This window comes from Rathayibacter sp. AY1D5, from assembly GCF_002932515.1.
GTDB lineage: Bacteria > Actinomycetota > Actinomycetes > Actinomycetales > Microbacteriaceae > Rathayibacter.
This window is the reverse complement of record NZ_PSVU01000010.1, coordinates 1-55919: the sequence shown is the minus strand read 5'-3', so window position 1 is coordinate 55919 and position 55919 is coordinate 1. Positions and strand designations below refer to the sequence as shown.

The following is a 55919-nucleotide window of genomic DNA, read 5'->3' as shown; positions in this document are numbered from 1 at the left end:
CGGACGTCGGCGTCCACGAGAAGCACGTCCCCGGGCGCCGCTCCGCAGTCGAGGAGTAGCCCCTCAGCTCTGGCAGTGCGGGCACCAGTAGGTGACCCGCAGCTGCAGCTCGTCGTCGCCGAGCTCACCGCGCTCGATCGGAGTGCCGCAGCGCCGGCACGGCTTGCGGTCGCGGCCGTAGACCCAGAGCTGCTGGCCCGGGCGCAGGTTGCCGGTCGTCGTGCGCTCGATCCGCTCGCGGTTCACGGTGATGAGCCGCTTCGCGAGCGCGATGGTGCGCACGAGGTCGCCGCTCCCGCCGACCGGGCGTGTGGGCAGCACGCCGCGCAGGAAGCACAGCTCGGCGCGGTAGACGTTGCCGAGTCCGGCCATGATCCGCTGGTCGAGCAGCGCGAGCCCGATCGGCCGCTCCGGATCGGCGGACAGGCGTCGCAGCGCCTCGTCCGCGTCCCAGTCGGCGCCGAGCAGATCGGGGCCGAGGTAGCCGACCACGTCCTCCTCGGCCGAGCGCGGGACGATCTCGAGGAGCCCGAGCTCGAAGCCGACCGCCTGCCAGTCCTCGGTCTCGAGGACGATCCGGGCCTGGAACGCCGGCCGGTGCCACTTCGGCCGCTCGCCCTCGCCGCGGGCGTAGAGGTGCCAGCTCCCCTCCATCTTGAGGTGGGAGTGGATCAGCGCGTCGCCGACCCGCATCAGCAGGTGCTTGCCGCGGGGGACGACCTCGTCGATCGTCTCGCCGGTGAGGTCGACCGTCGCGTACTTCGGCACGCGGACGTCGCACCGGGTCAGGACCTCGCCGTCCAGCGCCTCGGCGAGGTTGTGGGCGGATCGGTAGACGGTGTCACCCTCGGGCACGCGGGCTCCCTCCGGCGCTCACGAGCGCATCCTCAGGCCGCGCGGATTCGCGACGAAGCCGGCGGCGACGAGGGCGTCGCCGAAGGGCGTGCCGAGCGCGAAGACGCCGTCGATCTTCTCGACGGTCAGCTTATCGACCCCGCGGGAGCGCACGAGCTGCGAGAGGGCGCCGGCCGCGTCGGCGAGGGCCGCCTCGTCGGCGGTGAAGGTGAGGGCGGTCTTGCCGCCGCGCTCGAGGTAGACCGCGAGCGCTCCGTCGACAACGGCGACCAGCGCGCCGGCCTTCCGACCGGGGCGGTGCCCCTCGCCCTGCGGCCACGGCAGAGCGGCGCCGAACGGATTGGCGGGGTCGGTCGCCGCCAGCGCGAGCACCGGTCGTGAGCGCTCCTGCGCCTCGTCCTGCGGGGCGAACGTGCGGAGCCGGTCGACGCTGCCGGCGGTGCCGAACTGCGCTGCTCCCAGCTTCTCGATGAAGTAGCCCCTCCGGGCGCGGCCCTGCTGCTCGAAGCCGCTCAGCACCTTGTAGGCGAGGGCGAAGCCGCCCAGGACGCCCTCGGCCTGCACGGAGCCGCGGGTGACGATCCCGTACCGCTCGAGCAGCGTCTCGCCGAGCGCGTGCCCGCGGATCGTCGCGTCCGACTCCGCGAGCGGCACGATCGACCAGCGGCCGCCGGCGGTCGGCGGCCCCACGCGGGTGGCCATCGTGGGGCGGGCGGTCATCCGGCCCCGGGGCGCGCGGGCGCGGGCGGGGGCGCGCGGCTGGCGGTGCGCGCCGCCGGTCGAGCCGACGAGGGTGCGCAGCGGCGCCAGGGTGTCGTTCGTGACGAGCCCGGCCCAGACCAGCTCCCACAGGGCCTCGACGAGGCCCGCGTCGTCGGTGGAGCCGACCGCGTCGGAGAGCTGGCGGAAGAAGTAGCCGCCGCCCGAGCCGAGCACGCCGACGATCTCCTGCTGAAGCTCGGTCAGGGTCACGGACTCGGCGGCGGGGACGGGGAGGGTCAGCCCTGCCGTGTCGGCGAGATGGAGGCTCACCCAGCCGTCGTTGCCGGGCAGGGTGCCCGCGCCGGCCCAGAGGACCTCGCCGGTCGCGGTGAGCTCGTCGAGCATCGCGGGGGAGTAGTCGCGCACCCGGGCGGGCAGGATCAGCGACTCCCAGGCGGACGCGGGGATGGGCGCGCCGGCCAGCTGGTCGATCACGGAGGCCACGCCGTCGATACCGCGGAGCGAGCCGCCGACGTGCTGCCAGGCGGGGAGGAAGCGGGCGTACGCGGCCGCGTCCACCGGCTCCACCTCCTTGCGGAGCGCGGCGAGAGAGCGGCTGCGCAGGCGGCGCAGCACCTCGGCATCGCACCACTCGGTCCCGGTGCCTGTGGGGCGGAACTCGCCCTCCGAGACGCGGCGCTCGCCCGCGAGGCGGCGCAGGGTGTCGGTGACGACCGCGACTCCGAGGCCCAGGCGGGTGGCGACGGCGGCGGCGGTGAAGGGGCCGTGGGTGCGCGCGTAGCGGGCGACGAGGTCGCCGAGCGGATCGCGGACCGGGTCGATGAAGGCGACGGGGACGCCGATCGGCAGGGGCACGCCGAGAGCGTCGCGGAGCCGGGAGGCGTCCTCCATCGCGGCGTACCGCTGCTCACCGCCGAGGCCCACGGGCAGGACGCGCTTGGCCTTCACGAGCGCGGCCACGTCGGCCTCGAGCACCGCGCGCTCGATCGCGGGCGCCTTCGCGACGTCCGCCGAGGCGACCGACTCGTCGACCAGGCGCTCCCCGAGCTCGTCGAGCGTCAGCGGGCCGAGCAGCCGGAGCAGGTCGGCGGCGCCCTCGAGCCCGCGGAGGCGGCGCTCGGGCTCGACGCGCTGCAGCTCGCGCTCGATCTGCGCGAGGACGGCCGGGTCGAGCAGCTCGCGCAGCTCCGCCCGACCGAGCAGCTCGCCGAGGAGCGTCGCGTCGACCGAGAGCGCCGCCGCGCGGCGCTCGGCGAGCGGGCTGTCGCCCTCGTACATGAAGGCAGCGACGTAGCCGAAGAGCATGGACCGCGCGAACGGACTGGCGGTCGGCGTCTCGACCTCGAGGATCCGCAGCTCGCGCCCGTCCAGCCGTGCGGCGAGCCGGAGCAGCGCGGGCAGGTCGTAGACGTCCTGGAGGCACTCGCGGACGGTCTCGAGGATGATCGGGAAGGTCGGGTAGGTGCGGGCGACGTCGAGGAGCTGCGCCGCCCGCTGCCGCTGCTGCCAGAGCGGGGAGCGCTTGCCCGGGTTGTACCTCGGGAGCAGGAGCGCCCGCGCCGCGCACTCGCGGAACCGGGCGGCGAAGAGGGCGGAGCCGCCGACCTCGCTCGTGACCAGCTGCTCCAGCTCCTCGCGTTCGAACAGGAACAGCTCGGAGCCCGGCGGCTCCGACTCGGTGTCGGGGATCCGCACGACGATGCCGTCGTCCCCGGCCATCGCCGCTCCGTCGACGCCGTGCCGCTCGCGGACGCGGGCGCCGATGGCGAGCGCCCACGGCGAGTGCACCTGCATCCCGTACGGGGAGTGCAGCACCAGCCGCCAGTCGCCCAGCTCGTCGCGGAAGCGCTCGAGCACGAGGGTGCGGTCGTCCGGGATCTGCCCGGTGGCCAGGCGCTGCTCGTCGAGGAAGGAGAGGAGGTTGTTGGTCGCGTACTCGTCGAGCCCGGCCGCCGTGCAGCGCTCGCGCGCCGTCTCGGGGGCGGCGGCGCCCACCTCGCGGGTGAACGCCCCGATCGCCTCGCCGAGCTCGGCGGGGCGCCCCTGCGAGTCGCCCTTCCAGAACGGGAGGCGCCCGGGCTCGCCGAACGCCGGCGTCACGATCACGCGGTCGTAGGTGATCTCCTGGATGCGCCAGCTGGTGGCTCCGAGCGCGAAGACGTCGCCGACGCGGGACTCGTAGACCATCTCCTCGTCGAGCTCTCCGACGCGGTTGCCGGTCGAGCCCGGCTCGCCGACCATGAACACGCCGAAGAGCCCGCGGTCGGGGATGGTGCCGCCGCTGGTGACGGCGAGGCGCTGGGCGCCGGGCCGGCCGGTGAGCGTGTTCGCGTCGCGGTCCCAGACGAGGCGCGGCCGCAGCTCCGCGAACTGGTCGGAGGGGTAGCGGCCCGAGAGGAGGTCGAGGGTCGCCTCGTAGGCGGAGCGGGGCAGGGACACGAAGGGGGCGCTGCGGCGGACGGTGTCGAACCAGTCGTCCACGTCGAGGCTCTCGAGGGCGGTCGCGGCGACGGTCTGCTGCGCGAGGATGTCGAGCGGGTTCGCGGGGACGGCGATCGCCTCGATCAGGCCCGAGCGCATCCGCTCCGTCGTCACGGCGGAGTGGAGAAGGTCGGCCCGGTGCTTGGGGTAGAAGGACCCGCGCGAGACCTCGCCGACCTGGTGGCCGGCTCGACCCACGCGCTGCAGGGCGCTCGCGACCGAGGGCGGCGTCTCGACCTGGACGACGAGGTCGACCGCGCCCATGTCGATCCCCAGCTCGAGGCTCGAGGTCGCGACCACGCAGCGCAGGCGGCCGGACTTCAGGTCGTCCTCGATGATCGCGCGCTGCTCCTTGCTCACCGAGCCGTGGTGGGCGCGGGCGAGCAGCGGCTCCTCGTCGGGCGCGGACTGCCCGCTGCCGCTCGTGCCCCCGGCCGCTCCCATCGCCTCGGCCGGGGAGCGGCGGACGGAGGAGGAGGCCGCCTCGGCGAGCAGGGCCCCGACGGCGACGGGCTCGCCCGCCTCGCGCGCCCGCCCCGCGGCGAGCTCGCGGCGCTCGGCGTAGATCTCGTTGAGCCGGGCGGTCAGCCGCTCGGCGAGACGGCGGGAGTTCGCGAAGACGATGGAGGAGGTGTGCGCGAGGACCCGGTCGACGATCGACTCCTCGACGTGCGGCCAGATCGACCCGCTCTGCGGACCGGTGGCCCCCATCGTCGATCCGTCCTGCGGAGCCGCCGTCCCCAGCTCGGACATGTCCTCGACCGGGACGACGACGCTGAGGTCCCACTGCTTCTCGGACGCCGGAGCCACGATCGCGACCGGGGAGCGGCCGGCGAGGAACCGGGCCACCTCCTCGCGCGGACGCACCGTCGCCGAGAGGCCGATGCGCTGCACCGGCTTCGGGAGCAGGGCGTCGAGCCGCTCGAGGGAGACGGCGAGGTGCGCCCCGCGCTTGGTCGACGCGACCGCGTGGACCTCGTCGACGATGACCGTCTCGACGCCGCGGAGCGACTCGCGCGCCGCCGAGGTGAGCATGAGGTAGAGCGACTCGGGGGTCGTGATCAGGATGTCCGGCGGCGTCTTCTGCAGCACGCGCCGCTCGGCGGCGGGCGTGTCTCCCGACCGCACCCCGACGGTGACCGTGGCCGGCGCACTGCCGATGCCCTCGGCGCTCAGCCGCAGCGCCGTCTGGGTGACGCCGACGAGCGGCGAGCGGAGGTTGCGCTCGACGTCGACGCCGAGAGCCTTCAGCGGCGAGACGTAGAGCACGCGCGTGCGGTGCTGCGGATCCTCCGGCGGCGGGCCCTGCACGAGCCGGTCGATCGCCCAGAGGAAGGCCGAGAGCGTCTTGCCGGAGCCGGTGGGAGCGACCACGAGGGCGTGCGCTCCACTCGAGATGGCCGACCAGGCGCCCTCCTGGGCGGCGGTCGGCGCCGGGAACGCGCCCTCGAACCACGCGCGCGTGGCGGGGGAGAAGCGCTCGAGGATGTCCGGCATGAATCCATCCTCCCTGCCACCTCCGACATTGCCGGGGCCGCGGCCCGGGGGCGAGCCCTTGACGCGGGGGAGTCCGCCCGTCAGGCGAAGCCGAGACGCACGAACGTGCCGATGTCGGCGAGCTCGGCCTGCCCGACTCCGTGGGCGACGCCCTCGTAGACCCGGGCGTCGAGCGCCGTGTGCTCCGGGAACCAGGCCGCCGCGTCCCGCACGAGCTCCTCCGGGATCACCGTGTCGAGCGTCCCGCGGCCCCAGAACACCGGCGGACGCTCGCGGGCGAGCCGCTCGTCAGCGTCGTCGCCCTCGGCGAGCGGGACCACGAACCCGGACAGGGCGACCGCGAAGGCGAAGCGGCCCGGCGCGCGCCGCAGCAGCTGCACCGCCAGCGCGGCGCCCTGGGAGAAGCCCAGCAGCCCCACCGGGCCCGGGTGCTCCAAACCGTCGAGCCACTCGATCACCCCCGCCGCCGCCGCTTCGACGGCCTCGGGATCGGCCCGCGGCTCGTCCGGCACCAGCGGGACACGGAGGGGCCACCACGCGTTCGCCCCGCCGCCCAGGGCGAGAGGCGCCCGGAGGGACGCGAGGACCGGCTCCAGCGGCAGGTAGGCGCCGAGCGAGAACAGGTCCCCCTCGTGCGAGCCGTAGCCGTGCAGCAGCACCAGGAGGGGCCTGCCGACGCGGTCGCGCTCGGAGGAGGACCACAGCACCGCGTTCGCGTCGATTCCCATCGCACCATCATCCCCCTGAGTGCGGGATCGCCGCCGCCGGTCGGAACACCAGCCGCGAGGGGTGAGAATGGCTGCATGAGCGTGCGCACCCCTGACCCGAACTCCGGGTGGCTGTCCGACGACGAACTCGCCGAGATCCGCCGGCGGCTCCCGCTGCTGTACGTGGAGGCCGTGCCCGTCCGGGTCGACGGGCTCGGGCAGGTCACCGAGGTCGGCGTGCTCCTGCGCGCGACCCCCTCCGGCCAGATCACCCGCACGATCGTCTCGGGCCGCGTGATGTACGGCGAGACGTTGCGCGACGCGCTGTTCCGCCACCTCGAGAAGGATCTCGGCCCCATGGCCTTCCCCCTCCTCCCGGCGAGCCCGCTCCCCTTCCACGTCGCCGAGTACTTCCCGATGCCCGGCATGGGACCGTTCACCGACGACCGCCAGCACGCGGTCTCCCTCGCCTACGTCGTGCCCGTCACCGGCACCTGCGACCCCCGCCAGGACGCCCTCGAGCTCACCTGGATGACCCCCGACGAGGCCTGCTCCGACGCGATCTCCGCCGAGATGGAGGGCGGGCGGGGCGCGCTGATCCGCGCCGCGCTCGCTTCCGTCGGCCGCCTGTCCTAGCGGCGCGGATCGGCCGCGGTGCTCCCTTCTGCGCACCGATATCGGCGCGCCGCGGTCGGCTTGCAAGGATGGCGGGCCGGCTGGAGCGTCGGGCGTCCGCCTGGACCGATTCGCTCGCGCGCGAGCCGGCCGTTCGGCTCGTGGAACCGGCGTCCACGGGACCTCTGTGACCGGGCGAGGAGAGGCGGCGCCCCTGCCCGACGACGGCGCAGCAGGGAATCGCCTGATCAGGACGCGGTGAGGACTTCCGGAGCTCCCTGCGCGGGACTCCGCTCGAAGAGGTGAAGCGTGAACGACGAAGGGCCGGGGCCCGCGACCAGTAGTCGCGGGCCCCGGCCCTTCGTGATGTCGGCGCCCTGATCAGGACGAGCGTTGACGTGCGATCACCGATCGCCCAGCCCCCGGACCAGCCGCTCCCCTCGAGGCGAACGGTCGATCCGCGTGCGAGCGGATCGGCCTAGCCGGTCGCGACACGCTCTGCGCGTCGCAACCGTGCTTGAAGCCGACCGCGGTGCGCCGCTCCGCGGCTGCCCGCGAGGCGAACGGTCGATCCGCGTGCGAGCGGATCGGCCTAGCCGGTCGCGACACGCTCTGCGCGTCGCGACCGTGCTTGAAGCCGACCGCGGTGCGCCGCTCCGCGGCGCACAATCGGACTCAGCCCTGCGCGCGCCGGCCGCCGCGGCGGGCGCCGCCGCCGGCGGACTCGCGGGCGGGAGCGGCCGAGGCCGCTCCGCCGGTCGCGGTGCTGTAGAACGAGCGCGATCCGCCCGAGGTCGAGGGGGCACCGGCGGCCGAGCGGCTGCGGCCTCCGCGGGCGCCGCCGCGGGCGGGTCCCTCGGCGGCGGTGCGGTCGCGGCGGGGGCGGTCGCCTCCGCCGGTCGCGGCACCCGTCGAGCGTCCGCCGCGGGGTGCGGCGGTGCCCTCGGTGCGGGCCGCGCGCTTGCGCTGCGCGTTGGCGCCCTGCGAGCGTCCGCCCTGCGACTGGCCGCGGACGGGCTCGACGACGGCGCTGGGGGTGACGTACGGAGCGACGTCGCCGACGAGCTTCGCGACGGCGGCCGAGTCGGCCGTCACCTGCTGGGGCGCGACCTGGATCGCGGCCTTGCGGAGGAGGGTCTTCACGTCGCTGCGCTGCGTGGGCAGGACGACGGTGACGACGTCTCCCTCGCTGCCGGCGCGGGCGGTGCGGCCCGAGCGGTGCAGGTACGCCTTGTGCTCCATCGGCGGGTCGACGTGGATGACGAGCTCGACGTCGTCGACGTGCACACCGCGGGCGGCGACGTCGGTGGCGACGAGGACCTTGACGGTGCCGGCGCCGAACGCGGCGAGGTTCCGGTCGCGGGCGACCTGCGAGAGGTTGCCGTGCAGGTCGACCGCGGGGATGCCCTGGCCGGTGAGCTGCTTGGCGAGCTTCTTCGCATGGTGCTTGGTGCGCATGAAGAGGATGCGGCGGCCGGTGCCGGACGCGAGCGTCTTCACGAGAGCGTTCTTGGCGTCGAGGCCGTCGACCTCGAACACGTGGTGGGTCATCAGCGCGACCGGCGAGTTGGCCTCGTCGACCGAGTGGAGCACCTCGTTCTGGAGGTACTTCTTGACCAGCTTGTCCACGCCGTTGTCGAGCGTCGCGGAGAACAGCAGGCGCTGCCCGCCGCGGGGGGTCTTGTCGAGGATGCGCGTGACGACCGGCAGGAAGCCGAGGTCGGCCATGTGGTCGGCCTCGTCGAGGACGGTGATCTCGACGGCGTCGAGGTTCACGAAGCCCTGCTTCATCAGGTCCTCGAGGCGGCCCGGGCAGGCCACGACGATGTCGACGCCCTGCTTGAGCGCGGCGACCTGGCGCTGCTGCGAGACGCCTCCGAAGATCGTGGTGGTGACGATGCCGTACGCGTCGGCGAGGGGCTGCATCGCGGCGGTGATCTGCGTGGCGAGCTCGCGGGTCGGCGCGAGGACGAGTCCGAGCGGGCGGCCGGGGCGGCGGCGTCCGCCGGCGAGCGAGCCGCCGAGTCGGGCGATCATCGGGATGGAGAAGGCGAGGGTCTTGCCGGAGCCGGTCTTGCCGCGGCCGAGGACGTCGCGTCCGCCGAGGGTGTCGGGCAGCGTGTCGACCTGGATCGGGAAGGGCTCGGTGATGCCGCTCGCGGTGAGCGCGGCCACGAGGGGGGCCGGCACGCCGAGGGCGCTGAAGGAGAGGGGGGTGTTCGACATGGAGTGGTGCCTTTCGGGGGCATCATGCCGATCGAGGACGCGCGGGCGGTGGCCGGGGCGCGGGTGATCGGCGTTCGGGCGAAGGTGACGGTGGTCACATCCGTTCGCCGTACGATTCGGTGCGCGCGGCCGGGGGCCTCATGCACGTGCGCCAGATGGTCGGGACGGATCCTCGACGGTCAGAGTCCTAGGGGACAAGGGGCGTTCTACGACGCGGGGGAGCGCAGTCGCTGCGCTCGCACCGTCCCACTCTAGTGGATGCCGATCCATCCGCGCATCGCGGCCTGCACGCGGGAGCCGTCGCGGTCGCTCAGCTTGGTCCCGACGAAGTCGCCCGCCCAGTCCGAGGTCTGCACGCGGAAGGCCGGCTCCGGGTCGCGCAGGGTCTTCAGGATGACGGCGGCGACGTCGGACGGGTCCTGCGCGTGGGTCGAGGAGAAGGACGACGCGGCGCGGTCGAGGTAGGCGCCGAGCGCCGGCGCGTAGGGGCCGGCCTGCGCGAGCATCGCCGCCGCGTCGATGCCGACGTTCTCGACGAAGCTGCTGCGGACCGCTCCCGGCTCGATCAGCGACACGTGGACGCCGACGGAGGCGGCGACCGGGGCGAGCGCCTCGAAGAACCCCTCGACCGCGAACTTCGCCGCGCAGTAGTCCTCGTTGAACGGCTGCCCGATCGCGCCGCCGACGCTCGAGACGGTGACGATGCGACCGCGGGACGAGCGCAGCATCGGCATCGCGGCGCGGGTGACCGCGACGGTGCCGAAGAAGTTGACCTCCATCACGCGGCGCAGCTCCTCCGGATCCTCCAGCTCGAGGGTGCCGAGGTGGCCGGCTCCGGCGTTGTTCACGAGGGCGTCGAGACCGCCGAGCTCCTCCTCCACGGCGCGGAGGCAGCCCGCGACGGAGTCCGCGTCGGTCACGTCGAGCGCCCGCAGGTCGAGCCCGACGCGTGCCTCGGCGGCGGCGGCGCGCAGGCCCTCCGCCCGCTCCGGATCCCGCACGGTGGCGACCACCCGCCAGCCCGCGCGCGCGGCCTCGATCGCGGTGGCGCGGCCGATGCCGGTGGAGGTTCCGGTGACGAGGAGGACGGGACGGGGCATGCGGCTTTCCTGCTTTCCGGCGCACGACGGCGCCGCCCGGAGGCTATCGGCCGCCGCTCCGAGAACGTCCAGGGTCGGTGTCAGCCCCGGTAGCGCTCGCCGACCGGCACCTCGACCGGCAGCCGGTTGCCCGCCTGGGCGAGCGGGCAGGCCCAGGCCGGGTCGTAGGCGCAGGAGGGGTTGTAGGCGAAGTTGAAGTCGAGGACCAGCGTCCCCGGGGCGGAGCCCGGACCGAGGTCGGCGCCCTTCACGGTGTCCAGGAGGTAGCGGCCACCGCCGTAGGTGCCGCCGGGTGTCCCCGCGAGGGCGTCCTTGACCGGCAGGAACAGGCCTCCGCCGTAGGACGCGAGGCGCCAGACGTCGAGGCTGCCGGCGTCCGGCACCTCGACCGTGCCGATCAGCTCGAAGGGGACGGTGCCGTCGGTGCCGGTCTCCACGTCCATCCGCCGCGCCTCCTCGGCGGGGGCCACCTCGAGCTCGAAGCGCCAGGCCGCGTCGTAGGGCGCGATCGGCAGCGAGCGGAAGTGCGCACGGTCGGCCGGGAGGAGGGGGGTGGAGGGGTGCTGCGCGAAGAGCGCGTTGCGCCCGCGGATCCAGGACGCGTGCGCGGCGAGCAGGTCCACGTTCGAGAGCCGGCGCACCTCCGCGTAGAGGGCCTGGACGTGGCGGCGCCAGTCCGACACCTCGACCGCGTTCGTGAGGCGGCGGCGGGGCGAGACGCCGTCGTCGTCCTGCTCCTCCTCGTCGGCGGAGGGCCACTGGAGGCGCAGGAGCTCCGAGCGCGACAGCTCGGTCTCCTCCTCGGCGACACCGTCGGGGCTCATGCGGCGGACTCCCCGCGCGGGCGGGTGTCGGCACCGACATCGTGGCGCCAGGACGGGGCGAGGGAGCGGATGCGGATGCCGCGCCACTGCCAGAACGCCCACATCGACGGCCAGAGCGCGGCCGAGGCGAGGCCCGCCGAGAACTCGAGGCGGTCGCGGAAGAGCGTGCGCCCGTCGGGGAGCGGGGCGACGGCCATGCGGTGGTCCCACGCGGTGATCAGTCGGAGGGAGCCGGTGAGGGGACCGCCGCTGTCGCGCAGGATCCGCACGTCGGGCATCGAGGGGACGCGGCGGTAGGAGAGGTCGATCTCCTGCGCGCCCATCGGCACGATCCCGAGGGCGTCCATCGCGACCTCGTGGGAGCCGAGCCCCCAGGTCGGGCGGAAGCCGCCCTCGTCCAGCGACGCGGCGGTCAGGAGCGGGGACATCACCTCCCGGAACACGGCCGGACTCTGCAGGGCGCGCCAGGCGGAGTCGGCGTCGGTGTCGAGCACGTGCTTGAGCATCACCTTCACGAGGGACATCCTCCTCCGCCCGCCCCGGCGCGGGAACCGGGTGCGCGCGGAGCCCCGGACGTGTATGCGCCTCCGGTGCTCGCTACCGTGTCAGGGTGACCGCTCCCGCCGCCTCCGTCGACCAGTCGACCTACCAGATCCGCTTCGAGTGGGGGGCCCGCGCCCTCCGCGTGCTCGCCCCCGCCCACGTCACGGTGCTCGTCGACGCTCTGCCCGGAGGCGAGAGCCCCGACCTCGGGGGAGTGGAGGGCCGCGTCGTCCGCGCGGGCCTGGCCGACCGCTCGGCCGTCGCCCGCTGGATCCTGGAGCGCCAGCACGAGAACGGCGGGCGCACCAGCGTCAACGTGATCGCCCTCGGCGACATCGATGACAGCGGAGCGGCGCGGTTCGCGATGGAGGACCAGCTGGCGGCCGGCGCCGTCGTCGACGCGCTCATCGGGCTGGGCATCGACCACGTCTCGCCCGAGGCCGCGGTGGCCTGCGCGTCCTACGAGGGCCTGCGCCGGGCGTGCGCGCATCTGCTCACCGCGTCCGAGTCCGGCCGCCTGCTCGCCGCCGAGGGGCGGGCGGACGAGGTCCGGGCCGCTGCCCGGGTCGACACCGTCGACGAGGTGGCGGTCCTCCGCTGACCCGCCGCTCCGGCGGGCGCGGCCTCCGAGCGGTGCAGGGCGTCCGCGGAGCGCACAAGCCCCTGCGGATCCGAGCCGCCGCCTCGACCACTCGCCCGCCCCCGGCGTAGCGTTCGGCGGAGGCGGTCCCTCCGTCCCCGCCCCGACCGAAAGCTGGCCCGCATGAAAGCCGTCCTCAACGACGTCGTCCTCGCCGACGCCCCCGACTCCGACCTGATCTCGATCGAGGGCAACTGGTACTTCCCGCCGTCGAGCATCGCCGAGGGCGTGCTCGTCGAGAGCCCTACGCCCTACACCTGCCCGTGGAAGGGCGAGTGCCAGTACTTCTCGGTGCAGACCGGCGACGGCCTGCAGAAGGACAAGGCCTGGTCGTACCCGCACCCCTACCCGACGGCGTTCGACCGCGTCGGCAAGGACTTCTCGGGCTACGTCGCCTTCGACCGCTCGGTCCGCGTCTCCGACTGACCCGTCCCGCCGCGGTGCCGCTCCCGGTGCCGCGGCGGTGCGTCAGCCGCGCGGGGCGGCGGCGCGCGCCCGGTACGCCCGGACCTTCGACCGGTTCCCGCATCGCTGCATCGAGCACCAGCGGCGCGACCCGGCTCGGGACGTGTCGAGGTAGAGCATCCGGCACTCCGGATCCGCGCAGCGCCTCAGCCGTCCGGTCGCGGCCGGGCCCAGCAGCCCCACGGCCTCCCGGGCGATGGACGCGAGCGCCTGCCTGCCCGCCGCATGGAGCCGTCCTGCCTGCCGCGATCCTCCGCCCAGCACCGGTGGGATGTCGGGCATCGCCGCGACCAGGTTGACCACGTCGACGTCGCGCGGGTCGAGCGCGGTGCCGGCCTCGGCCGCGACGGCCAGCCGGGCGATCGCGCCTCGGAGCATCAGCGCGTCGTCGAGGCGCGCGTCCCGGCTCTCGGGGACGACCGCCTCGAAGCGCTCGGCGAGCCAGGCGGCCAGGGCGGCATCGGAGTCGAGGTGCTCGGCCGCTCCCGGAGGCAGTGCTCCGGTCGTGGCGAAGTCGAGTGCGAGGCTTCCGGAGTCGAACCACCAGCGCCGGCCGTCGGCCTCGGGGAGCCACTGCCCGGTGACCGGCGTGCGGCTGCCGTGAGAGGCCTCGTCCGGGGTCACGGCGCCGGGACCGGTCGGCGCCGCCACTGGATCGCGTTCGCGGGCTCGAACCGGCGCGCGCAGCGGCCGCAGGCCAGGGGCCGGGTGGGCCGGCGATGGCGGTAGAAGAGGTGTCCGCCCGGGCAGGTGCCGACCCACGGCGCGAGCTCGTCCGCGGTCGGGTTGCTGTGGGTGCGCGATCCCGTGTAGCCGAGCCGTGCCGCGATCCGCCGCCACGGCGGTCCGTGCCCGGCGTCGGGCCCGGCGAGCGCGTGCGCGACCTCGTGCAGGAGGGTCTGCCGGACCTCCTCGTCGCTCCAGCGGGCGGCGAGGTGGCGCGAGACCGTGATCCGGCGGCGCGTCCAGTGGCAGGCGCCGCCGCGGGTGCGCGCGTGGTCGAGCGCGAAGGACCAGGAGGGGTCGAGGTGCTCCTCGATCAGCGCGTCGGCCCAGCGGGCCACGTCCTCGAGGTCGGCCACCGGTGGCGCTGCCTAGGACTCGTCGCCGTCGGCGCGGCGGCGGCCGCGGGCGGTGCCGTCGGTGCGGGCTTCGCGGTCGGTCCCGTCCTGGAACTCGGAGGCGGCGGCGTAGCCCAGGCGCGCGACCTCGAGCTCCTCCTCGGGGACCCCGACGCGCTCGCCGAGGGCGGTCGCGGCGTCGAAGTCGCGCATCGCCCGGCCGTACTCGCCCAGCTCGAAGAAGGTGAGGCCGCGGTGCTTGAGCGCGAAGGAGTGCTCGAGGTGCCACTCGTGCGTGCGGGCCTCCTCGACGCAGAGCGCGAGCTCCGAGAGGGCCTCGTCGGTGCGGCCCCGCAGCTGCATGAGGCGGGCGCGGCGGACGCGGGCGGTGAGCAGCTCGGCGCGGTCGCCGGAGAAGCGGGTGCGGCGGACGGCCTCGTTCGCGAGGTCCCACGCCTCGTCGACGCGCCCGAGCAGGCGCAGCAGCTCCGCCTTCTCGGTGAGCGCGGCGAGGCTGCGCAGCGCGCCGATCTCCTCCAGGCGCTCCTGGGCGGCGTCGACGTCGATCTCCTCGTGGAGGGTCGCGGGGTCGTGGCGGATGATGATGCTCAGGGCGATGCTTCCTCGTGGAGTGCGGATCCGGATCGTCGCGCGCGGCGGACGAGAGGACGGTCGGGGTCGCTGACCCCGGCGTCGAGTGTACCGGCGGGTCCCCGGACGGCGCCCCGACGCGCGGCCCGGGTCAGCCCCGTCGCACCTGGAAGATGCTCCGCGCCGGCAGCGGCGACGGGGTGGCGGTCTCGTCCGTGACGACGAGGGCGCCGGCGATGAAGTTCTCGAGCTCCCGCCCCTGCACCAGCTTGGAGGGCGCGGGGTCGGAGGCGAGGCGCCGCGGCAGGCCGTCGAGCGGCAGCGGATCGGCCGAGGCGAGCATCACCACGTTCCCGAAGCGCTTGGCCTTGAGCATCTGGGTGTCGGTCATGATCGCGGTGTGCGCGAAGACGGAGGCGAGCGTCGCGGCCTGGGCGCGGGCGAAGGCGAGCGCGCCGCCGTCTGCCACGTTCACCGCGACCAGGCCGCCGGGGGCGAGCAGCGGCGCGATCGCCCCGTAGAACTCGGCGCTGGTCACATGCGCGGGAGTGCGCGCGCCCGAGAAGATGTCGACGACGACCACGTCGACCGTGCCGCGCAGCCCGGGCGGCAGCTTGCCGAGCACCTCGCGGGCGTCGCCCTGGCGGATGCGGATCTGCGCCCCGCGGGGAAGCGGGAGCGCCTCGCGCACCAGCTCGACCAGAGCGCCCTCGATCTCGACGACCTGCTGGCGCGAGCCCGGCCGGGTCGCGGCGACGTAGCGGGGGAGGGTCAGCGCTCCGGCGCCCAGGTGGAGCGCCGTGACGCTCTCGCCCTCGGGGGCGACGAGGTCGATCGCGTGGCCGATCCGGCGGACGTACTCGAACGAGAGGTGCGTCGGATCCGCGAGGTCGACGTGCGACTGCGGAGTGCCGTCGACGACCAGGGTCGCCGCCTCGGGCGAGTGGCGGTCGGGCTCGATCCGCGCGGTGTACCCGCTGGCGAGCACGGCGCGGGGGTGCTCGGAGTCGTCTCCGCGTCGGCGGCCGGTGCGTTCCTGCATCCGACCAGTCTGCCGCGGCGGCGGGACGGCGGGGCTCCGCGCCCGGCCCGGTCGGATCGATCCGGGAGGCCGCGGCCTCGTATACCGGACCCCGCGGGGCGGCGCAAGCATCCGCACTTGCGCGGCGTGGCGCGATGCGGCTATATTCGTACTTTGCGCTCCCGAGTACCCATGCCCTCATATCGCGGTCGGCAGGTCACCGGAACCCGGCATCAGATGGTGGATGCCGTTGCCACACTCTAGCCCCGCCCCCAAGACCGAGTCGCCTCGGTCCGCACGGCGTGCGGGCAGGGGTGGCGGCCCGTCCGGCGGGAGCCCACTCCACACATCCCACAGATTGAGACCCGCGAGGGTCTACGGAGGTTCCTTCCTTGGCTGCTGCGTCCACCGCGACCACCACCTCACCCAAGAACGGACGCGGAGCTTCGCGTCTCTCGTTCGCCAAGATCAGCGACACCCTGACCGTTCCGGATCTGCTCGCGCTGCAGACCGAGAGCTTCGACTGGCTCGTCGGCTCGGAGGCGTGGAAGACCCGCGTCGCCGAGGCGAAGGCCGCCGGCCGGGAGGACCTCCCCGCCAACTCCGGCCTCGACGAGATCTTCGAGGAGATCTCCCCGATCGAGGACCTCAGCGAGACGATGCAGCTGAGCTTCACGAACCCGTACCTCGAGCCCGAGAAGTACACGATCGAGGAGTGCAAGGAGCGCGGCAAGACCTACGCCGCTCCGCTGTACGTCGAGGCCGAGTTCATGAACCACCTCACGGGTGAGATAAAGACCCAGACGGTCTTCATGGGCGACTTCCCGCTGATGACCGAGAAGGGCACGTTCATCATCAACGGCACCGAGCGTGTCGTCGTGTCCCAGCTCGTGCGCAGCCCCGGCGTCTACTTCGAGCGCCAGCAGGAGAAGACGTCCGACAAGGACATCTACTCCGCCCGCGTCATCCCGAGCCGCGGCGCCTGGCTCGAGTTCGAGATCGACAAGCGCGACCAGGTCGGCGTGCGCATCGACCGCAAGCGCAAGCAGTCGGTCACCGTGTTCCTCAAGGCCCTCGGCCTGACGAGCGAGGAGATCCTCGAGCAGTTCGCCGGCTACGAGTCGATCGAGCTGACCCTCGAGAAGGACAACATCCTCACCAAGGAGGACGCCCTCCGCGACATCTACCGCAAGCTCCGTCCGGGCGAGCAGGTCGCCGCCGAGGCCGCCCGCGCGCTGCTGGACAACTTCTACTTCAACTCCAAGCGCTACGACCTCGCGAAGGTCGGCCGCTACAAGATCAACCGCAAGCTCGGCATCGACAAGGCGCTGTCCGACTCGGTGCTCACGGTCGAGGACATCATCGCGACCATCAAGTACCTGGTCGCCCTGCACGACGGCCGCACCGCCCTCCCCGGCGTGCGCGACGGCGAGCCGGTCGAGCTGCGTCTCGACGTCGACGACATCGACCACTTCGGCAACCGCCGCATCCGCGCGGTCGGCGAGCTGATCCAGAACCAGGTCCGCACCGGACTGTCCCGCATGGAGCGCGTCGTCCGCGAGCGCATGACCACGCAGGACATCGAGGCGATCACCCCGCAGACCCTGATCAACGTGCGCCCCGTCGTCGCCGCGATCAAGGAGTTCTTCGGGACCAGCCAGCTGTCGCAGTTCATGGACCAGAACAACCCGCTCGCGGGTCTGACCCACAAGCGCCGCCTGTCGGCGCTCGGCCCCGGCGGACTCTCCCGTGAGCGCGCCGGCGTCGAGGTCCGCGACGTCCACCCCTCGCACTACGGCCGCATGTGCCCGATCGAGACCCCGGAAGGCCCGAACATCGGCCTGATCGGGTCGCTCGCGTCCTTCGCGCGCATCAACTCGTTCGGCTTCATCGAGACCCCGTACCGCAAGGTCGTCGACGGCACCGTCACCTCGCAGATCGACTACCTCACCGCGTCCGAGGAGGACGAGTACCTGGTCGCCCAGGCGAACGCCCCCCTCACGAAGGACTTCCGCTTCGCGGAGGGCAAGGTCCTGGTCCGCCCCAAGGGCGGAGAGGTCGAGCTCGTCGACGCCGAGCGCGTCCACTACATGGACGTCTCGCCGCGCCAGATGGTCTCGGTCGCGACCTCGCTGATCCCGTTCCTCGAGCACGACGACGCGAACCGCGCGCTCATGGGCGCGAACATGCAGCGTCAGGCCGTCCCGCTGCTGCGCAGCGAGTCGCCCGTCGTCGGAACCGGCATGGAGGGCTTCGCGGCCATCGACGCCGGCGACGTCATCACCGCCGACAAGGCCGGTGTCGTCCAGGAGGTCTCCGCCGACTCCGTCACCGTCCAGCTGGACGAGGGCGGCACGCAGACCTACTTCCTCCGCAAGTTCGACCGCTCCAACCAGGGCACCTCGTACAACAACCGCGTGGTCGTCTCGGCCGGCGAGCGCATCGAGGTCGGCGAGGTCGTCGCCGACGGCCCCGCCACCGAGAACGGCGAGCTCGCGCTGGGCAAGAACCTGCTCGTCGCGTTCATGCCGTGGGAGGGCCACAACTTCGAGGACGCGATCATCCTCAGCCAGAACCTGGTGAAGGACGACGTCCTCTCCTCGATCCACATCGAGGAGTACGAGGTCGACGCCCGCGACACCAAGCTCGGCAAGGAGGAGATCACCCGCGACCTCCCCAACGTCAGCCCGGAGCTCCTGGCCGACCTGGACGAGCGCGGCATCATCCGCATCGGCGCCGAGGTCCGCCCCGGCGACATCCTCGTCGGCAAGGTCACGCCCAAGGGCGAGACCGAGCTCTCGGCCGAGGAGCGCCTGCTCCGCGCGATCTTCAACGAGAAGAGCCGCGAGGTCCGCGACACGTCGCTGAAGGTGCCCCACGGCGAGCAGGGCACGATCATCGGCGTCAAGGTGTTCGACGCGCAGGACGGCGACGACGAGCTCGGCTCGGGCGTCAACCAGCGCGTGGTCGTCTACATCGCCCAGAAGCGCAAGATCACCGAGGGCGACAAGCTCGCCGGCCGCCACGGCAACAAGGGCGTCATCTCGAAGATCCTGCCGGTCGAGGACATGCCGTTCCTCGCCGACGGCACCCCGGTCGACATCGTCCTCAACCCGCTCGGCGTCCCCGGCCGCATGAACTTCGGCCAGGTCCTCGAGATCCACCTAGGGTGGATCGCGAAGCAGGGCTGGAAGGTCGAGGGTCAGCCGGAGTGGGCCGCGCGCCTGCCCGAGCACGCCCGCGAGGCGGCGCCCGGCACCAAGGTCGCGACCCCCGTCTTCGACGGCGCGGCTGAGGAGGAGCTCGCAGGGCTCCTCGACTCCACCACCCCGACGCGCGACGGAGAGCGCCTGATCGGCTCGTCCGGCAAGACGCAGCTGTTCGACGGCCGCTCCGGGGAGCCCTTCCCGGACCCGGTCTCGGTCGGCTACATGTACATCCTGAAGCTGCACCACCTCGTCGACGACAAGATCCACGCGCGCTCGACGGGCCCGTACTCGATGATCACCCAGCAGCCGCTCGGTGGTAAGGCGCAGTTCGGCGGACAGCGCTTCGGCGAGATGGAGGTGTGGGCCCTCGAGGCGTACGGCGCCGCCTACGCCCTCCAGGAGCTCCTCACCATCAAGTCGGACGACATCCTCGGCCGCGTGAAGGTGTACGAGGCCATCGTCAAGGGCGAGAACATCCAGGAGCCCGGCATCCCGGAGTCCTTCAAGGTCCTCATCAAGGAGATGCAGTCCCTGTGCCTGAACGTCGAGGTCCTCTCGGCCGACGGCACCGCGGTCAGCCTGCGCGACACCGATGACGAGGTCTACCGCGCCGCGGAAGAGCTCGGCATCAACATCTCCTCCCGGTTCGAGTCGTCCTCCGTCGACGACATCTGATCCGCGCCAGCATCTGACGACCTCCCGTCTCTGACGAGACACCCTGTTTTCCGACAAGGAGAAAACATTGCTCGACGTAACCACTTTCGATGAGCTGCGCATCGGCCTCGCAACGGCCGATGACATCCGTCGCTGGTCGCACGGTGAAGTGAAGAAGCCCGAGACCATCAACTACCGCACCCTGAAGCCCGAGAAGGACGGCCTGTTCGGCGAGCAGATCTTCGGACCCTCTCGCGACTGGGAGTGCTCCTGCGGCAAGTACAAGCGAGTCCGCTTCAAGGGCATCGTCTGCGAGCGCTGCGGCGTCGAGGTCACCAAGTCCTCGGTCCGCCGCGAGCGGATGGGCCACATCGAGCTCGCCGCCCCCGTCACCCACATCTGGTACTTCAAGGGCGTCCCCTCGCGCCTCGGATACCTGCTGGACATGGCGCCGAAGGACCTCGAGAAGGTCATCTACTTCGCGGCGTACATGATCATCGACGTGGACGACGACGGCCGTCACGCCGACATGCCCGGGCTCGAGAACGAGCTCCGGCTCGAGATCAAGACCCTCTCGGACCAGCGCGACTCCCGCATCGCGGACCGCCTGGCGCGCCTGGAGACCGACCTCGCCGCCCTGGAGGCGGAGGGCGCCAAGAGCGACCAGAAGCGCCGCACCAAGGACGGCGCCGAGAAGGAGATGGGCCAGATCCGCAAGTCCTTCGACGAGGACATCGCGCGGCTCGAGAGCGTGTGGGAGCAGTTCCGCACCCTCAAGGTCGGCGACCTCAAGCCCGAGGACGCGGTCTTCAACGAGCTCGTCGACCGGTACGGCGTCTACTTCGAGGCCTACATGGGCGCCGAGGCGATCAAGAAGCGCCTCGAGCAGTTCGACCTCCAGGCCGAGGCCGAGACGCTGCACCTGCAGATCGCCGAGGGCAAGGGTCAGAAGAAGATCCGCGCCATCAAGCGCCTGCGCGTCGTCAACTCGTTCCTCGCCACCGGCAACTCGCCGGCCGCGATGGTCCTCGACGTCGTCCCGGTCATCCCGCCGGAGCTGCGCCCGATGGTGCAGCTCGACGGAGGCCGGTTCGCGACCAGCGACCTGAACGACCTCTACCGTCGCGTGATCAACCGCAACAACCGACTCCGCCGCCTGCTCGACCTCGGTGCCCCCGAGATCATCGTGAACAACGAGAAGCGCATGCTCCAGGAGGCGGTCGACGCCCTCTTCGACAACGGCCGCCGCGGCCGCCCCGTCACCGGAACCGGCAACCGCGCCCTCAAGTCCCTGAGCGACATGCTCAAGGGAAAGCAGGGTCGCTTCCGCCAGAACCTGCTGGGCAAGCGCGTCGACTACTCGGGACGCTCGGTCATCATCGTCGGCCCGCAGCTCAAGCTGCACCAGTGCGGTCTGCCCAAGCAGATGGCGCTGGAGCTGTTCAAGCCGTTCGTGATCAAGCGCCTGATCGACCTGTCGCACGCGCAGAACATCAAGGCCGCCAAGCGCATGGTGGAGCGCTCGCGCCCGCAGGTGTGGGACGTGCTCGAGGAGATCATCCGCGAGCGCCCCGTCCTGCTGAACCGTGCGCCCACGCTGCACCGTCTCGGCATCCAGGCCTTCGAGCCCCAGCTGGTCGAGGGCAAGGCGATCCAGCTGCACCCGCTCGTCTGCGCCGCGTTCAACGCGGACTTCGACGGCGACCAGATGGCCGTCCACCTGCCGCTGTCCGTCGAGGCCCAGGCCGAGGCGCGCATCCTGATGCTCGCGTCGAACAACATCCTCAAGCCCTCGGACGGCCGTCCGGTCACCCTGCCCACGCAGGACATGATCATCGGCCTCCACCACCTGACGACGATCCGCGAGGGCGCCGCCGGCGAGGGCCGCGCGTTCTCCTCCGTCTCGGAGGCGATCCTCGCGAAGGACCAGGGCTCGCTGCACCTGAACTCGAAGGTCAGGATCCGCATGTCGGACGTGTACTTCGCGCAGGGTCAGGCACCCGAGGGCGTCGAGATCGACGAGAACGGCAAGGTCACCGCGCCGGTCCTCCTCGAGACCACGCTCGGCCGCGCCCTCTTCAACGAGGCGCTGCCGGTCGACTACCCCTACTTCGAGCAGGTCGCCGACAAGACGACCATCTCCGGGATCGTCAACGACCTCGCGGAGCGCTACCCGAAGGTGGAGGTCGCCGCCTCCCTCGACCGGATCAAGGACGCCGGCTTCTACTGGGCCACCCGCTCGGGTGTCACCGTGGCGCTGTCCGACATCCTCACGCCTCCGTCGAAGCCCGAGATCATCGCGGGCTACGAGAAGAAGGCCGCGAAGGTCGAGTCCGAGTACGACAAGGGTCTGACCACTCAGGCCGAGCGCCGCCAGGAGCTCGTGAAGATCTGGACCGAGGCGACCGACGAGGTCGCCAAGGCCATGCGCGCGAACTTCCCGACGGACAACACCATCAACCGCATGGTCACCTCCGGTGCCCGCGGCAACTGGCTGCAGGTGCGCAACATCGCCGGCATGCGAGGCCTGGTGAACAACCCGAAGGGCGAGATCATCGCCCGACCGATCATCTCCTCGTACCGCGAGGGCCTGTCGGTCGCCGAGTACTTCATCGCCACGCACGGTGCCCGCAAGGGCCTGGCCGACACCGCGCTCCGCACCGCGGACTCGGGCTACCTGACGCGTCGACTCGTCGACGTCTCGCAGGACGTCATCATCCGCGAGGAGGACTGCGGCACCTCGAAGGGCCTCGACCTGCCGATCATGCTCCAGGACGCCACCGGCGCCTGGATCAAGGACTCCAATGTCGAGAACTCCGTCTACGCCCGTTCGCTCGCCACCCCGGCGTCGAACGAGGCCGGCGAGCTCGTCGCCGAGGCCGGCGAGGACGTGGGCGACGTGCTCATCGAGAAGCTGGTCGGAGCGGGCGTGCGCCACATCAAGGTGCGCTCCGTCCTGACCTGCGAGTCCGCCGTCGGCGTCTGCGCGGCCTGCTACGGCCGCTCGCTCGCCACCGGCAAGCTCGTCGACATCGGAGAGGCCGTCGGCATCATCGCGGCCCAGTCGATCGGCGAGCCCGGCACGCAGCTCACGATGCGCACCTTCCACACCGGTGGATCGGCCTCGGCCGACGACATCACGCAGGGTCTTCCCCGCGTGCAGGAGCTCTTCGAGGCCCGCACCCCCAAGGGCGCGTCGCCGATCGCGGAGGCCGCCGGCCGGATCACCATCGAGGACACCGACCGTGCCCGCCGCGTCATCCTCCAGCCGGACAACGGCGACGAGGCGGTCATCTACCCGGTGCTCAAGCGCTCGCAGCTCCTCATCGAGGACGGCCAGCACGTCGAGCTCGGGCAGCAGCTGCACGTCGGAACGGTCGACCCCAAGGAGGTCCTGCGCGTGCTGGGCGTCCGCGAGGTCCAGAAGCACCTGGTGGGCGGCGTCCAGGGCGTCTACCGCTCGCAGGGTGTGCCGATCCACGACAAGCACATCGAGGTCATCGTGCGTCAGATGCTCCGCAAGGTCACCGTGGTCGACCACGGCGACACGGAGCTGCTGCCGGGCGAGCTCGTCGACCGCTCGCGCTACAGCGAGGTCAACCGTGCGGCTCTGACCGAGGGCAAGCGGACCGCGTCCGCCCGCCAGGAGGTCATGGGCATCACCAAGGCCTCGCTCGCGACCGAGTCGTGGCTGTCGGCCGCGTCCTTCCAGGAGACCACCCGCGTCCTCACGCAGGCGGCCATGGAGGGCAAGCGCGACCCGCTGATGGGCCTGAAGGAGAACGTGATCATCGGAAAGCTGATCCCGGCGGGAACCGGTCTGCCCAAGTACCGGAACGTGTCGGTCGAGGCGACCGAGGAGGCGAAGGCCGAGCGGTACCCCAACCGCATCTTCGCCGACGACGCCGCGTTCAGCGACGCCGACCTCTCGTTCGTCGACTTCGACTCGTTCTCGAGCGACGGCTACGAGCCGGGCAACTACAGCTGATCCAGGTGAGCTGAACGATCGAAGGCCCCGTCGGGACACCGGCGGGGCCTTCGTCATCCCCGACCCGCGGTCACCCGCACGGGGGGCCGCCCGTTCGCGACGAGCGGCCTTCCCCGCAGGAGCGGGGTGATTGACTCGATGGGTGCTCGTCGGGTCGAGCCTGTACCCGTTCCCCGTCCTGGTCGCGGCACGTGAGGAAACGCGCGGATGAGACTCGTGATCGTCGTGCTGGCCGCACTGCTCGTGGTGGTCGGCGTCGTCGTGGTGCCCGCGGTGCGGGCGGAGGCGGCAGAGGCGGTCGCACCCTCGTCCTGCGGCGTCGCGGAGCTGGCTCCCGTGCTCGCGGGCGACGACGTCCGGCCGCGCTCCGCCGCCGCGCTGGTCCCCATCGTGATGCTGCACGGCTGGCTGGGCACGGCGACGCACGACGCCGACCGCACAGGGGCCTTCTCCCATCTCGTCGACATGGTGTCGTCGGAGTCGGCGACCGCTCCGCTCGACGCTCCCGAGACGTCCCTCCTCGGCCGGCTGCAGCAGATCGACGGCGCCGCGGTCTACACCTTCGACTACCGCCGGCTCGCCGCGCGCTGGGTCACCGACCCGGGGATCAGCGACGCGCTCGCCTCCTCGATCGCCTGCCTCGTCTCCGCGACCGGGCACCGCGCCGTCGTCGTCGCGCACTCGATGGGAGGGCTCGCCGCCCGCCAGGCGCTGAGCGGCTCGGTCGACGGGACCGCCGTCGCCTCGATGGTCTCGTCCGTCCTCACCTTCGGCACCCCGAACACGGGATCCGACGTCGCGGAGCGCCTCGGACGGATGGTCGACGACTCCGGCCAGGTCAGCCCCGCGGTGATCGCAGGACTGGACCCGCAGAGCCGGCTGAGCGTCTCGGCGATGCTCGCCTCCTGCGGGGACGCCGTCTCGGAGGACGCCGAGTACGCGGGGGAGTGCACGGGAGTGCCGATGATCGACGCCCTCGCCTCGGCGGCGGGCAAGGGCCTGCGGACGGGATCGACCGAGCTCGGCTCCCTGCCGCCCTGGCCCGCCGGCGTGCACGTGACGGCGCTGGTGGGTGACATCCAGGTGACCGCCGCGGTGGCGCTCGGCCTCGCCACCGCGCCGGTCGACCTCGGCGACATCATGGTCGCGACCGGATCGGCGACGGCCGGAGTCGACGACTACGTGGTCTCGACCTGCCGCTACACCTACCTCGCCGCGGCGGACGTGCCGTCCCTCGTCGCCGAGCTCTCGCCGTTCGCGCGGCTCGGCGATGCTCTGCGCTTCGCGAAGCTCGTGGTCGACGTCGACGCGAGCCCGTGCCACCACGCGCGGCTGACCCGGAACCTCGACCTCGTCGAGCACGCCACCGGCGTCGTGTCGGACGTCGTCGCGGGCGAGCTGTCCGCTCCGCACGCCTCTCGAGCGCAGACCGCGGCGAGGGCGCTCCCGGCGGCGGAGGAGTCCCGGAGGCGGTCGTAGTGACGGGTCGGCGGACACCGCCGAGGAGACACCATGTCGCGTCAGTTGACGGACGTCTGTCGGGAAGCATACGGTCGGACCGGCCCATGGGGAGGCCGCCTGGGGGACAGGCAGCGCGGCCCGCGCGGCACCCGAGCCGCATGCGCGGGCCGCGCCCGTCTCCGATCTCCTCTCACGTTCCGCGCTCCCTCCGGGTACGCTCGGCTGGACAGTAGATGTCGGAGGCTCCTCCGTGCATCCCGGCGCCGGAGGCCTGATGAGCGACGACCCCCTCGATGCGGAGGAGGCGGCGCGTCCTCCCCGCCTGACCCGCGAGCAGGTCCGCACCCGCCTGCTGGACGCCGCTCTCGCGGTCGTCCGCGCCGAGGGCCTGCGCGTCGGAGTCGCCCACCTGCCCCTCGAGGACGTCATCCGCTCGGCGGGTGTTCCGCGCAGCACCGTGTACCGGATCTGGCCCACTCGCCAGTCGTTCTACGACGAGCTGATCGCCGCGATCCCGGAGCGGGTCCTCGCCACCCGCCTCGACCAGCCGTCCCTGCGGGCCGGGAACTCCCACCTCCACCGCAGCCTCGACCCCGAGCCGACCCCGGCGCAGCGCCGCGAGGCCCTGATCGCCTCCGTCCGGGTCGCCGTCGACGCGAACGTCGACAACGTCTTCTCGTCGCAGCACTGGCGCAACTTCATCGCTCTCGCCGGCGCGGTGGGCTCGCACGAGGAGCCGGCGCGGACCGCCATCGGATCCGCTCTGCGGTCCCGCCAGCTGCACTTCATCGACAACATGGCGAAGTACTACGAGCACACCCTCGCCGAGGCGGGGCTCCGGCTGCGCCCGGACCGCGGCGCCGCCGCTCTCGCCTCCGCCGTCTCGGCCCTGATCGAGGGTCTGTGCATCGCGCGGATCGCGGCACCGGAGCTGGTGACCGGCCCGCTCGACCCGGCCGATCCCGACGGACCGTCGCTGGCGGTGGTGTCGGTGCTGCTGCTGATCGACGGGTTCACCGAACCGGACGAGTGATCCGGGTCGCGAGGTCCGCTCAGTCCTCCGCGACCGGCTCCAGCATCCCGTCGACGATCGAGCGGATCGTCCAGGCCGCCAGGGTCCACTCGACCGGCTCGCCGTCGAGGCCGGGGGCGGTCACCGGAGTGTCGAGGTCGTCGTCGAGGAGCCGGCCGCGGTGGGCGAGCCCGTCGATCACGATCGCGGTGAGGTGGGCGAGCTGGAGCGTCGTGAATCCCGGGCGCATCGTCCCGCCGAAGACCTGCAGCGTCTCCTCGTAGAAGTCGCGCATCCGGCGCGTGAGCATGCCCTCGATCCGCTTCGCCGTGGCGCGCACGGCGTCGCGTGCAGGCCCCTCCTCCATCGAGAAGGTGCAGGCGAGCAGCGCGTTGTACGACGACCAGTCGGCGGAGCGGCGGAGCGACTCGGCATTGGCCCGCGCGCCGATGCGGATGGTCTCCCAGGCGACCCGGCGGCGGCCGGCGGCCGTGGAGAGCAGATCGGTGGAGCGCTCGTAGACCTCGCGCATCTCCTGCTGGGCCTCGGGATCGGCGCCCTCCGCGTACCGGTCCCGCACGAAGACCTCGCCGACCAGGTCGGCCACGAACTCTTCGCGCGTGCTCCAGATCCGGTAGACGGAGCTGCGCGGCACGCCGGCCAGGCGGATGTACTCCTCCATGGGCAGGTGCGCGAAGCTCACCGTGAGGCCGTGGACGGAGACGACGTCGCGCGCCGTGGCGATCATGCGGCTGCGGACCTGCTCCGCGGGGATCCTCCGGGCCCGCCGGGAGCCCTCTGCGCTGTCGTCCATGGAGAGGGACACTAGCCGGAGACGGTGCCGCGGGTGGTCCTCCACGCGCTCCGTGAGCCGATCCGGAGTGCTCTGGGGGCGTCCTCCCACTGAGACGGAATGTCCCATCACGTGCACGACGACGTCGCGGACCGCTACGGTGCAGCCGGGGCGGACCCGAACCTGCCCCTGCTAGGGGACCCCCGTGACCGGATTCGATCGGTTCACGCTGGCCGTCGTCGACGGACCAGCGATCGAGCGCGCCGCGCTGCAGGCGCTGCTCGCGCAGCTGCTGCCGCAGTTCTCCCACGACGAGGAGGGCGTCGACCGCATCGCGGTCCTCGACCTGGACGGCGTGCCCGGCGAGGAGGTGGCCGACACCCTCGAGCGTGCGGCGGCCCGGACCGTCGGCCTCGTCGTGCTCTCCTCCTCCGACTCCCTGGAGCCGGTGCGGGCCGTGCTGCGACGGGAGAGGGCGGCCTACGTCTGGAAGGGCGACGACCCCAGCGAGCTCGCGGCGGCGGTCGTCTCGGTCGCCTCCGGCCGGACCTGGATCTCGGACACCGCCCGCCACCGGCTCGTGCACGGGCGCGAGGAGCGCCGCCCGGTGCTGAGCCCGCAGGAGAGCCGTGTGATGCGCGCCTACGGAGCGGGTGCCGCGGTCCGCACCGTGGCAGTCGACCTCAGCGTCGCCGAGCACACCGTCCGCACCTACATCAAGCGGATCCGCGCCAAGTACCTCGAGACCGGCGTCACTCTCGACTCACGGGTCGACTTCTACCGCCACCTCGGCGACCACGACGTCGCCATCCGCCGCGGCGGAGACCGGGTGCGGGCCGGCGCGCAGCAGGCGGCCGGCGACGTGGTCGGCGAGCGCCGAGCCTGAGGCGAGCAGGATCGCGTTCCCGCCGGTGCGCCCCTCGACGAAGGCCGTCGATCCGACCGCGGCGGTGACCGGGAGCAGCTCCCGGACGACCCCGCGCAGGCGGTCCAGCCTCCGGTGGTCGGCGTCGTCGGCGACATTGACCGCGAGGAGCCCGTCGGCGCCGACCCGGGCGGCGAGCGGAGCGAGGACGGACGCGCGGTAGAACGCCTCCGGTATCTCGTCCCCGTCGTAGACGTCGAGCACGACGAGGTCGGCGCTCCAGGGCGGCAGGGGCCCTGCGGCGTCGGCCGTGAGGAGCCGGACGCGCGCGCCGCGGGGGAGCGGCGCGTGCTCGAGCACGAACTCCACGAGTCCCGCCGCGCTCTCCACCGCGAGCTGCTCGGAGCCCGGCCGGGTCGCGGCGACGTACCGGGCCAGGGCCAGGGCTCCGGCTCCGAGGTGCAGCACGCGCAGCGGCTCGCCGGGCGGGGCGGCGGCGTCGACCACCGCGCCGAGGCGCGCGAGGTACTCGAGGTGCAGAGCACGGGGATCGCCCGGATCGATCAGCGACTGCTCCGCGCCGTCGACCGTGAGCAGCAGCGCCTCCGGCCGCACGGGATCCGGCCCCAGCACAGCTGTGCGGCCTCCCGGCAGCAGGAGGGACGGAGGCATCCCGTCACGCTAGCGCTCCTCGCGCGATCCGCCCCGCCGCCGCTACGGTGACAGGCATGGCCGCCCTGATCCTGCTCGACGTCGACGGCGTCCTGAACCCCTCCGTCCGCAGCGATCGCGCCTCGGGCTCGCACCGCCTGGAGCTCGAGCCGGAGCGGGCGGCGCTCGTCGCCCGCCTGGCCGCGGTCGGCACGATCGTGTGGGCCACGACCTGGCCGCCGCGCTTGACGCGGGTCCTCGCCCAGGACCTCGGGCTGCCGGCGGGCACGGAGGCGATCGTCTTCGACGGCGGCCTCCCGCGCGACCCGCGGTTCCCGGGCCGGACGGGCAAGCTCCAGCCCGTCGCGGTGTGGCTGGAGGCGGCCGCCGAGCGCGGCGCGATCGACGCCGTGGTGTGGATCGACGACAACCTCCACGAGGACGCCTACGACTGGGCCCGCGAGCAGAGCACCCCCTTCCACCTGGTGCGTCCGGAGTCGGCGGCGGGCCTCACGAGCGACGAGGTCGCCGGTGCCGAGCACTTCCTGGCCGGACTCCCGGCGTCACACGGCGACATCCGGGAATAGGGCCGCCCCCTCCACTGGTTATCGTCACTCCGGGCGGTTCCGCCGAGCAGCGGTCCGCCCCGGGACGACCCGTCCCCTCGTCGATCCCCGCGCCGCATCCGGCGCAGCGGGACCGCCACGACTCCGTGATGCACCGAAGGACAACACCGTGACCCTCTCCGCCCGCACCTCCCTGCGCGTCCTGCTCGGCACGACCGCCGCCGCCGCCGCCCTGGTCCTCGCCGGCTGCGCGCCCGCCTCGACCGACGACGTGGTCTCCGGCTCGAGCGGCGAGGGCACCGCCTCCGCGAGCTCCGGCCTGACCCTGGCCGAGGTCGAGGAGTCGGGGAAGCTCACCATCGGCACCGAGGGCACCTACCCGCCCTTCTCCTTCCACGCCGACGGCGGGACCGGAGCTCTCACCGGCTACGACGTCGACGTGATCACCGCCGTGGCCGAGAAGCTGGGCGTCGAGCCCGACTTCCAGGAGACGCAGTGGGACGCCATGTTCGCGGGCCTGGACGGAGCGCGCTTCGACGTGATCGCGAACCAGGTCTCGATCAACGACGAGCGCGAGGCGAAGTACGACTTCTCGGAGCCGTACTCGGTCAGCCCCGGCGTCGTGATCGTCCCCTCGAGCGACACCTCGATCACCGACCTCGCCGGCCTCTCCGGCAAGACCACCGCGCAGTCGCTCTCGAGCAACTGGTACACCGTCGCGCAGGAGAACGGCGCCGAGGTCGAGGGCGTCGAGGGCTGGGCGCAGGCTATCGCCCTCGTCGAGCAGGGCCGCGTCGACGCGACCGTGAACGACCGCCTCACCTGGCTCGACTGGTCCACGACCTACCCCGACCAGGCCGCGGGCCTCAAGGTCGCCGTCACCACCGACGACACCTCCGAGAGCGCCTTCACCTTCCCGAAGGGCTCGGACGACCTCGTCGAGGCCGTCGACTCCGCCCTCGACGAGCTGCGCGAGGACGGCACCCTCGCCTCCATTTCCGAGCGCTACTTCGGAGCCGACGTCTCCCAGTAGCCCCACCTCGAGACGGCTCCTCCCCTTCCGGGAGGGGCCGTTTCGTGCGTGAGCGGTCCCGTCGCGGGGGAGCGGCGGAGCGGCTCACGCAGCGGGTCTGCCCGCAAGGGCGCCCGCCCCGGCGCGAAGCGTGCCAGCATTCCCCAGGAGGCGGACATGATCCGCCCCCGACGCCACCACCCGATCGAGCCGACCGCGGATCCTCCCGCGAAGGCGGGAGAACACAATGGACCTCGTCCTCCGGTCGTTCTGGCCGATCCTCTCCGGGGGCATCGTCGGGACGATCCCGCTCGCGCTGGCGAGCTTCGCCATCGGGCTCGTGCTCGCGCTGGCGGTCGCCCTGATGCGGCTCTCGCGGGTGCGGATCCTCTCCTGGATCGCGCGCGCCTACATCTCCGTCATCCGGGGCACGCCGCTCCTGGTGCAGCTGTTCGTGATCTTCTACGGGCTGCCGAGCCTCGGACTGAAGATCGACCCCTGGCCCAGCGCCACCATCGCGTTCGCCCTCAACGTGGGCGGCTACGCGGCGGAGGTGATCCGCGCGGCGATCCTCAGCGTCCCGAAGGGGCAGTGGGAGGCGGCGCACACGATCGGCATGAGCCGCTCGCTCTCGCTGCGGCGCATCATCCTCCCGCAGGCCGCGCGCGTCTCCGTCCCGCCGCTGTCGAACACCTTCATCTCGCTGGTGAAGGACACCTCGCTGGCCTCCCTCATCCTGGTGACCGAGCTCTTCCGGCAGGCGCAGAAGATCGCCACCGCGTCGAGCGAGTTCATGCTCCTCTACCTCGAGGCCGCTCTGATCTACTGGCTCATCTGCCTGGTGCTCTCCAGCGGCCAGGGCCTGCTCGAGAAGCGATTGGACCGCTATGTCGCCCGCTGACACTCCGACCGACGCCCGGCCCGTGCTCACGGCCCGCGGCCTCCGCAAGTCGTTCGGCGGAGTGGAGGTGCTGCGCGGCATCGACCTGGAGGTCCATCGCGGCGAGGTCGTCGCCCTGATCGGGCCGTCCGGCTCGGGCAAGACCACCGTCCTGCGCTCGCTGAACAGCCTCGAGGTGCCGGACGGCGGGGTGGTCGAGCTCGCCGACGGCAGCGTCCTCGACTTCGACCGCGGCGTCGGACGGAAGGCGCTGACCGGGCTGCGCGACCACTCCGCGATGGTCTTCCAGCACTTCAACCTCTTCCCGCACCTGACCGTCCTCCAGAACGTGACGGAGGGGCCTCTGCGAGTGCAGCGCCGTCCCGCGTCCGAGGTGGTCCCGGAGGCGGAGCGCCTGCTCGAGCGCGTCGGCCTCGGCGGCCGGGGGAGCGCCTACCCCTTCGAGCTCTCCGGCGGTCAGCAGCAGCGCGTGGGCATCGTCCGGGCGCTCGCGCTGCGGCCCGATCTGCTCCTCTTCGACGAGCCCACCTCGGCGCTGGACCCGGAGCTGGTCGGCGACGTGCTCTCGCTGATGCGGGAGCTGGCGGGGGAGGGCTGGACCATGCTCGTCGTGACGCACGAGCTCGAGTTCGCCCGGCAGGTGGCCTCGGAGGTCGTCTTCATGGCCGACGGCGTGGTCGTCGAGCGGGGCGCCCCTGCGCAGATCCTCCGGGAGCCGCGAGAGACTCGCACCCGGCAGTTCCTGCACCGCCTCCTCCACCCGCTCGAGTAGACGGTCGGCGCTGTCCCCCGTCGACGGGGAGCCGCGCGGCGCACCGGGCGCGGCGGAAGGCGTGCCTATGCTGTCCGGGTGACCTGGAGCAGCGACGCCGAGACCACGCGGATCCCCTCCGCGACCGAGACGTCCGGCGGAACCGGACCCCAGCCGACCCGGGAGTACGTCTGGCCCGAACCCGTGACGGGCCGGCAGCCGACCGTCGAGCCCGTCGCCCCGGCCGTCGCGGCGTCAGCCCCCAGCGCCCTCGGGCCGGTCGAGGCCGAGCCCGAGCCGGTCCGGCGCTCCGGCAACCGCCTCGCGGGCCTCGCGCTCGCCCTACTGACGACCGCGGTCTTCGCCGTCCTGTACCTCGTCGCCCTGACGGCGATCCGCCTGCTGGTCGACCGCGTCGGCGGCGACCCGGTCGCCCTCGCGCTCGACGCTGCGCCGACCGCGCTCTTCCTCGCCCCGGTGGCCGCGTTCCTCGTCGGCCTGGCGCTGATCGTGCTGGTCGTGAACCGCGCGGGCTGGTGGGCCTACGTCCTCGGCGGCTTCCTCGTCGCCCTCCTCACGGCCGCGGCCGCGCTGGTCGGCGGCTGGAGCGCCGTCGGACCGCTCGCCCTGCCGATCGACCGCTCCCTCGCGCTCGACTACGTCCGCGATCCCGCCGTACTCGCGGCGGTCCTCGCCGCCGGCGTCCTCGGCCGGGAGGCGAGCGTCTGGGGCGGCGCCGCGATCGCGGGCCGTGCCCGGGGCGTCAAGCGCCGCAACGCCGAGCGCGAAGCGGCCGCGCAGTCGTGACTCCGGAGGGGCAGGGGCAGGGCCGCGGAGCCGGCCTGGGCTACGGCCTCGCGCTGGCCGGCTTCGCCGCGTTCCTCTACCTCGCCCTGGTCGTCTGCGCGTTCGGGGTCCTCAGCCTCCTGCTGGACCAGGACGTCGTGCCCGAGCGCGACGCCGGTCCGCTGCTGGGGCCGGTGTCGGTGGCGGTCTGCGTCGTCGCCGTGCTGGTCGCGATGGTGACCCTCGCCGCCCGTCCCGCCGTCCACCGCGTCCTCGGCCCGTCGCTGCTGACCGGGGTCGTCGTCTACCTGCTCTTCCTCGTCACCGGCGGAGCGCTCTACGGGCTCGGCCGCCAGGAGCCGGGGGAGATCCTCGGCTGGATCCTCGACCACGCGCCCACTGTCTTCGCGATCGCGACCGGCGTGCTCGCGGCCGCCGTCCAGCTCGTGTTCCTCCTGCTCCTGGCCCGTCGCGACGCCGGCGGCCGCAGCCCCCACTGGGGCTGGGAGGGCGACGAGCGGGAGTGACGACGGAGTCCCGGCGCGGCTCAGCGCGGCGCTGCGGCATCTCCCAGGGCGAACGCCGCTCGGTTGACCGGCCCCGTCACTCCCCGTAATATTCTTCGGGTGTGCGCTTTGCCGTGCGCTCGTGTCGTGCCTCCGGGTCGATGCGGTCGCCGCACTTCGCTCCACCGGGTCCGCGAGGATCCGCGGGTTCGTCCGATCGGGCGGCCCCCACGGCATACCCCTCACCCTCCCGGTCCCGCTCGCGGGGCCGCGGGGTGCGTCGGGTCCAGATGAACTCGGCCGTTCCCGGAGACGGGAGGGCCGAATGTCGACCATCGATCCGCTGTCACCGTGCAGCATTCAAGGAGCAAAACCAGTGCCAACGATTCAGCAGTTGGTCCGCAAGGGACGCACGCCGAAGGTCACCAAGACCAAGGCGCCCGCCCTGAAGGCCAACCCCCAGCAGCGCGGCGTCTGCACGCGCGTCTACACGACCACGCCCAAGAAGCCGAACTCGGCCCTCCGCAAGGTGGCCCGCGTGAAGCTCTCCAACGGCACCGAGGTCACCGCCTACATCCCCGGCGAGGGCCACAACCTGCAGGAGCACTCGATGGTGCTCGTGCGCGGCGGTCGCGTCAAGGACCTCCCCGGTGTCCGCTACAAGATCGTTCGCGGCGCCCTGGACACCCAGGCCGTCAAGAACCGCAAGCAGGCTCGCAGCCGGTACGGCGCGAAGATGGAGAAGAAGTAATGCCTCGTAAGGGCCCCGCTCCCAAGCGCCCCGTCGTCGCAGACCCCGTCTACGGCGCCCCCATCGTCAGCCAGCTCGTCAACAAGATCCTCCTGGACGGCAAGAAGGGCCTCGCCGAGCGCATCGTCTACGGTGCCCTCGAGGGCGTCGCCGGCAAGAACGGCCAGGACGCGGTCGTCACCCTCAAGAAGGCGCTCGACAACGTCCGCCCGACCCTCGAGGTCCGCAGCCGCCGCGTCGGTGGCTCGACCTACCAGGTCCCGGTCGAAGTCAAGCCCCACCGCGCCAACACCCTCGCGCTCCGCTGGCTCACCAGCTACGCGAAGGCCCGTCGCGAGAAGACGATGACCGAGCGTCTCATGAACGAGATCCTCGACGCGTCGAACGGTCTGGGCGCCGCTGTCAAGCGTCGCGAGGACACCCACAAGATGGCCGAGTCGAACAAGGCCTTCGCGCACTACCGCTGGTAGCGCACCCCGCGGCCGCCTCCGGGCGACCGCGACCACCGGGCCCGCGGCGTCACCGCTGCGGGCCCGGTCCCGGCGGCGGATCGCCCGATCCCCGCGACCGGGCGACCGCCACCACCAGAATCCCAGCCATTCGGCCATGAACCCGGTGCGCTGGCTCCATCACCTATCGGAGGAACTCCGTGGCACAAGATGTGCTCACCGACCTGAACAAGGTCCGCAACATCGGCATCATGGCCCACATCGATGCCGGCAAGACCACCACCACCGAGCGCATCCTGTTCTACACGGGTATCACGCACAAGATCGGCGAGGTCCACGACGGCGCCGCGACGATGGACTGGATGGCGCAGGAGCAGGAGCGCGGCATCACGATCACGTCCGCCGCGACGACCTGCTTCTGGAACAAGAACCAGATCAACATCATCGACACCCCCGGTCACGTCGACTTCACGGTCGAGGTCGAGCGCTCGCTCCGCGTCCTCGACGGCGCCGTCGCCGTCTTCGACGGCAAGGAGGGCGTCGAGCCCCAGTCCGAGACCGTCTGGCGTCAGGCCGACAAGTACGACGTCCCGCGCATCTGCTTCGTCAACAAGATGGACAAGCTCGGCGCCGACTTCTACTACACGGTCGACACGATCATCAAGCGCCTCGGCGCGAAGCCGCTGGTCATCCAGCTGCCCATCGGCGCGGAGTCCTCCTTCGAGGGCGTCGTCGACCTGGTCGAGATGCGCGCGCTCACGTGGCGCGGCGACTCGAAGGGTGACGTCGCGCTCGGCGCGAAGTACGAGATCGAGGAGATCCCGGCCGACCTCGCCGACAAGGCGGCGGAGTACCGCGAGAAGCTCCTCGAGACCGTCGCGGAGACCTCCGACGAGCTGCTCGAGAAGTACTTCGGCGGCGAGGAGCTCACCGTCGCGGAGATCAAGGGCGCCATCCGCAAGATGACCGTCAACTCCGAGATCTACCCGGTGCTCTGCGGCTCGGCGTTCAAGAACCGCGGCGTCCAGCCGATGCTCGACGCTGTCGTGGACTACCTCCCCTCCCCGCTCGACGTCCCCGCCATCGAGGCGCACGACGTCCGCGACGAGGAGAAGGTCATCATGCGCCACGCGGACTCGACCGAGCCCTTCTCGGCGCTCGCGTTCAAGGTCGCCGTGCACCCGTTCTTCGGTCGCCTGACCTACGTCCGCGTCTACTCGGGCAAGCTCGACTCCGGCGCCCAGGTCATCAACTCGACCAAGGGCAAGAAGGAGCGCATCGGCAAGATCTTCCAGATGCACTCCAACAAGGAGAACCCGGTCGACTCGGTCACCGCCGGCCACATCTACGCCGTCATCGGCCTCAAGGACACCACCACCGGTGACACCCTGAGCGACCCGGCCGCGCAGGTCGTGCTCGAGTCGATGACCTTCCCGGAGCCCGTCATCGAGGTCGCCATCGAGCCCAAGACGAAGGCGGACCAGGAGAAGCTCGGTACCGCGATCCAGAAGCTCGCGGAGGAGGACCCCACCTTCCGCACGGAGCAGAACCAGGAGACCGGTCAGACGGTCATCAAGGGAATGGGCGAGCTGCACCTCGACATCCTGGTCGACCGCATGAAGCGCGAGTTCAACGTCGAGGCCAACGTGGGCAAGCCCCAGGTCGCGTACCGCGAGACGATCCGCCGCACGGTCGAGAAGTACGACTACACCCACAAGAAGCAGACGGGTGGCTCCGGCCAGTTCGCGAAGGTCCAGATCACCATCGAGCCGATGGAGGTCGAGGCCGACAAGACCTACGAGTTCGTCAACGGCGTCACCGGTGGCCGCGTCCCGCGCGAGTACATCCCCTCCGTCGACGCGGGCATCCGCGACGCCATGCAGGTCGGCGTGCTCGCCGGCTACCCCATGGTCGGCGTGAAGGCGACCCTGGTCGACGGAGCGGCGCACGACGTCGACTCCTCCGAGATGGCGTTCAAGATCGCCGGCTCGATCGCGTTCAAGGAGGCCTCGCGCAAGGCGCAGCCGGTCCTCCTCGAGCCGCTCATGGCCGTCGAGGTCCGTACTCCCGAGGAGTACATGGGCGACGTCATCGGCGACATCAACTCGCGTCGCGGGATGATCCAGTCGATGGAGGACGCCACCGGCATCAAGGTCATCCGGGCCAACGTCCCGCTGTCCGAGATGTTCGGCTACATCGGAGACCTGCGCTCGAAGACCTCGGGCCGCGCCGTCTACTCGATGACGTTCGAGACCTACGCCGAGGTCCCCAAGGCCGTGGCCGAGGAGATCGTCCAGAAGAACAAGGGCGAGTAGCTCCGCCCCTGGGCCGTCGCCGTTCCCCGGAACGGCGGCGGCCTGGTAGTGTCGTGCGGGTTTGCTGCCGAGTGCAGCGCGCCCCCTGTCGCAGCGGGACGGCCGCACGACCACTGCCGGTAACATACGTACACAAAACCCCCGCAAGTCCTCCTGTCCTCGTGCCGCCCCGTGCGGCCGCCCGGATGCGGATGCTTGCACCTAAGTCCTGAGGAGGACCCACAGTGGCTAAGGCCAAGTTCGAGCGGACCAAGCCGCACGTCAACATCGGAACCATCGGTCACGTCGACCACGGAAAGACCACGCTCACCGCGGCGATCTCGAAGGTTCTGGCGGACAAGTTCCCGTCCGCGACCAACGTCCAGCGTGACTTCGCGTCGATCGACTCCGCTCCCGAGGAGCGCCAGCGCGGCATCACGATCAACATCTCGCACGTCGAGTACGAGACGCCGAAGCGCCACTACGCGCACGTCGACGCTCCGGGTCACGCCGACTACATCAAGAACATGATCACCGGCGCGGCCCAGATGGACGGCGCGATCCTCGTGGTCGCCGCCACCGACGGCCCGATGGCTCAGACCCGTGAGCACGTCCTCCTCGCCAAGCAGGTCGGCGTCCCCTACCTCCTCGTCGCGCTGAACAAGGCCGACATGGTGGACGACGAGGAGATCCTGGAGCTCGTCGAGCTCGAGGTCCGCGAGCTCCTCTCGTCGCAGGGCTTCCCCGGCGACGACGCCCCCGTCGTGCGCGTCTCCGGCCTCAAGGCCCTCGAGGGCGACGACACCTGGACCCAGTCGATCCTCGACCTGATGGACGCGGTCGACGAGTCCATCCCGGACCCGGTGCGCGACAAGGACAAGCCGTTCCTCATGCCGATCGAGGACGTCTTCACGATCACCGGTCGTGGAACCGTCGTCACCGGCCGTGCGGAGCGTGGAACCCTTGCTCTGAACTCCGAGGTCGAGATCGTCGGCATCCGCCCGACGCAGAAGACCACGGTCACCGGAATCGAGATGTTCCACAAGCAGCTCGACGAGGCCTGGGCCGGCGAGAACTGCGGTCTGCTCCTTCGCGGCACCAAGCGCGAGGACGTCGAGCGCGGCCAGGTCGTCGTCAAGCCGGGTTCGGTCACGCCGCACACGGACTTCGAGGGCACCGCGTACATCCTGTCCAAGGATGAGGGTGGGCGTCACAACCCGTTCTACGCGAACTACCGTCCGCAGTTCTACTTCCGCACCACCGACGTCACCGGCGTCATCACGCTGCCCGAGGGCACCGAGATGGTCATGCCCGGCGACACCACCGACATGACGGTCGCGCTGATCCAGCCGATCGCCATGGAGGAGGGCCTCGGCTTCGCCATCCGTGAGGGTGGACGCACCGTGGGTGCCGGTACGGTCACCAAGATCATCAAGTAGGTCCGTCCTACTGATCTCTCGAGAGGGGTCGTCCGCTTCGGTGGGCGGCCCCTCTCGTCGTTCCCGGGGACGCCCGGCTAGCGTGGCGGCATGCCCTTCGTGAAGAGCGACCCCCGTGCCCTCCCGCAGTTCTTCGAGTGGGAGGCGGCCGGCCTGGACTGGCTGCGCGAGGCGGACGGCGGTGCGCGCTGTGTCGGGGTGGAGAGGGTGTCGCCCGGGCGCATCGAGCTGGAGGAGATCCGCTCCGTGCGTCCCTCGGCCGAGCCGGCTCGGGCTCTCGGCGCCGCGCTCGCCCGGACGCACGACGCCGGAGCCGCGGCGTTCGGAACGCCGCCCCCGGGATGGACCGGCCCCGCCTACATCGGCCGCCGCGGGATGCCGTGCCGCCCGGACGACTCGTGGGGGCGCTTCTACGCGGAGCAGCGGGTGCGGCCGTTCCTCAGCCCCGCCGTGGAGGCGGGCAACCTCACGGCAGCCGAGTCGCGGCTCGTCGAGCAGGCTCTGGGCCGGGTGACGGCCGGAGCCTTCGACGACGGTGCGGGGCCCGCCCGGATCCACGGGGACCTCTGGACCGGCAACGTGCTCTGGACGGCGGACGGCGCCGTCCTGATCGACCCCGCCGCTCACGGGGGACACCGCGAGACCGATCTGGCGATGCTGGCCCTCTTCGGTGCTCCGCACCTCGACGCCGTCCTCGAGGGCTACCGCGAGCAGCATCCGCTGGGGGCCGGCTACGAGGAGCGGGTGCCACTCCACCAGCTGCACCCGCTCGCCGTTCACGCCGCCGGTCACGGTCCGTCCTACGGCCGCGCCCTGGCAGACGCAGCGGAGCAGGTGATCGCACTGGCCGGCTGACCGGCGCGCCCGCACCGTTCCCCCAGCCGGGAGCGCCACACTGAGGCACGCGCCGCCCTGTGCGCGTTTACAAGGAGGCATCATCGTGGATCTCGGGAAGCTCGGACGCCAGGCCGGCGAACTGCTCAACAGCCGGAAGGCCCAGGACGCGCTGCGGAGCGAGAAGGCCGAGCAGGTCTCCGACCAGACCCTCGAGAAGGCGGGCGAGATCGCCAGCCGCCTCACCAACGGCAAGTACGACGACCGCATCGAGGACCTGAAGCGCCAGGCCGACAAGCGGATCGGCAACGAGTAGCGGCTGCCGACCGACTGCTCGTCCCCGCCGTCAAGCGGGTGCGGGCCTCGGATCCGCCGTCCTATCGTCGGATCGATGGCTGACACTCGCGCGCGACGACTCCGCAGGACCGATTCGAGCGGGCGCGGCTACACCCGGGTGCGCGCGGGCTCCGGCTTCAGCTACCGCGACCCGAAGGGCGCGACCGTCGCCGACAAGGAGCTGCGCGCGCGCTTCGACCGTCTCGGCATCCCGCCGGCCTGGACGGACGTCTGGATCGCCCCGTACCCCAACGGGCACATCCAGGCCACCGGTGTCGACTCCGCCGGCCGCCGCCAGTACATCTACCATCCGACCTGGCGCGAGCAGAAGGACCGGATCAAGTTCGACCGGGCGCTGCGGCTCGCGGAGGCCCTGCCCGGGGCGCGCCGGGCCGTGACCATCGCCCTCCGCTCGGACGGACCCAGCCGCGAGCGCGCGCTGGCCACCGCCTTCCGGATGCTCGACACCGGGTCGCTCCGCGTCGGCAGCGAGAGGTACGCGAAGGAGCACGGCAGCATCGGCCTCTCGACGCTCCTGTGCGCGCACGCCACGACCCACGGGGACCGGGTCGCCCTCGCCTTCCCCGGGAAGAGCCATCAGGCGTGGACGAGCGAGATCCTCGACCACGACCTCTCGCGCGTCGTCCGTGCTCTCAAGCGTCGCGGGCCGAACGCCCGCCTGCTCGCCTGGAAGGACGGGCGGGAGTGGCGGCCGGTCTCGGCGCCCGAGATCAACGACTACGTGCGCGAGCGCGCCGGCGACGACTTCACGGCGAAGGACTTCCGCACTCTGCACGGCACGGTCGCGGCCGCGCTGAGCCTGGCGAAGTCGGGCCCGCAGGCCACGCAGCGCGCTCGGAACTCCGCGATCGCCCAGGCGATGCGCGACGCCTCGGACGTGCTCGGGAACACGCCGACGGTCGCCCGCGCCAGCTACGTCGACCCGCGGCTGCTGGACCACTTCCGCGCCGGCGAGACCATCGACGCGTCGCGCCCCGCGTCGGCCGAGACCGCCGTCCGGGCGCTGCTCTTCGAGTAGCGGGGGAGGCGCTCCGACCCGCGCTGCTGCTCGGACCGACCGGCTCCCCAGGGCCGTCACGACGTGCTCGCGGAGGAGCCCTCCGGCGCGACACGCCCGGGTTGCAGGGGTGGGGCATCTGTGGGAGACTCTTCTAGTTCAAAATTTCCTCTCGGGCGGCGTGCTGCTCGGAGGGGGACACTGCCAGGCAGTGCCGAGACGGCATCGCGGAGGCTCGACCCGAGAGGGCGGCCACGCGGATGCGACGTCGAGGCGGCGGGTAGCAGAACGACAACAACCGACATCTCAACGGTCTCTCCGTGCGTCGTGCGTTCTGCACGCCGATCGGAGCGCCCCGAGGGTGCGGTGCTTTTGACAGAAGAACACTGGTTGCACTTTTCCGGGTCACCGGAGTTCCTTCGCGAGCGCGTCCAATGCGAGACGAGTCCGGCTCCGGCCGGGGGAGTCGCGTACGACGCAATAACAAGAGAGTGAGAGATCACACATGGCGGGACAGAAGATCCGCATCCGACTGAAGTCGTACGACCACGAGGTCATCGACACGTCGGCGCGCAAGATCGTCGACACGGTCACCCGTGCCGGTGCAACAGTGGTCGGCCCCGTGCCGTTGCCGACCGAGAAGAACGTGGTCTGCGTGATCCGTTCTCCCCACAAGTACAAGGACAGCCGCGAGCACTTCGAGATGCGCACCCACAAGCGCCTCATCGACATCATCGACCCGACGCCCAAGGCCGTCGACTCGCTCATGCGGCTCGACCTGCCGGCCGACGTCAACATCGAGATCAAGCTCTAAGGAGGAGTGCCACCATGTCTGTCACTGTTTCCCCCACGCTGAAGACCAGCAAGGGCCTCCTCGGCACCAAGCTCGGAATGACCCAGGTCTGGGACGAGAACAACAAGCTCGTGCCGGTCACCGTCATCGAGATCAGCCCCAATGTCGTGACCCAGGTCCGCACGGAGGAGAAGGACGGCTACACCGCCGTCCAGCTCGCCGCCGGTGCGATCGACCCGCGCAAGGTGAACAAGCCCGCCGCCGGTCACTTCGACGCCGCGGGCGTCACCCCCCGCCGCCACCTCACCGAGGTCCGCACCTCCGACGCCGCCGACTACTCGGCCGGCCAGGAGCTGACCGTGGACGCCGTCTTCGAGGCCGGCACCAAGGTCGACGTCGTCGGCACCAGCAAGGGCAAGGGCTTCGCCGGCGTCATGAAGCGTCACAACTTCAAGGGCGTCTCGGCTTCGCACGGTTCGCACCGCAACCACCGCAAGCCCGGCTCCATCGGCGCCTCCTCGACCCCCAGCCGTGTCTTCAAGGGCATGCGCATGGCCGGTCGCATGGGTGGCGAGCGCGTCACCGTGCTCAACCTCAAGGTGCAATCCGTCGACGCCGAGAAGGGCCTGCTGCTCGTCAAGGGCGCCGTCCCCGGTGCCCGCGGTCGCCTCGTGTTCGTTCGCAACGCCGTGAAGGGAGCGTAGTTCCATGGCTACCTCTGTCGACATCATCGACGTCAAGGGCCAGAAGGCGGGCTCGGTCGAGCTCCCCGCCGCACTCTTCGACGTCCAGACCAACATCCCCCTCATCCACCAGGTCGTCGTGGCCCAGCTCGCCGCGGCGCGCCAGGGAACCCACAAGACGAAGAACCGCGGTGAGGTCTCCGGAGCCGGTCGCAAGCCGTTCAAGCAGAAGGGAACCGGTCGCGCTCGTCAGGGCTCGATCCGCGCCCCGCACATGACCGGTGGTGGCGTGGTCCACGGACCGACCCCCCGCAGCTACGCGCAGCGCACCCCCAAGAAGATGATCGCCGCGGCTCTGCTCGGCGCTCTCTCGGACCGCGCCCGCGGTGCCCGCATCCACGTGGTCGAGTCCCTCGCCCTCGGCGACACCCCCCGGACCAAGGACGTCCTCGTCCTGCTCGACGCCCTCTCGGTGTCGCGCAACGTCCTCGTGGTGCTCGAGCGCGACGACTACATCGCCGAGCTCTCGCTCCGCAACGTGCCGTTCGTGCACATCCTGCCGGCCGACCAGCTCAACGCGTACGACGTGCTCGTCTCCGACGACATCGTGTTCTCGAAGGGCGCGCTCGACGCGTTCATCGCGGCCAAGTCGGGCGTCGAGTCCAACAAGGAAGAGGTGAACGCATGAGCCAGTCCGCCGCGTTCAACAAGGACCCCCGCGACGTCATCATCTCCCCGGTGGTCTCGGAGAAGTCCTACGGCCTGATCGACGAGGGCAAGTACACCTTCGTGGTCGACCCGCGTTCGAACAAGACCGAGATCAAGCTCGCCATCGAGAAGATCTTCGGCGTCGAGGTCGCGTCGATCAACACGCTGAACCGCCAGGGCAAGACCCGCCGCACGAAGTTCGGCACCGGCAAGCGCAAGGACACCAAGCGCGCGATCGTCACGCTGAAGTCCGGCTCCATCGACATCTTCACGAGCGTCGGCTGAGCCGAAGAAGCGTAGAGGAAACAGACAATGGCTATTCGTAAGTACAAGCCCACGACCCCCGGTCGCCGCGGCTCCAGCGTTGCCGACTTCGCCGAGATCACCCGCTCGACGCCCGAGAAGTCGCTCCTGCGCCCGCTGTCCAAGACCGGTGGCCGCAACAACTCCGGCCGCATCACGACGCGTCACATCGGTGGTGGCCACAAGCGCCAGTACCGTCTGATCGACTTCCGTCGCAACGACAAGGACGGCGTCAACGCCAAGGTCGCTCACATCGAGTACGACCCCAACCGCACGGCGCGCATCGCGCTGCTCCACTTCGTGGACGGCACCAAGCGCTACATCCTGGCCCCGAACAAGCTCTCGCAGGGCGACGTCGTGGAGTCGGGCGCCGGCGCCGACATCAAGCCCGGCAACAACCTGCCGCTGCGCAACATCCCGACCGGTACGGTCATCCACGCCATCGAGATCAAGCCGGGAGGCGGCGCCAAGCTCGCCCGCTCGGCCGGCACCTCGGTCCGCCTCGTCGCCAAGGACGGCCCCTACGCGCAGCTCCGCCTGCCGTCGGGCGAGATCCGCAACGTCGATGCGCGCTGCCGCGCCACGATCGGCGAGGTCGGCAACGCCGAGCAGTCGAACATCAACTGGGGCAAGGCCGGCCGCATGCGCTGGAAGGGCGTCCGCCCGACCGTCCGCGGTGTCGCGATGAACCCGGTCGACCACCCGCACGGTGGTGGAGAGGGCAAGACCTCCGGTGGACGCCACCCGGTCAGCCCGTGGGGTCAGTCCGAGGGACGCACCCGTCGCCCCAACAAGGAGAGCGACAAGCTCATCGTTCGCCGCCGCACCGCCGGTAAGAAGCGCAAGTAGGAGTTGTAGAAGATGCCTCGCAGTCTCAAGAAGGGCCCCTTCGTTGACGACCACCTGCTCCGCAAGGTGTTCACGGCCAACGAAGCCGGCAACAAGAACGTCATCAAGACCTGGTCGCGCCGTTCGATGATCATCCCGGCGATGCTGGGCCACACCATCGCCGTCCACGACGGTCGCAAGCACATCCCTGTGTTCGTGACCGAGACCATGGTCGGCCACAAGCTCGGCGAGTTCGCCCCCACTCGGACCTTCCGCGGTCACGAGAAGGACGACAAGAAGGGCCGTCGCCGCTGACGCGGCGACGAGAAGGAGGAGAGAAATGGTGGAGTCGATCGCACGCGTGCGACACATCCGCGTCACCCCCCAGAAGGCTCGCCGTGTCGTGAACCTGATCCGCGGGAAGCAGGCTCAGGAGGCACTGGCCATCCTGAAGTTCGCGCCGCAGGGTGCGTCCGAGCCCGTCTACAAGCTCGTCGCCTCGGCGATGGCCAACGCTCGCGTCAAGGCCGATGCCTCGAACGAGTACCTCGACGACCAGGACCTGATCGTGTCCCGCGCCTTCGTCGATGAGGGAACCACCCTCAAGCGATTCCAGCCCCGTGCTCAGGGTCGTGCCTTCCGCATCAACAAGCGCACCAGCCACATCACCGTCGTGCTGGCCACTCCTGAGGAGGGGACCAAGTAATGGGTCAGAAAGTAAACCCCTACGGTTTCCGTCTGGGAATCACCACCGACCACGTGTCGCGCTGGTTCTCCGACAGCACCAAGAAGGGCCAGCGGTACAGCGACTACCTCGCCGAGGACGTCAAGATCCGCCGACTCCTCGCCACGCAGCTCGACCGTGCGGGCGTCGCCCGCATCGAGATCGAGCGCACCCGTGACCGGGTCCGCGTCGACATCCACACCGCCCGCCCGGGCATCGTGATCGGCCGCCGCGGCGCCGAGGCCGAGCGCATCCGTGCCGACCTCGAGAAGCTCACGGGCAAGCAGATCCAGCTGAACATCCTCGAGGTCAAGAACCCCGAGGCCGAGGCTCAGCTGGTCGCCCAGGGTATCGCCGAGCAGCTCTCCGCCCGCGTGGCCTTCCGCCGCGCGATGCGCAAGGGCCTGCAGGGTGCTCAGCGCGCCGGCGCCAAGGGCGTCCGCATCCAGGTCTCCGGCCGCCTCGGCGGCGCCGAGATGAGCCGCTCGGAGTTCTACCGCGAGGGACGCGTGCCGCTGCACACCCTCCGCGCGAACATCGACTACGGCTTCTACGAGGCGAAGACCACCTTCGGCCGCATCGGCGTGAAGGTCTGGATCTACAAGGGCGACATCACCAACAAGGAGCTCGCCCGCGAGCAGGCGAACAGCAAGTCGTCGCGCCCCGAGCGCAGCGACCGTCCGCGCCGTGCACCCCGCCAGCAGAGCGAGGCGCCCGTCGCAGCAGGAGTTGAGGCATAACCATGTTGATTCCGCGTCGAGTCAAGCACCGCAAGCAGCACCACCCGGGCCGGTCCGGCCAGGCCACCGGTGGCACCAAGGTGTCGTTCGGTGAGTTCGGCATCCAGGCCCTCACCCCCGCCTACGTGACCAACCGTCAGATCGAGTCCGCTCGTATCGCGATGACGCGTCACATCAAGCGCGGCGGAAAGGTGTGGATCAACATCTACCCCGACCGTCCGCTCACCAAGAAGCCCGCCGAGACCCGCATGGGTTCCGGTAAGGGCTCGCCGGAGTGGTGGGTCGCGAACGTCAAGCCGGGTCGCGTCCTCTTCGAGGTCGCCGGCGTCGACGAGCAGCTCGCTCGTGAGGCCATGACCCGTGCCATCCACAAGCTGCCCCTCAAGGCACGCATCATCAAGCGCGAGGAGGGAGACGCGTAATGGCGATCGGATCCAAGGAGCTCGCCCCCGCCGAGCTCGACACCTACGAGGACGAGCGTCTCGTCACCGAGCTGAAGAAGGCCAAGGAGGAGCTGTTCAACCTCCGCTTCCAGTCGGCCACCGGTCAGCTGGACACCAACGGCCGCCTGCGTGCCGTCAAGCGCGACATCGCCCGCATCTACACGGTCATCCGTGAGCGCGAGCTGGGCATCCGCGCCACCCCCGCACCCGTCGAGGCCCCGGCCAAGGCGGAGAAGAAGCCCAAGACCAAGAAGGCCGCCAAGGCCGAGGTCGAGGCGACCGAGTCGAACGAGGAGGCCAAGTAATGGCAACCGTCAATGACAGCGCCGGCCACGAGTCGGCCGCCCACGACGTGAAGGAGGCGGGCGCTCGCGGATACCGCAAGACCCGTCGCGGCTACGTCACCAGCGACAAGATGGACAAGACCATCGTCGTCGAGGTCGAGGACCGGGTGAAGCACCCGCTGTACGGCAAGGTCATCCGCCGTACGTCCAAGGTCAAGGTCCACGACGAGCTGAACTCCGCCGGCATCGGCGACTCCGTCGTCATCAGCGAGACCCGTCCCCTCAGCGCCACCAAGCGCTGGCGCCTGGTCGAGATCCTCGAGAAGGCCAAGTAGGCCGCGGCCTACTTGAGTTAGCAGGAGAGACACATGCTTCAGCAAGAATCCCGAGTCAAGGTCGCCGACAACACCGGCGCCAAGATGCTCCTCACCATCCGCGTCCTCGGAGGCTCCGGCCGCCGCTACGCGGGCCTCGGTGACATCATCGTCGCCACCGTCAAGGACGCGATCCCCGGTGGCAACGTGAAGAAGGGCGACGTGGTCAAGGCCGTCATCGTCCGCACCATCAAGCAGACCCGTCGCGCCGACGGCTCGTACATCAAGTTCGACGAGAACGCCGCCGTCATCCTCAAGAACGACGGGGACCCCCGTGGCACCCGCATCTTCGGACCGGTCGGTCGCGAGCTCCGCGACAAGAAGTTCATGAAGATCGTCTCGCTGGCACCGGAGGTTATCTAGTCATGGCCAAGATCAAGAAGGGTGACCTCGTCCAGGTCATCTCGGGCGCTACCCAGGCCCGCGGTGGAGACCGCGGCAAGCAGGGCAAGGTCCTCGAGGTGCTGGTCGAGCGCAACCGCGTCGTCGTCGAGGGCGTGAACTTCGTCAAGAAGCACGTCCGCGTCGGCCAGACGCAGCGCGGCTCGAAGGAGGGCGGCATCGAGACCGTCGAGGCCTCGATCCACATCTCCAACGTCGCGCTCGTCGACCCGAAGACCAAGAAGCCGACCCGGGTCGGCCACCGCAACGTGGCCGTCACCAAGGACGGCGTGACCAAGACCGTTCGCGTGCGCTACGCGAAGGCGTCGGGTGAGGAACTGTAATGACTGACACCACCGCAGTGGCTGCGAAGGTTCAGCCGCGGCTCAAGGCCAAGTACCAGGCCGACATCATCCCCGCTCTCAAGGAGCAGTTCGGCTTCGGCAACGTCCACCAGGTCCCCGGCCTGATCAAGGTCGTCGTCAACACCGGTGTCGGTGAGGCCGCCCGCGACGGCAAGATCATCGACGGCGCGGTCAAGGACCTCACCGCCATCACCGGTCAGAAGCCGCAGGTCACCAAGGCCCGCAAGTCCATCGCGCAGTTCAAGCTGCGCGAGGGTCAGGCCATCGGCGCTCACGTCACCCTCCGGGGCGACCGCGCCTGGGAGTTCCTGGACCGCCTGCTCTCGGTGGCGCTGCCCCGCATCCGCGACTTCCGCGGGCTGTCGGACCGCCAGTTCGACGGCAACGGCAACTACACCTTCGGCATCACGGAGCAGTCGATCTTCCACGAGATCGACCAGGACCGCATCGACCGCGTCCGCGGCTTCGACGTGACCGTCGTGACCACCGCCAAGACCGACGACGAGGGTCGCGCGCTGCTCAAGCAGCTCGGCTTCCCGTTCAAGTCGTCGGACAACGCGTAAGCAGCAAGCCTCGAGGCCGGGGGACGGTGAGAACCGCCCTCCGGCCTCGTCGTGCGTCCGCCGCCGGACCGGTCCGTCCGGAGCCGGCGGCGGGCGCCTCGCGGGATCCCGGATCCCGTGCACGATCGGCCCTCGACCGCAGGACCTCGGCCATGTAGCATGGCTCGTTGGCGTGCGTTCGCGCGGCCGCATGGGCGTCGACGTCGTCGGCGCCGTCCCACACCACAGGTCGTCACTCTTGTAAAGGGTGCCGAAACCAGGCGAGAAAGGCACCATCAGCCATGACCATGACTGATCCGGTCGCAGATCTGCTGACCAGAATCCGTAACGCGAACTCCGCGCATCACGACTCCATCACCCTCCCGGGCTCGAAGCTCAAGGCGAACATCGCCGAGATCCTCAAGACCGAGGGCTACATCGCCGACTGGAAGGTCGAGGAGGCGCGCGTCGGCACGACGCTCTCCATCTCCCTCAAGTACGGCCCGAACCGCGAGCGCTCGATCGCCGGCATCAAGCGGGTCTCGAAGCCCGGACTCCGCGTGTACGCGAAGTCGGCCGAGATCCCCACCGTGCTCGGCGGCCTCGGCGTCGCCATCCTGTCCACCTCGAGCGGTCTCCTGACCGACCGCCAGGCCGAGAAGAAGGGCGTGGGTGGGGAAGTCCTCGCCTACGTGTGGTAACCCCTCATGTCGCGTATTGGAAGACTCCCCATCGAGATCCCGGCGGGCGTCGACGTCTCCGTCGCCGGATCCGCTGTGACCGTCAAGGGCCCCAAGGGCGAGCTGACCGTCTCGGTCGCCAGCCCCATCCAGGTGTCCGTCGAGAACGGCCAGGTGCTGGTCTCGCGTCCCGATGACGAGCGCGAGTCGCGCTCGCTCCACGGCCTCACCCGCACGCTCATCGCGAACGACATCATCGGTGTCACGCAGGGCTACTCCAAGGGCCTCGAGGTCGTCGGAACCGGTTACCGCGTGCTGGCGAAGGGCTCGGACATCGAGTTCGCGCTCGGCTTCTCGCACCCGGTCGTCGTCACCCCGCCCGCGGGCATCTCGTTCACGGTCGAGGGCAACAACAAGCTCACCGTGCGCGGCATCTCGAAGCAGGCCGTCGGTGAGGTGGCCGCCAACATTCGTAAGATCCGCAAGCCCGAGCCCTACAAGGGCAAGGGCGTGCGCTACGCCGGCGAGGTCGTTCGCCGCAAGGCCGGAAAGAGCGGTAAGTGATCATGGGACTCGGAACCAGAGGAAAGAGCAAGTCCGCTGCGCGCGGTCGTCGTCACGACCGTCTGCGCAAGAAGGTCGTCGGATCCGCCGAGCGCCCCCGCCTCGTCGTCAACCGCTCGGCCCGCCACGTCTTCGTGCAGGTCGTCGACGACGCTCAGGGCCGCACCCTCGCGTCGGCGTCGACCCTCGAGGCCGACCTGCGCGTGTTCGACGGCGACAAGACCGCCAAGGCCCGCAAGGTCGGCGAGCTCGTCGCCGAGCGCGCCAAGAACGCCGGTGTCGAGGCGGTCGTCTTCGACCGCGGAGGCAACAAGTACGCCGGTCGCGTCGCCGCGATCGCCGATGGAGCACGAGAGGCAGGGCTCAACCTGTGAGCGCCGCAGAGAACAAGGAACCCGAGGTCGCCGCTGTGTCGGAGGCCCCCGTCGAGACCGCTGCGTCCACGCAGCCGCAGCAGGAGGCTCGTGAGCCCCGCCGCGGCGGCCGCGACCGCAACCAGGGTGGCCGCGACCGCGGTGGCCGTGACGCCGAGAAGAGCCAGTTCCTCGAGCGCGTCGTGACCATCAACCGCGTGTCGAAGGTCGTCAAGGGCGGCCGTCGCTTCAGCTTCACCGCGCTCGTGGTCGTCGGAGACGGCAACGGACTGGTGGGCGTCGGCTACGGCAAGGCCCGCGAGGTCCCGACCGCCATCTCCAAGGGCGTCGAGGAGGCGAAGAAGAACTTCTTCCGCGTCCCCCGCGTCGCCTCGACCATCCCGCACCCCGTCCAGGGTGAGGCCGCCGCCGGTGTGGTGCTCCTGCGCCCCGCCGCCGCGGGTACCGGTGTCATCGCCGGCGGTCCCGTCCGCGCCGTCCTCGAGTGCGCCGGCATCCACGACGTCCTGAGCAAGTCGCTCGGCTCGTCGAACACCATCAACATCGTCCACGCGACCGTCGAGGCTCTGAAGCAGCTCGAGGAGCCGCGCGCCGTCGCCGCTCGTCGTGGTCTCGACTTCGACCAGGTCGCGCCGGCACGTCTCGTCCGTGCCGAGGCCGACGCCCTCGCCGCCGCGTCCAACGCGAAGGCAGGTGCCTGATGGCCCAGCTCAAGGTGACCCAGATCAAGTCGAAGGTCAGCGAGAAGCAGTACCAGCGCGACACGCTGCGCTCGCTCGGCCTCAGGAAGATCGGTCAGAGCGTCGTCCGCGAGGACAACGCCCAGAACCGCGGATACGTGAAGACCGTCGCCCACCTGGTGAAGGTCGAGGAGATTGACTAATGGTTGAGACGAAGAAGGCCGCCGCCGCGGAGTCCACGACTCCCGCGCAGGCGACCACCACGAAGGGCGCGGCGGCGCCGGCGACCAAGGAGCACGTGCTCAAGGTCCACCACCTCCGCCCCGCTGCCGGAGCCAAGAAGGCCAAGACCCGCGTGGGTCGCGGTGAGGGCTCCAAGGGAAAGACCGCCGGTCGCGGCACCAAGGGCACCAAGGCCCGCTACCAGGTGCGCGTCGGCTTCGAGGGTGGGCAGATGCCGCTGCACATGCGCACCCCGAAGCTCCGCGGCTTCAAGAACCCGTTCCGGGTCGAGTACCAGGTCGTGAACCTGTCCGCTCTCGCGGAGCTCTACCCCCAGGGCGGCGACGTCACCATCGGCGACCTGGTCGCCAAGGGTGCTGTCCGCAAGAACGAGAAGGTCAAAGTCCTCGGGGACGGCGACATTGCGGTTAAGCTGAACGTCGCGGTCGACAAGGTCTCCAGCTCTGCCGAGCAGAAGATCGTCGCTGCGGGCGGATCCATCAAGTAGCACCAGCAGCTTGTCGGTCGAGCTTGCCACGCCGACTCCCTCCGGGAGTGCGTGGCAAGCTCGACCTGTATCCCGCACCACAGAATTGAGCAGGAGACCTTAGGTAGTGTTTGGCGCCGTTGCGCGGATCTTCCGCACCCCCGACCTCCGCCGCAAGATCGGCTTCACCCTCGCGATCGTGGCGATCTTCCGGCTGGGATCCTTCATCCCTGCTCCGTTCGTCGACTTCAGCGCCGTGCAGGCCTGTCTCGCCGGCAACCAGGGCACCTCGGGTCTCTACGAGCTCGTGAACCTCTTCAGCGGTGGAGCACTGCTCCAGCTGTCGATCTTCGCGCTCGGGATCATGCCGTACATCACGGCGTCGATCATCGTGCAGCTGCTGCGCGTGGTCATCCCTCACTTCGAGACGCTGTACAAGGAGGGGCAGTCCGGTCAGGGCAAGCTCACCCAGTACACGCGGTACCTCACCATCGCGCTCGGCGTCCTCCAGTCGACGACGCTGATCACCGTCGCCCGCTCGGGCGCCCTCTTCGGCAACTCCGGCGTCCCGGAGTGCTCGGCGCTCATCATCACCGACGAGTGGTACTCCATCCTCCTCATGGTCATCACCATGACCGCGGGCACCGGGATCATCATGTGGATGGGCGAGCTCATCACCGAGCGCGGCATCGGCAACGGCATGTCGCTGCTGATCTTCACCTCGATCGCCGCCCAGTTCCCCACCTCCCTGTGGTCGATCGCGCAGTCGCGCGGCTTCGAGACCTTCCTCCTCGTCCTCGGCGTGGGCCTCGTGCTCGTGGTCGCCGTGGTCTTCGTGGAGCAGTCGCAGCGGCGGATCCCCGTGCAGTACGCCAAGCGGATGGTCGGCCGCCGCACCTACGGCGGCAACAACACCTACATCCCGATCAAGGTCAACATGGCCGGCGTCGTGCCCGTCATCTTCGCCTCGTCGCTGCTGTACCTGCCCGCGCTCATCGCGCAGTTCAACCAGCCCGCCGCGGGCCAGGAGGCCCCGGTCTGGGTCACCTGGATCACGAACTACCTCACCAAGGGCGATCACCCGCTCTACATGGCGCTGTACTTCCTCCTGATCGTGGGCTTCACCTACTTCTACGTCGCGATCACCTTCAACCCGGACGAGGTCGCCGACAACATGAAGCGCTACGGCGGCTTCATCCCCGGCATCCGCGCCGGCCGCCCGACCGCCGAGTACCTCAACTACGTGCTCACCCGGGTGACGCTGCCCGGATCGGTCTACCTCGGCCTCATCGCGCTCGTGCCCCTCGTGGCCCTCGCGCTGGTCGGTGCGAACCAGAACTTCCCCTTCGGCGGCACGTCAATCCTGATCATCGTCGGAGTCGGCCTGGAGACGGTGAAGCAGATCGACTCCCAGCTGCAGCAGCGCCACTACGAAGGACTCCTCCGATGACGTCGCACCCGATCGGCTTCCGTCTCCTGCTGATCGGCCCTCCCGGCGCAGGCAAGGGGACCCAGGCCGCTCGGCTGAGCGACATCCTCCGGGTGCCCGCCATCTCGACCGGGGACATCTTCCGCGCGAACGTCGCCAACGAGACCGAGCTCGGTCTCCAGGCGAAGGCCTACCTCGACAACGGGCGCTACGTGCCGGACGAGCTGACCAACGCGATCGTGCACGACCGCCTCCAGGAGGCGGACGCGTCGACCGGGTTCCTGCTCGACGGCTACCCGCGCACCACGGAGCAGGTCGACGAGCTCGACCGCATCCTCGCCGCGGACGACAACCGGCTCGACGCGGTCGTCCAGCTGACGGCCGATCCCGACGAGGTCGTCGGCCGCCTGCTCAAGCGCTCGCTCGAGCAGGGGCGCAGCGACGACACCGAGGACGTCATCCGGCGCCGACTCGCGCTCTACGAGGAGCAGACCGCTCCGCTCATCGACGTCTACGCGGCCCGCGGGCTCGTGGTCGTGGTCGACGGCCTCGGGCCGGTCGACGAGGTGACCGAGCGGATCGTCGTCGCCCTCGAGGGCCACCGCGTGGGCCGCCTCGACACCCCGGCCGCCTGAGCCGTGGCGTTCCGCTCCTCGCTCTACAAGACGCCCGCGCAGCTGCGGTCGATGCTCGCTCCGGGCCTCGCCACGGCCGCCTCGCTCGACGCGGTCCGCGCGGCGGTCCGCCCGGGCGTCACCACGCTCGAGCTCGACGCGATCGCCGAGGCGGCGATCGTCGCGCTCGGCGGCCACTCGAACTTCCAGCTCGTCCCGGGCTACCGGCACACGATCTGCGCCTCGGTCAACGACGAGGTGGTCCACGGCATCCCCGGCGGGCGCGTGCTCGAGCCGGGCGACCTGGTCTCCATCGACAGCGGCGCCGAGATCGACGGCTGGAACGGCGACTCCGCGATGACGGTGGTCCTGCCCGATCCCTCCCGCCCGGAGGAGGTCGCGGCACGCGCCGAGCTCTCGCGGGTGACCGAGGGATCCCTGTGGCGGGGGATCGCCGCCCTCGCCTCCGCCCGCCATCTCAACGAGGTCGGCGCGGCGATCGAGGAGTACATCGAGGACGAGGCCGAGCGCTCGGGCCGCGTCTACGGCATCCTCACCGACTACATCGGCCACGGCATCGGGCGCACCATGCACGAGGCTCCGCCGGTCTTCAACTACCGGGTGCGCCAGCGCGGCCCCGAGGTGAAGCCGGGACTCGTCGTCGCGATCGAGCCGATGGTCACCGCGGGCAGCGCCGAGACCTTCGTCCGCGAGGACGAGTGGACGGTCGCGACCGAGGACAGCGGCATGGCCGCCCACTGGGAGCACTCCGTCGCCGTGCACCACGACGGCATCTGGGTCACCACGCTCGCCGACGGCGGCGCGGCCGGCCTCGCCCCCTACGGGATCGTGCCGACGCCCTTCGCCTAGAGGCCCCAACGCGGAGCTCCTCCGATCCGATGCGGAGGAGGCTCCTCGTGGCCTCTCGCGCCCGGCGGGGGTCCGTCGGGCGCCCACGAAGCGCGGGAGCGGGAGGACGACAGCGCCCTCCGGCTCCACCCGGAGTGCGGGAGTCGGCTAGCTGTCGATCACCCGCACCAGCTCCTCGATGAAGCCGCCGAAGTCCGTGGAGCGCCGGATGAGTCGCTGCACCTCCGCCCGGTCGGCGAACACCTCGACGAACTGGTCGAACACCGACTGGAAGGTGCTGCGGCCGGCCGAGGCGAACGCGATCATAGCGATCACGTTCACCCGCTGCTCGCCCCACTCCATCGCGGTGTCGTTCACGACGATCGCGATGGAGGTGTGGCGGGCGCTCATCGCCATCGCGTGCGGGACCGCGAGGTTGTCGGTGAACGCCGTGGAGCTCATCCGCTCGCGCTCGATGGCGCCGTCGACGTAGTCCTCGTCGATGATGCCGCCGGCGATCATCCGCTCGCCCAGCATCCGGATCATCGCCGCCTCATCGCGCGTGTGCACGTTGCGGAAGAACAGCTCCTCGTCGAAGAACTGCAGCAGCTCGTCCTTGATCTGCGCGCGGCGGCGGTGCCGGCGGACGCGGGCGATGGCCCGGCGTACCGTCTCGACGTCGTGGTCGGTGAGGAACGGCTGCACGACCACGACGTCGTCGGACGCGGGGCGCTCGTCGATCGTGGTGATCACGAGGTCGGCGGTGAGCCGGTCCCAGTCGACGTCGCTCCGCGTGATCAGCGAGCGCACCTCCACCTCGGTGCCGAGCGAGCGCTCGACGCGCAGGCGCAGCATGTGAGCGAGGTCGTAGTAGTTGGGGCAGACGATCACGCAGGACAGACGCTCCTCCCGCCGGGACACCCGCTCGAGGAACGAGCCGACGTGGAGGGCGATGTAGGCGATCTCGTCCTCGTTGACCACGACGCCCCGCCGGCGCTGCAGCCCGCTCGCCAGGAACACGGCGATCTCGTAGGTCATCGGGTAGCTGGTCTTGATCGAGCGGGTGAGCGGGTTGCGAGAGTAGCCGCCCTCGGCGGCCCGGGCGATCAGGTTCCGCACGTGCAGGGCGAGGCGGACGATGAAGCCCTCGTCGTCGAGGTCGACCAGGTACTCGCGGTTGACGTCGGCGACGAGCTCGCGGACGACGGCGAGGTCCTCCGGGTCGAGGTAGTTCTCGACCACGGCGGCGACCGGCTCGTTCTGCCCGGGCGTCGCCACCCGCGTCGTCATCAGGATCGCGAGCTGGGCGAGCTCGGCGTCGGTCAGGCGCGTCGCGAAGTGCCGCTCCACCAGCTCCGCCAGCAGGGCCGCGAGCTCGCCGTGGATCGCGGGGGAGGGGCGGGAGCCGGAGGGGTCCCCGATGCCCCGGGCGACGCGGTCGACGGCGATCGCGATGTGGAGGAGGACGCTGTTCACGCCGTAGTCGTTGATGTAGTAGCCGCGGGTCTCGAGCTCGGCCAGCAGCTCGGTCTTGAAGGCGCCGAGGCCGGGGGAGGCGAACTCGCGCTGGACGTCGTCGAGCGTGAAGACGCCCTGCGCGCTCTCGTCGCGGAACATCCGCGAGATCAGGCGGCGGCGGGCCTCCTCGCTGCCCTCGAGGCGCACCGACGGGCCGCGCCGGACCAGCCCGAGGCCGGCCTCGTCGGCGAGGGCCTTCACCCGGCGCAGATCGGCGTCGACGGTCGACTCGCTCACCGACAGCGCGTCGGCGAGGGCGAAGACGTTTAGGCCCTCGTCGGAGTCGACCAGGCGGCGGACGATGCTGTACAGCCGGTCGCGCGGTGTGTCGGGCTCGACGTCGCGGCTGCGCTGCGCCTCCAGGTACGCCGCGTACGCCTCGCGCGCGAGCCGGTAGCCGTTCGCGGAGGACTCGACCGGCTCCAGCGGGGCGGCCTGCGCCTTCACCGCGGTGACGTAGCTCCGGACGCTGCGGGTGGTGACTCCGAGCCTGTCGGCGAGCTCGTGCGCCGTCACCCAGCCGTCGGCGCGGGAGAGGTACTCCAGCAGTCGTTCGCGGTTGTCAGGCATCAGGCTCCAGGCGTGCGGTCGGGGCGGGCGCCGGGAGCGCCACGACCCTGCCGCGGGCCCGCAGGACGCGGGCGGCGAGTCGTACGTCCCGTCAGTCAATCACCCCGGCGACGCGCCCGGGAGCCCCCGCGCCGCGGGTGGAAGGGGCCGTCTTCCGCCCCCGCGGAAGATTGTCTGCTGGAGGGTGCCGCCCCTCCGAGGGGATGCTTGGATGAATCACGACCCGGACGCGAGGAGGCGAACGAGGTGCGGAAGATCCTGATCGTCTGCGGTGCAGGCGCGTCGAGCACGTTCCTGGCCCACCGGCTGCGAGCGGGCGCGAAGGAGCGCGGCATGGATGCCGTGTTCCGCTCCGAGACCCTCAACGGTCTCGACCACTCCCTCCCCGAGGCCGACGTCCTCCTCGTGGGGCCGCACCTCGAGTCGCAGTTCGACGGACTCCGCCACCGTGCGGAGCTCGTGGGAGCCGCGGCCGCCCTCCTCCCGCCCGATGTCTTCGGAGCGCACGGTGCCGATGCCGTGCTCGAGACCCTGCCCGTCCTCTTCGCCGCTCGCGCGGTCGTCGCAGGCGCGGACGGGGACTCCTCCACCCGCCCGGTCCGTCCGGGCGAGCCCGACTCCGGGCACCACTGATGCAGTCGCGACTGCAGGATCAAGGAGAAACGTTCATGGTCGAGCGCACCGTGCAGGTTGCATCGTCGAAGGGCCTCCACGCCCGCCCCGCCTCGCTCTTCAGCCAGGCCGCGGCGAAGTCGGGTCAGAAGGTCCTCGTCGCCAAGGGCGACGCGACCCCGGTCAACGCCGCGTCGATCCTCGGGATCATCTCGCTCGGCATCGAGCACGGCGACGAGCTCACCGTCAGCGTCGAGGGCGACAACGAGCAGGCCGTGCTCGAGGAGCTCGCGACCTTCCTCACCACCGACCACGACGCGTGACGCGGAGCGTCACGCAAGGCGGCCAGCCCCGGCGCCCACGGCGCCGATAGACGCGGCAGCCCCTGGAGCGTGACGGCGACCCTCAATGGGTCGCACGAGGCGCCTGCGAAACCCGGCGACGGACCGCGTCAGCCTCGGGAACGCAACGGCGACCCTCAACGGCTCGCACGAGGCGCCCGCGAAACCCGCCCCCGCTCACTCCCG

General features: G+C 71.0%; 60 protein-coding genes (1 of these 60 running past the window's edge). 47 read left to right on the top strand and 13 right to left on the bottom strand.

Annotated elements, in window-relative coordinates:
- Positions 1 to 59: the end of a hypothetical protein gene (locus tag C5C82_RS04805; RefSeq protein ID WP_104354692.1), read on the top strand. Its footprint begins 451 nt before the window's first position; only the last 59 of its 510 coding nucleotides appear in the window; its start codon lies beyond the left edge, outside the window; the stop codon is at positions 57 to 59.
- Between the two features lie 4 nt (positions 60 to 63).
- Here C5C82_RS04805 and C5C82_RS04800 read toward each other — a convergent pair whose 3' ends face one another.
- The 3 genes from C5C82_RS04800 to C5C82_RS04790 form a co-directional block, all read right to left on the bottom strand.
- Positions 64 to 855, bottom strand: a complete 792-nt coding sequence (locus C5C82_RS04800; RefSeq protein WP_104226773.1) for a DNA-formamidopyrimidine glycosylase family protein — start codon at positions 853 to 855, stop codon at positions 64 to 66.
- A gap of 18 nt (positions 856 to 873) precedes the next feature.
- Complete coding sequence (locus tag C5C82_RS04795) at positions 874 to 5556, bottom strand: ATP-dependent helicase (RefSeq protein WP_104354691.1); 4683 nt, start codon at positions 5554 to 5556, stop codon at positions 874 to 876.
- A gap of 80 nt (positions 5557 to 5636) precedes the next feature.
- Positions 5637 to 6284, bottom strand: coding sequence for an alpha/beta hydrolase (locus C5C82_RS04790; protein WP_104260904.1), 648 nt, complete (start codon positions 6282 to 6284; stop codon positions 5637 to 5639).
- A gap of 75 nt (positions 6285 to 6359) precedes the next feature.
- Here C5C82_RS04790 and C5C82_RS04785 point away from each other — a divergent pair, with 75 nt between their 5' ends.
- Positions 6360 to 6899 (top strand): NUDIX hydrolase family protein, encoded by a 540-nt coding sequence (locus tag C5C82_RS04785; RefSeq protein ID WP_104225113.1) that lies wholly within the window; start codon positions 6360 to 6362, stop codon positions 6897 to 6899.
- A 654-nt stretch (positions 6900 to 7553) separates the two neighbouring features.
- Here the strand turns inward: C5C82_RS04785 and C5C82_RS04780 are convergent.
- From C5C82_RS04780 to C5C82_RS04765, 4 genes are all read right to left on the bottom strand, one after another.
- Positions 7554 to 9104, bottom strand: coding sequence for a DEAD/DEAH box helicase (locus C5C82_RS04780; protein WP_104225114.1), 1551 nt, complete (start codon positions 9102 to 9104; stop codon positions 7554 to 7556).
- A gap of 251 nt (positions 9105 to 9355) precedes the next feature.
- A complete protein-coding gene (locus C5C82_RS04775) occupies positions 9356 to 10204 on the bottom strand; it encodes an SDR family oxidoreductase (RefSeq protein ID WP_104354690.1) in 849 nt (282 codons plus the stop codon).
- An 80-nt stretch (positions 10205 to 10284) separates the two neighbouring features.
- On the bottom strand, positions 10285 to 11028 hold the full coding sequence (locus tag C5C82_RS04770) for a DUF1684 domain-containing protein (RefSeq protein WP_104233931.1): 744 nt from the start codon (positions 11026 to 11028) through the stop codon (positions 10285 to 10287).
- Positions 11025 to 11552 (bottom strand): hypothetical protein, encoded by a 528-nt coding sequence (locus C5C82_RS04765; protein ID WP_104238079.1) that lies wholly within the window; start codon positions 11550 to 11552, stop codon positions 11025 to 11027. Before C5C82_RS04765 ends, C5C82_RS04770 begins: the two co-directional genes overlap by 4 nt.
- 86 nt (positions 11553 to 11638) lie before the next feature.
- On the opposite strand from C5C82_RS04765, the gene C5C82_RS04760 reads away from it, so the two are divergent.
- Positions 11639 to 12172: a 2-phosphosulfolactate phosphatase gene (locus C5C82_RS04760; RefSeq protein ID WP_104292493.1), complete on the top strand. Its 534-nt coding sequence runs from the start codon at positions 11639 to 11641 to the stop codon at positions 12170 to 12172.
- A gap of 162 nt (positions 12173 to 12334) precedes the next feature.
- Positions 12335 to 12637, top strand: coding sequence for a DUF427 domain-containing protein (locus C5C82_RS04755; RefSeq protein ID WP_104224584.1), 303 nt, complete (start codon positions 12335 to 12337; stop codon positions 12635 to 12637).
- 42 nt (positions 12638 to 12679) lie between these two features.
- On the opposite strand, the gene C5C82_RS04750 is transcribed toward C5C82_RS04755, so the two are convergent.
- From C5C82_RS04750 to C5C82_RS04735, 4 genes are all read right to left on the bottom strand, one after another.
- Entirely contained in the window at positions 12680 to 13300 is a 621-nt protein-coding gene (locus tag C5C82_RS04750) for a CGNR zinc finger domain-containing protein (protein ID WP_104354703.1), read from the bottom strand.
- Positions 13297 to 13758, bottom strand: a complete 462-nt coding sequence (locus C5C82_RS04745; RefSeq protein WP_104233929.1) for a SprT-like domain-containing protein — start codon at positions 13756 to 13758, stop codon at positions 13297 to 13299. The genes C5C82_RS04750 and C5C82_RS04745 overlap by 4 nt, the downstream gene beginning before the upstream one ends.
- A gap of 12 nt (positions 13759 to 13770) precedes the next feature.
- Positions 13771 to 14100 carry a hypothetical protein gene (locus C5C82_RS17435; protein ID WP_181027192.1) on the bottom strand — a complete coding sequence of 110 codons (330 nt, stop codon included), beginning with the start codon at positions 14098 to 14100 and terminating at the stop codon, positions 13771 to 13773.
- A 379-nt stretch (positions 14101 to 14479) separates the two neighbouring features.
- On the bottom strand, positions 14480 to 15370 hold the full coding sequence (locus C5C82_RS04735) for a spermidine synthase (RefSeq protein ID WP_104226766.1): 891 nt from the start codon (positions 15368 to 15370) through the stop codon (positions 14480 to 14482).
- Between the two features lie 371 nt (positions 15371 to 15741).
- Here C5C82_RS04735 and rpoB point away from each other — a divergent pair, with 371 nt between their 5' ends.
- The 4 genes from rpoB (at position 15742) to C5C82_RS04715 (ending at position 25694) form a co-directional block, all read left to right on the top strand.
- A complete protein-coding gene (rpoB, locus tag C5C82_RS04730) occupies positions 15742 to 19233 on the top strand; it encodes a DNA-directed RNA polymerase subunit beta (RefSeq protein WP_104224581.1) in 3492 nt (1163 codons plus the stop codon).
- 67 nt (positions 19234 to 19300) lie between these two features.
- Positions 19301 to 23200, top strand: coding sequence for a DNA-directed RNA polymerase subunit beta' (locus C5C82_RS04725; protein ID WP_104224580.1), 3900 nt, complete (start codon positions 19301 to 19303; stop codon positions 23198 to 23200).
- A 207-nt stretch (positions 23201 to 23407) separates the two neighbouring features.
- Positions 23408 to 24679 (top strand): triacylglycerol lipase, encoded by a 1272-nt coding sequence (locus tag C5C82_RS04720; RefSeq protein ID WP_104295962.1) that lies wholly within the window; start codon positions 23408 to 23410, stop codon positions 24677 to 24679.
- A 256-nt stretch (positions 24680 to 24935) separates the two neighbouring features.
- Positions 24936 to 25694 (top strand): TetR/AcrR family transcriptional regulator, encoded by a 759-nt coding sequence (locus C5C82_RS04715; RefSeq protein WP_104295963.1) that lies wholly within the window; start codon positions 24936 to 24938, stop codon positions 25692 to 25694.
- 19 nt (positions 25695 to 25713) lie between these two features.
- Here the strand turns inward: C5C82_RS04715 and C5C82_RS04710 are convergent, their stop codons facing one another.
- Entirely contained in the window at positions 25714 to 26487 is a 774-nt protein-coding gene (locus C5C82_RS04710; RefSeq protein ID WP_146085952.1) for a hypothetical protein, read from the bottom strand.
- A 184-nt stretch (positions 26488 to 26671) separates the two neighbouring features.
- Here C5C82_RS04710 and C5C82_RS04705 point away from each other — a divergent pair, with 184 nt between their 5' ends.
- From C5C82_RS04705 to map, 37 genes are all read left to right on the top strand, one after another.
- Entirely contained in the window at positions 26672 to 27352 is a 681-nt protein-coding gene (locus C5C82_RS04705) for a LuxR C-terminal-related transcriptional regulator (protein ID WP_104255699.1), read from the top strand.
- 707 nt (positions 27353 to 28059) lie between these two features.
- Entirely contained in the window at positions 28060 to 28569 is a 510-nt protein-coding gene (locus tag C5C82_RS04700; protein WP_104233923.1) for an HAD domain-containing protein, read from the top strand.
- Positions 28570 to 28717: 148 nt separating this feature from the next.
- The gene (locus tag C5C82_RS04695) at positions 28718 to 29581 is read left to right on the top strand and encodes an amino acid ABC transporter substrate-binding protein (protein WP_374953606.1); all 864 of its coding nucleotides are present in this window, start codon (positions 28718 to 28720) and stop codon (positions 29579 to 29581) included.
- Positions 29582 to 29807: 226 nt separating this feature from the next.
- Positions 29808 to 30461: an amino acid ABC transporter permease gene (locus C5C82_RS04690; protein WP_104224574.1), complete on the top strand. Its 654-nt coding sequence runs from the start codon at positions 29808 to 29810 to the stop codon at positions 30459 to 30461.
- On the top strand, positions 30448 to 31233 hold the full coding sequence (locus C5C82_RS04685; RefSeq protein WP_104273242.1) for an amino acid ABC transporter ATP-binding protein: 786 nt from the start codon (positions 30448 to 30450) through the stop codon (positions 31231 to 31233). Before C5C82_RS04690 ends, C5C82_RS04685 begins: the two co-directional genes overlap by 14 nt.
- Positions 31234 to 31311: 78 nt before the next feature.
- Positions 31312 to 32019, top strand: a complete 708-nt coding sequence (locus C5C82_RS04680; protein WP_104295964.1) for a hypothetical protein — start codon at positions 31312 to 31314, stop codon at positions 32017 to 32019.
- Positions 32016 to 32525, top strand: a complete 510-nt coding sequence (locus tag C5C82_RS04675; protein ID WP_104224572.1) for a DUF6121 family protein — start codon at positions 32016 to 32018, stop codon at positions 32523 to 32525. Before C5C82_RS04680 ends, C5C82_RS04675 begins: the two co-directional genes overlap by 4 nt.
- A 355-nt stretch (positions 32526 to 32880) precedes the next feature.
- Positions 32881 to 33255, top strand: a complete 375-nt coding sequence (gene rpsL / locus C5C82_RS04670; RefSeq protein WP_011186743.1) for a 30S ribosomal protein S12 — start codon at positions 32881 to 32883, stop codon at positions 33253 to 33255.
- A complete protein-coding gene (gene rpsG, locus C5C82_RS04665) occupies positions 33255 to 33725 on the top strand; it encodes a 30S ribosomal protein S7 (RefSeq protein ID WP_068251443.1) in 471 nt (156 codons plus the stop codon). The genes rpsL and rpsG overlap by 1 nt, the downstream gene beginning before the upstream one ends.
- A gap of 179 nt (positions 33726 to 33904) precedes the next feature.
- Positions 33905 to 36019: an elongation factor G gene (fusA, locus tag C5C82_RS04660; protein WP_104224571.1), complete on the top strand. Its 2115-nt coding sequence runs from the start codon at positions 33905 to 33907 to the stop codon at positions 36017 to 36019.
- Positions 36020 to 36243: 224 nt separating this feature from the next.
- Entirely contained in the window at positions 36244 to 37437 is a 1194-nt protein-coding gene (gene tuf, locus C5C82_RS04655) for an elongation factor Tu (RefSeq protein ID WP_104224570.1), read from the top strand.
- Between the two features lie 90 nt (positions 37438 to 37527).
- Complete coding sequence (locus C5C82_RS04650; protein ID WP_104295965.1) at positions 37528 to 38292, top strand: fructosamine kinase family protein; 765 nt, start codon at positions 37528 to 37530, stop codon at positions 38290 to 38292.
- Positions 38293 to 38377: 85 nt separating this feature from the next.
- Positions 38378 to 38587 carry an antitoxin gene (locus C5C82_RS04645; protein ID WP_159939075.1) on the top strand — a complete coding sequence of 70 codons (210 nt, stop codon included), beginning with the start codon at positions 38378 to 38380 and terminating at the stop codon, positions 38585 to 38587.
- A gap of 75 nt (positions 38588 to 38662) precedes the next feature.
- The gene (locus tag C5C82_RS04640) at positions 38663 to 39646 is read left to right on the top strand and encodes a DNA topoisomerase IB (RefSeq protein ID WP_104295966.1); all 984 of its coding nucleotides are present in this window, start codon (positions 38663 to 38665) and stop codon (positions 39644 to 39646) included.
- 484 nt (positions 39647 to 40130) lie between these two features.
- The gene (gene rpsJ, locus C5C82_RS04635; protein ID WP_005050520.1) at positions 40131 to 40439 is read left to right on the top strand and encodes a 30S ribosomal protein S10; all 309 of its coding nucleotides are present in this window, start codon (positions 40131 to 40133) and stop codon (positions 40437 to 40439) included.
- 14 nt (positions 40440 to 40453) lie between these two features.
- Positions 40454 to 41122 carry a 50S ribosomal protein L3 gene (gene rplC / locus C5C82_RS04630; RefSeq protein ID WP_104354687.1) on the top strand — a complete coding sequence of 223 codons (669 nt, stop codon included), beginning with the start codon at positions 40454 to 40456 and terminating at the stop codon, positions 41120 to 41122.
- Positions 41123 to 41126: 4 nt separating this feature from the next.
- A complete protein-coding gene (gene rplD, locus C5C82_RS04625; RefSeq protein ID WP_104224565.1) occupies positions 41127 to 41789 on the top strand; it encodes a 50S ribosomal protein L4 in 663 nt (220 codons plus the stop codon).
- Positions 41786 to 42094 carry a 50S ribosomal protein L23 gene (gene rplW / locus C5C82_RS04620; RefSeq protein ID WP_068209445.1) on the top strand — a complete coding sequence of 103 codons (309 nt, stop codon included), beginning with the start codon at positions 41786 to 41788 and terminating at the stop codon, positions 42092 to 42094. Before rplD ends, rplW begins: the two co-directional genes overlap by 4 nt.
- 27 nt (positions 42095 to 42121) lie before the next feature.
- Complete coding sequence (gene rplB / locus C5C82_RS04615) at positions 42122 to 42961, top strand: 50S ribosomal protein L2 (protein ID WP_068251462.1); 840 nt, start codon at positions 42122 to 42124, stop codon at positions 42959 to 42961.
- Positions 42962 to 42973: 12 nt separating this feature from the next.
- Positions 42974 to 43255 carry a 30S ribosomal protein S19 gene (gene rpsS / locus C5C82_RS04610; protein WP_055787078.1) on the top strand — a complete coding sequence of 94 codons (282 nt, stop codon included), beginning with the start codon at positions 42974 to 42976 and terminating at the stop codon, positions 43253 to 43255.
- Positions 43256 to 43280: 25 nt separating this feature from the next.
- The gene (gene rplV / locus C5C82_RS04605; RefSeq protein ID WP_077221988.1) at positions 43281 to 43646 is read left to right on the top strand and encodes a 50S ribosomal protein L22; all 366 of its coding nucleotides are present in this window, start codon (positions 43281 to 43283) and stop codon (positions 43644 to 43646) included.
- On the top strand, positions 43646 to 44404 hold the full coding sequence (rpsC, locus tag C5C82_RS04600; protein WP_068209439.1) for a 30S ribosomal protein S3: 759 nt from the start codon (positions 43646 to 43648) through the stop codon (positions 44402 to 44404). The genes rplV and rpsC overlap by 1 nt, the downstream gene beginning before the upstream one ends.
- A 2-nt stretch (positions 44405 to 44406) precedes the next feature.
- A complete protein-coding gene (gene rplP / locus C5C82_RS04595) occupies positions 44407 to 44826 on the top strand; it encodes a 50S ribosomal protein L16 (protein WP_068209436.1) in 420 nt (139 codons plus the stop codon).
- Entirely contained in the window at positions 44826 to 45152 is a 327-nt protein-coding gene (gene rpmC / locus C5C82_RS04590) for a 50S ribosomal protein L29 (protein ID WP_104224564.1), read from the top strand. The genes rplP and rpmC overlap by 1 nt, the downstream gene beginning before the upstream one ends.
- Positions 45152 to 45466: a 30S ribosomal protein S17 gene (gene rpsQ, locus C5C82_RS04585; RefSeq protein ID WP_104224563.1), complete on the top strand. Its 315-nt coding sequence runs from the start codon at positions 45152 to 45154 to the stop codon at positions 45464 to 45466. The genes rpmC and rpsQ overlap by 1 nt, the downstream gene beginning before the upstream one ends.
- A 33-nt stretch (positions 45467 to 45499) precedes the next feature.
- On the top strand, positions 45500 to 45868 hold the full coding sequence (gene rplN / locus C5C82_RS04580; RefSeq protein WP_104224562.1) for a 50S ribosomal protein L14: 369 nt from the start codon (positions 45500 to 45502) through the stop codon (positions 45866 to 45868).
- Between the two features lie 2 nt (positions 45869 to 45870).
- A complete protein-coding gene (rplX, locus tag C5C82_RS04575) occupies positions 45871 to 46230 on the top strand; it encodes a 50S ribosomal protein L24 (protein ID WP_104224561.1) in 360 nt (119 codons plus the stop codon).
- Positions 46230 to 46814, top strand: a complete 585-nt coding sequence (gene rplE, locus C5C82_RS04570) for a 50S ribosomal protein L5 (RefSeq protein ID WP_104233919.1) — start codon at positions 46230 to 46232, stop codon at positions 46812 to 46814. The genes rplX and rplE overlap by 1 nt, the downstream gene beginning before the upstream one ends.
- A gap of 281 nt (positions 46815 to 47095) precedes the next feature.
- Complete coding sequence (gene rpsH / locus C5C82_RS04565; RefSeq protein WP_068209423.1) at positions 47096 to 47494, top strand: 30S ribosomal protein S8; 399 nt, start codon at positions 47096 to 47098, stop codon at positions 47492 to 47494.
- 6 nt (positions 47495 to 47500) lie between these two features.
- Positions 47501 to 48037 carry a 50S ribosomal protein L6 gene (gene rplF, locus C5C82_RS04560; RefSeq protein ID WP_104354686.1) on the top strand — a complete coding sequence of 179 codons (537 nt, stop codon included), beginning with the start codon at positions 47501 to 47503 and terminating at the stop codon, positions 48035 to 48037.
- A gap of 2 nt (positions 48038 to 48039) precedes the next feature.
- Positions 48040 to 48411, top strand: a complete 372-nt coding sequence (gene rplR, locus C5C82_RS04555) for a 50S ribosomal protein L18 (protein ID WP_056037296.1) — start codon at positions 48040 to 48042, stop codon at positions 48409 to 48411.
- Positions 48408 to 49112: a 30S ribosomal protein S5 gene (gene rpsE, locus C5C82_RS04550; RefSeq protein WP_104224559.1), complete on the top strand. Its 705-nt coding sequence runs from the start codon at positions 48408 to 48410 to the stop codon at positions 49110 to 49112. The genes rplR and rpsE overlap by 4 nt, the downstream gene beginning before the upstream one ends.
- Positions 49112 to 49294 carry a 50S ribosomal protein L30 gene (gene rpmD, locus C5C82_RS04545; RefSeq protein ID WP_181024623.1) on the top strand — a complete coding sequence of 61 codons (183 nt, stop codon included), beginning with the start codon at positions 49112 to 49114 and terminating at the stop codon, positions 49292 to 49294. Before rpsE ends, rpmD begins: the two co-directional genes overlap by 1 nt.
- On the top strand, positions 49294 to 49821 hold the full coding sequence (gene rplO / locus C5C82_RS04540) for a 50S ribosomal protein L15 (protein WP_104354685.1): 528 nt from the start codon (positions 49294 to 49296) through the stop codon (positions 49819 to 49821). Before rpmD ends, rplO begins: the two co-directional genes overlap by 1 nt.
- Positions 49822 to 49927: 106 nt before the next feature.
- Positions 49928 to 51250 (top strand): preprotein translocase subunit SecY, encoded by a 1323-nt coding sequence (gene secY, locus C5C82_RS04535; RefSeq protein ID WP_104224557.1) that lies wholly within the window; start codon positions 49928 to 49930, stop codon positions 51248 to 51250.
- Entirely contained in the window at positions 51247 to 51864 is a 618-nt protein-coding gene (locus C5C82_RS04530) for an adenylate kinase (RefSeq protein WP_181028829.1), read from the top strand. Before secY ends, C5C82_RS04530 begins: the two co-directional genes overlap by 4 nt.
- Positions 51865 to 51867: 3 nt before the next feature.
- Positions 51868 to 52713: a type I methionyl aminopeptidase gene (gene map, locus C5C82_RS04525; RefSeq protein WP_104295968.1), complete on the top strand. Its 846-nt coding sequence runs from the start codon at positions 51868 to 51870 to the stop codon at positions 52711 to 52713.
- A gap of 147 nt (positions 52714 to 52860) precedes the next feature.
- Here the strand turns inward: map and C5C82_RS04520 are convergent, their stop codons facing one another.
- Positions 52861 to 54780 (bottom strand): transcription antiterminator, encoded by a 1920-nt coding sequence (locus tag C5C82_RS04520; protein ID WP_104295969.1) that lies wholly within the window; start codon positions 54778 to 54780, stop codon positions 52861 to 52863.
- 207 nt (positions 54781 to 54987) lie between these two features.
- Here C5C82_RS04520 and C5C82_RS04515 point away from each other — a divergent pair, with 207 nt between their 5' ends.
- Both C5C82_RS04515 and C5C82_RS04510 read left to right on the top strand, forming a co-directional pair.
- Entirely contained in the window at positions 54988 to 55413 is a 426-nt protein-coding gene (locus C5C82_RS04515; RefSeq protein WP_181072886.1) for a PTS sugar transporter subunit IIB, read from the top strand.
- A 35-nt stretch (positions 55414 to 55448) separates the two neighbouring features.
- Positions 55449 to 55715, top strand: a complete 267-nt coding sequence (locus C5C82_RS04510; RefSeq protein ID WP_104224553.1) for an HPr family phosphocarrier protein — start codon at positions 55449 to 55451, stop codon at positions 55713 to 55715.
- Positions 55716 to 55919: the final 204 nt, after the last annotated feature.

Bases quoted from the DNA above. Each gene is read 5' to 3' on its own strand.
- rplN (WP_104224562.1), top strand. From the start codon at position 45,500: ATGCTTCAGCAAGAATCCCGAGTCAAGGTCGCCGACAACACCGGCGCC.
- rpsC (WP_068209439.1), top strand. From the start codon at position 43,646: ATGGGTCAGAAAGTAAACCCCTACGGTTTCCGTCTGGGAATCACCACC.
- C5C82_RS04715 (WP_104295963.1), top strand. From the start codon at position 24,936: ATGAGCGACGACCCCCTCGATGCGGAGGAGGCGGCGCGTCCTCCCCGC.
- C5C82_RS04700 (WP_104233923.1), top strand. From the start codon at position 28,060: ATGGCCGCCCTGATCCTGCTCGACGTCGACGGCGTCCTGAACCCCTCC.
- rplW (WP_068209445.1), top strand. From the start codon at position 41,786: ATGAGCCAGTCCGCCGCGTTCAACAAGGACCCCCGCGACGTCATCATC.
- rpsS (WP_055787078.1), top strand. From the start codon at position 42,974: ATGCCTCGCAGTCTCAAGAAGGGCCCCTTCGTTGACGACCACCTGCTC.
- rplD (WP_104224565.1), top strand. From the start codon at position 41,127: ATGGCTACCTCTGTCGACATCATCGACGTCAAGGGCCAGAAGGCGGGC.
- C5C82_RS17435 (WP_181027192.1), bottom strand. From the start codon at position 14,100: ATGCAGCTGCGGGGCCGCACCGACGAGGCCCTCTCGGAGCTCGCGCTC.
- rplF (WP_104354686.1), top strand. From the start codon at position 47,501: ATGTCGCGTATTGGAAGACTCCCCATCGAGATCCCGGCGGGCGTCGAC.
- C5C82_RS04780 (WP_104225114.1), bottom strand. From the start codon at position 9,104: ATGTCGAACACCCCCCTCTCCTTCAGCGCCCTCGGCGTGCCGGCCCCC.
- rplR (WP_056037296.1), top strand. From the start codon at position 48,040: ATGGGACTCGGAACCAGAGGAAAGAGCAAGTCCGCTGCGCGCGGTCGT.
- C5C82_RS04690 (WP_104224574.1), top strand. From the start codon at position 29,808: ATGGACCTCGTCCTCCGGTCGTTCTGGCCGATCCTCTCCGGGGGCATC.
- C5C82_RS04785 (WP_104225113.1), top strand. From the start codon at position 6,360: ATGAGCGTGCGCACCCCTGACCCGAACTCCGGGTGGCTGTCCGACGAC.
- rpmC (WP_104224564.1), top strand. From the start codon at position 44,826: ATGGCGATCGGATCCAAGGAGCTCGCCCCCGCCGAGCTCGACACCTAC.
- C5C82_RS04650 (WP_104295965.1), top strand. From the start codon at position 37,528: ATGCCCTTCGTGAAGAGCGACCCCCGTGCCCTCCCGCAGTTCTTCGAG.
- rpmD (WP_181024623.1), top strand. From the start codon at position 49,112: ATGGCCCAGCTCAAGGTGACCCAGATCAAGTCGAAGGTCAGCGAGAAG.
- rplB (WP_068251462.1), top strand. From the start codon at position 42,122: ATGGCTATTCGTAAGTACAAGCCCACGACCCCCGGTCGCCGCGGCTCC.
- rplE (WP_104233919.1), top strand. From the start codon at position 46,230: ATGACTGACACCACCGCAGTGGCTGCGAAGGTTCAGCCGCGGCTCAAG.
- C5C82_RS04510 (WP_104224553.1), top strand. From the start codon at position 55,449: ATGGTCGAGCGCACCGTGCAGGTTGCATCGTCGAAGGGCCTCCACGCC.
- rplV (WP_077221988.1), top strand. From the start codon at position 43,281: ATGGTGGAGTCGATCGCACGCGTGCGACACATCCGCGTCACCCCCCAG.
- rplC (WP_104354687.1), top strand. From the start codon at position 40,454: ATGTCTGTCACTGTTTCCCCCACGCTGAAGACCAGCAAGGGCCTCCTC.
- rplO (WP_104354685.1), top strand. From the start codon at position 49,294: ATGGTTGAGACGAAGAAGGCCGCCGCCGCGGAGTCCACGACTCCCGCG.
- rpsG (WP_068251443.1), top strand. From the start codon at position 33,255: ATGCCTCGTAAGGGCCCCGCTCCCAAGCGCCCCGTCGTCGCAGACCCC.
- C5C82_RS04775 (WP_104354690.1), bottom strand. From the start codon at position 10,204: ATGCCCCGTCCCGTCCTCCTCGTCACCGGAACCTCCACCGGCATCGGC.
- rpsQ (WP_104224563.1), top strand. From the start codon at position 45,152: ATGGCAACCGTCAATGACAGCGCCGGCCACGAGTCGGCCGCCCACGAC.
- C5C82_RS04720 (WP_104295962.1), top strand. From the start codon at position 23,408: ATGAGACTCGTGATCGTCGTGCTGGCCGCACTGCTCGTGGTGGTCGGC.
- C5C82_RS04770 (WP_104233931.1), bottom strand. From the start codon at position 11,028: ATGAGCCCCGACGGTGTCGCCGAGGAGGAGACCGAGCTGTCGCGCTCG.
- C5C82_RS04685 (WP_104273242.1), top strand. From the start codon at position 30,448: ATGTCGCCCGCTGACACTCCGACCGACGCCCGGCCCGTGCTCACGGCC.
- C5C82_RS04520 (WP_104295969.1), bottom strand. From the start codon at position 54,780: ATGCCTGACAACCGCGAACGACTGCTGGAGTACCTCTCCCGCGCCGAC.
- C5C82_RS04735 (WP_104226766.1), bottom strand. From the start codon at position 15,370: ATGCAGGAACGCACCGGCCGCCGACGCGGAGACGACTCCGAGCACCCC.
- rpsH (WP_068209423.1), top strand. From the start codon at position 47,096: ATGACCATGACTGATCCGGTCGCAGATCTGCTGACCAGAATCCGTAAC.
- C5C82_RS04640 (WP_104295966.1), top strand. From the start codon at position 38,663: ATGGCTGACACTCGCGCGCGACGACTCCGCAGGACCGATTCGAGCGGG.
- C5C82_RS04765 (WP_104238079.1), bottom strand. From the start codon at position 11,552: ATGTCCCTCGTGAAGGTGATGCTCAAGCACGTGCTCGACACCGACGCC.
- C5C82_RS04710 (WP_146085952.1), bottom strand. From the start codon at position 26,487: ATGGACGACAGCGCAGAGGGCTCCCGGCGGGCCCGGAGGATCCCCGCG.
- C5C82_RS04795 (WP_104354691.1), bottom strand. From the start codon at position 5,556: ATGCCGGACATCCTCGAGCGCTTCTCCCCCGCCACGCGCGCGTGGTTC.
- rplX (WP_104224561.1), top strand. From the start codon at position 45,871: ATGGCCAAGATCAAGAAGGGTGACCTCGTCCAGGTCATCTCGGGCGCT.
- C5C82_RS04755 (WP_104224584.1), top strand. From the start codon at position 12,335: ATGAAAGCCGTCCTCAACGACGTCGTCCTCGCCGACGCCCCCGACTCC.
- rplP (WP_068209436.1), top strand. From the start codon at position 44,407: ATGTTGATTCCGCGTCGAGTCAAGCACCGCAAGCAGCACCACCCGGGC.
- C5C82_RS04530 (WP_181028829.1), top strand. From the start codon at position 51,247: ATGACGTCGCACCCGATCGGCTTCCGTCTCCTGCTGATCGGCCCTCCC.
- C5C82_RS04790 (WP_104260904.1), bottom strand. From the start codon at position 6,284: ATGGGAATCGACGCGAACGCGGTGCTGTGGTCCTCCTCCGAGCGCGAC.
- rpsJ (WP_005050520.1), top strand. From the start codon at position 40,131: ATGGCGGGACAGAAGATCCGCATCCGACTGAAGTCGTACGACCACGAG.